This is a genomic window from Streptomyces sp. NBC_01237 (assembly GCF_035917275.1).
GTDB lineage: Bacteria > Actinomycetota > Actinomycetes > Streptomycetales > Streptomycetaceae > Streptomyces.
In genome coordinates this window covers 3,558,966-3,614,988 of sequence record NZ_CP108508.1, presented here as the reverse complement: position 1 = coordinate 3,614,988, position 56,023 = coordinate 3,558,966, and the positions used below count along the sequence as shown (strand labels likewise).

At 71.2% G+C, this 56,023-nt stretch carries 56 protein-coding genes and 1 tRNA gene (2 of these 57 only partly in view); 23 read left to right on the top strand and 34 right to left on the bottom strand.

The features are described from left to right. The 3 genes from OG251_RS15985 to OG251_RS15975 all read left to right on the top strand — a co-directional run. Window positions 1-161, top strand: the end of a protein-coding gene (locus tag OG251_RS15985; protein WP_326677813.1) for a DUF6879 family protein. It extends 355 nt beyond the left edge of the window; 161 of the gene's 516 nt are visible here — the last part of the coding sequence; the start codon falls outside the window, past its left edge; its stop codon occupies window positions 159-161. A 14-nt stretch (window positions 162-175) separates the two neighbouring features. After that, window positions 176-1,024, top strand: a complete 849-nt coding sequence (locus tag OG251_RS15980; RefSeq protein WP_326677812.1) for a helix-turn-helix domain-containing protein — start codon at window positions 176-178, stop codon at window positions 1,022-1,024. Window positions 1,025-1,114: 90 nt separating this feature from the next. Beyond that, a complete protein-coding gene (locus OG251_RS15975) occupies window positions 1,115-1,690 on the top strand; it encodes a 3'-5' exonuclease (protein WP_326677811.1) in 576 nt (191 codons plus the stop codon). Window positions 1,691-1,726: 36 nt separating this feature from the next. Here the strand turns inward: OG251_RS15975 and OG251_RS15970 are convergent, their stop codons facing one another. The 15 genes from OG251_RS15970 to OG251_RS15900 form a co-directional block, all read right to left on the bottom strand. After that, window positions 1,727-3,364: a penicillin-binding transpeptidase domain-containing protein gene (locus OG251_RS15970; protein WP_326677810.1), complete on the bottom strand. Its 1,638-nt coding sequence runs from the start codon at window positions 3,362-3,364 to the stop codon at window positions 1,727-1,729. Window positions 3,365-3,643: 279 nt separating this feature from the next. Then, window positions 3,644-4,900 carry a tyrosine-type recombinase/integrase gene (locus OG251_RS15965; RefSeq protein WP_326677809.1) on the bottom strand — a complete coding sequence of 419 codons (1,257 nt, stop codon included), beginning with the start codon at window positions 4,898-4,900 and terminating at the stop codon, window positions 3,644-3,646. Between the two features lie 82 nt (window positions 4,901-4,982). After that, the gene (locus OG251_RS15960; RefSeq protein ID WP_326677808.1) at window positions 4,983-5,204 is read right to left on the bottom strand and encodes a helix-turn-helix transcriptional regulator; all 222 of its coding nucleotides are present in this window, start codon (window positions 5,202-5,204) and stop codon (window positions 4,983-4,985) included. Between the two features lie 184 nt (window positions 5,205-5,388). Further along, window positions 5,389-6,597 (bottom strand): DUF3631 domain-containing protein, encoded by a 1,209-nt coding sequence (locus OG251_RS15955; protein ID WP_326677807.1) that lies wholly within the window; start codon window positions 6,595-6,597, stop codon window positions 5,389-5,391. Further along, window positions 6,594-6,950 (bottom strand): hypothetical protein, encoded by a 357-nt coding sequence (locus OG251_RS15950; RefSeq protein ID WP_326677806.1) that lies wholly within the window; start codon window positions 6,948-6,950, stop codon window positions 6,594-6,596. The genes OG251_RS15955 and OG251_RS15950 overlap by 4 nt, the downstream gene beginning before the upstream one ends. Beyond that, window positions 6,947-7,855, bottom strand: coding sequence for a bifunctional DNA primase/polymerase (locus tag OG251_RS15945; RefSeq protein WP_326677805.1), 909 nt, complete (start codon window positions 7,853-7,855; stop codon window positions 6,947-6,949). The genes OG251_RS15950 and OG251_RS15945 overlap by 4 nt, the downstream gene beginning before the upstream one ends. An 88-nt stretch (window positions 7,856-7,943) precedes the next feature. Next, complete coding sequence (locus OG251_RS15940; RefSeq protein ID WP_326677804.1) at window positions 7,944-8,198, bottom strand: hypothetical protein; 255 nt, start codon at window positions 8,196-8,198, stop codon at window positions 7,944-7,946. 9 nt (window positions 8,199-8,207) lie between these two features. Further along, window positions 8,208-8,474, bottom strand: coding sequence for a hypothetical protein (locus OG251_RS15935; RefSeq protein ID WP_326677803.1), 267 nt, complete (start codon window positions 8,472-8,474; stop codon window positions 8,208-8,210). A 345-nt stretch (window positions 8,475-8,819) separates the two neighbouring features. After that, entirely contained in the window at window positions 8,820-10,832 is a 2,013-nt protein-coding gene (gene traB, locus OG251_RS15930) for a plasmid transfer protein TraB (protein WP_326681281.1), read from the bottom strand. Window positions 10,833-10,897: 65 nt separating this feature from the next. After that, on the bottom strand, window positions 10,898-11,506 hold the full coding sequence (gene traA, locus OG251_RS15925; protein ID WP_326677802.1) for a plasmid transfer protein TraA: 609 nt from the start codon (window positions 11,504-11,506) through the stop codon (window positions 10,898-10,900). A gap of 90 nt (window positions 11,507-11,596) precedes the next feature. Beyond that, on the bottom strand, window positions 11,597-12,076 hold the full coding sequence (locus OG251_RS15920; RefSeq protein WP_326677801.1) for a hypothetical protein: 480 nt from the start codon (window positions 12,074-12,076) through the stop codon (window positions 11,597-11,599). A 97-nt stretch (window positions 12,077-12,173) separates the two neighbouring features. Continuing rightward, window positions 12,174-12,626 carry a hypothetical protein gene (locus tag OG251_RS15915; protein WP_326677800.1) on the bottom strand — a complete coding sequence of 151 codons (453 nt, stop codon included), beginning with the start codon at window positions 12,624-12,626 and terminating at the stop codon, window positions 12,174-12,176. Window positions 12,627-12,675: 49 nt separating this feature from the next. Next, entirely contained in the window at window positions 12,676-13,554 is an 879-nt protein-coding gene (locus tag OG251_RS15910) for a DUF2637 domain-containing protein (protein ID WP_326677799.1), read from the bottom strand. Beyond that, on the bottom strand, window positions 13,551-13,994 hold the full coding sequence (locus OG251_RS15905) for a Pycsar system effector family protein (protein WP_326677798.1): 444 nt from the start codon (window positions 13,992-13,994) through the stop codon (window positions 13,551-13,553). The genes OG251_RS15910 and OG251_RS15905 overlap by 4 nt, the downstream gene beginning before the upstream one ends. Beyond that, window positions 13,991-14,260 (bottom strand): DUF6284 family protein, encoded by a 270-nt coding sequence (locus OG251_RS15900; protein ID WP_326677797.1) that lies wholly within the window; start codon window positions 14,258-14,260, stop codon window positions 13,991-13,993. The genes OG251_RS15905 and OG251_RS15900 overlap by 4 nt, the downstream gene beginning before the upstream one ends. 548 nt (window positions 14,261-14,808) lie before the next feature. Here OG251_RS15900 and OG251_RS15895 point away from each other — a divergent pair. Both OG251_RS15895 and OG251_RS15890 read left to right on the top strand, forming a co-directional pair. Beyond that, the gene (locus tag OG251_RS15895; protein ID WP_326677796.1) at window positions 14,809-15,582 is read left to right on the top strand and encodes a GntR family transcriptional regulator; all 774 of its coding nucleotides are present in this window, start codon (window positions 14,809-14,811) and stop codon (window positions 15,580-15,582) included. Next, on the top strand, window positions 15,579-16,148 hold the full coding sequence (locus OG251_RS15890) for a GNAT family N-acetyltransferase (RefSeq protein WP_326677795.1): 570 nt from the start codon (window positions 15,579-15,581) through the stop codon (window positions 16,146-16,148). Before OG251_RS15895 ends, OG251_RS15890 begins: the two co-directional genes overlap by 4 nt. Window positions 16,149-16,264: 116 nt before the next feature. Here OG251_RS15890 and OG251_RS15885 read toward each other — a convergent pair whose 3' ends face one another. Further along, window positions 16,265-18,034, bottom strand: coding sequence for a dolichyl-phosphate-mannose--protein mannosyltransferase (locus tag OG251_RS15885; RefSeq protein WP_326677794.1), 1,770 nt, complete (start codon window positions 18,032-18,034; stop codon window positions 16,265-16,267). Window positions 18,035-18,087: 53 nt separating this feature from the next. On the opposite strand from OG251_RS15885, the gene rsmI reads away from it, so the two are divergent. Next, the gene (gene rsmI / locus OG251_RS15880) at window positions 18,088-18,966 is read left to right on the top strand and encodes a 16S rRNA (cytidine(1402)-2'-O)-methyltransferase (protein ID WP_326677793.1); all 879 of its coding nucleotides are present in this window, start codon (window positions 18,088-18,090) and stop codon (window positions 18,964-18,966) included. Between the two features lie 152 nt (window positions 18,967-19,118). Here rsmI and OG251_RS15875 read toward each other — a convergent pair whose 3' ends face one another. The 5 genes from OG251_RS15875 to OG251_RS15855 form a co-directional block, all read right to left on the bottom strand. Beyond that, window positions 19,119-20,114 (bottom strand): serine hydrolase domain-containing protein, encoded by a 996-nt coding sequence (locus OG251_RS15875; RefSeq protein ID WP_326681280.1) that lies wholly within the window; start codon window positions 20,112-20,114, stop codon window positions 19,119-19,121. Between the two features lie 68 nt (window positions 20,115-20,182). Next, window positions 20,183-21,106: a DUF6895 family protein gene (locus OG251_RS15870; RefSeq protein WP_326677792.1), complete on the bottom strand. Its 924-nt coding sequence runs from the start codon at window positions 21,104-21,106 to the stop codon at window positions 20,183-20,185. A 40-nt stretch (window positions 21,107-21,146) separates the two neighbouring features. Beyond that, entirely contained in the window at window positions 21,147-22,181 is a 1,035-nt protein-coding gene (locus OG251_RS15865) for a DUF6895 family protein (RefSeq protein WP_326677791.1), read from the bottom strand. After that, the gene (locus OG251_RS15860) at window positions 22,178-22,897 is read right to left on the bottom strand and encodes a hypothetical protein (RefSeq protein ID WP_326677790.1); all 720 of its coding nucleotides are present in this window, start codon (window positions 22,895-22,897) and stop codon (window positions 22,178-22,180) included. Before OG251_RS15860 ends, OG251_RS15865 begins: the two co-directional genes overlap by 4 nt. Before the next feature lie 10 nt (window positions 22,898-22,907). Then, entirely contained in the window at window positions 22,908-23,084 is a 177-nt protein-coding gene (locus OG251_RS15855) for a hypothetical protein (protein ID WP_198953461.1), read from the bottom strand. Between the two features lie 415 nt (window positions 23,085-23,499). On the opposite strand from OG251_RS15855, the gene OG251_RS15850 reads away from it, so the two are divergent. The 12 genes from OG251_RS15850 (at window position 23,500) to galK (ending at window position 39,196) form a co-directional block, all read left to right on the top strand. Continuing rightward, the gene (locus tag OG251_RS15850; protein ID WP_326677789.1) at window positions 23,500-23,895 is read left to right on the top strand and encodes a hypothetical protein; all 396 of its coding nucleotides are present in this window, start codon (window positions 23,500-23,502) and stop codon (window positions 23,893-23,895) included. Between the two features lie 181 nt (window positions 23,896-24,076). Then, window positions 24,077-24,943, top strand: a complete 867-nt coding sequence (locus OG251_RS15845) for a TatD family hydrolase (protein WP_073725901.1) — start codon at window positions 24,077-24,079, stop codon at window positions 24,941-24,943. Window positions 24,944-25,085: 142 nt separating this feature from the next. Next, the gene (gene rsmA, locus OG251_RS15840; RefSeq protein WP_326677788.1) at window positions 25,086-25,979 is read left to right on the top strand and encodes a 16S rRNA (adenine(1518)-N(6)/adenine(1519)-N(6))-dimethyltransferase RsmA; all 894 of its coding nucleotides are present in this window, start codon (window positions 25,086-25,088) and stop codon (window positions 25,977-25,979) included. After that, on the top strand, window positions 25,976-26,896 hold the full coding sequence (locus OG251_RS15835; protein WP_326677787.1) for a 4-(cytidine 5'-diphospho)-2-C-methyl-D-erythritol kinase: 921 nt from the start codon (window positions 25,976-25,978) through the stop codon (window positions 26,894-26,896). The genes rsmA and OG251_RS15835 overlap by 4 nt, the downstream gene beginning before the upstream one ends. 72 nt (window positions 26,897-26,968) lie before the next feature. Continuing rightward, window positions 26,969-28,291: an acyltransferase family protein gene (locus OG251_RS15830; protein ID WP_326677786.1), complete on the top strand. Its 1,323-nt coding sequence runs from the start codon at window positions 26,969-26,971 to the stop codon at window positions 28,289-28,291. A 98-nt stretch (window positions 28,292-28,389) separates the two neighbouring features. Further along, window positions 28,390-30,207, top strand: coding sequence for an ABC-F family ATP-binding cassette domain-containing protein (locus tag OG251_RS15825; RefSeq protein ID WP_326677785.1), 1,818 nt, complete (start codon window positions 28,390-28,392; stop codon window positions 30,205-30,207). A gap of 584 nt (window positions 30,208-30,791) precedes the next feature. Further along, window positions 30,792-32,705, top strand: a complete 1,914-nt coding sequence (locus OG251_RS15820) for an outer membrane protein assembly factor BamB family protein (RefSeq protein ID WP_326677784.1) — start codon at window positions 30,792-30,794, stop codon at window positions 32,703-32,705. Between the two features lie 85 nt (window positions 32,706-32,790). Beyond that, window positions 32,791-34,716, top strand: coding sequence for an outer membrane protein assembly factor BamB family protein (locus OG251_RS15815; RefSeq protein ID WP_326677783.1), 1,926 nt, complete (start codon window positions 32,791-32,793; stop codon window positions 34,714-34,716). A gap of 266 nt (window positions 34,717-34,982) precedes the next feature. Continuing rightward, a complete protein-coding gene (locus tag OG251_RS15810; protein ID WP_326677782.1) occupies window positions 34,983-35,681 on the top strand; it encodes a helix-turn-helix transcriptional regulator in 699 nt (232 codons plus the stop codon). Between the two features lie 253 nt (window positions 35,682-35,934). Then, the gene (gene galT / locus OG251_RS15805; RefSeq protein WP_326677781.1) at window positions 35,935-36,978 is read left to right on the top strand and encodes a galactose-1-phosphate uridylyltransferase; all 1,044 of its coding nucleotides are present in this window, start codon (window positions 35,935-35,937) and stop codon (window positions 36,976-36,978) included. Beyond that, complete coding sequence (gene galE, locus OG251_RS15800; RefSeq protein WP_326677780.1) at window positions 36,975-37,955, top strand: UDP-glucose 4-epimerase GalE; 981 nt, start codon at window positions 36,975-36,977, stop codon at window positions 37,953-37,955. Before galT ends, galE begins: the two co-directional genes overlap by 4 nt. Continuing rightward, window positions 37,952-39,196 (top strand): galactokinase, encoded by a 1,245-nt coding sequence (galK, locus tag OG251_RS15795; protein ID WP_326677779.1) that lies wholly within the window; start codon window positions 37,952-37,954, stop codon window positions 39,194-39,196. The genes galE and galK overlap by 4 nt, the downstream gene beginning before the upstream one ends. Here the strand turns inward: galK and OG251_RS15790 are convergent. Beyond that, window positions 39,138-39,614: a GNAT family N-acetyltransferase gene (locus tag OG251_RS15790; protein ID WP_326677778.1), complete on the bottom strand. Its 477-nt coding sequence runs from the start codon at window positions 39,612-39,614 to the stop codon at window positions 39,138-39,140. The genes galK and OG251_RS15790 overlap by 59 nt on opposite strands. A 245-nt stretch (window positions 39,615-39,859) precedes the next feature. Between OG251_RS15790 and OG251_RS15785 the strand changes: the two genes are divergently transcribed. Next, window positions 39,860-40,669, top strand: coding sequence for a response regulator transcription factor (locus OG251_RS15785; RefSeq protein WP_326677777.1), 810 nt, complete (start codon window positions 39,860-39,862; stop codon window positions 40,667-40,669). Here the strand turns inward: OG251_RS15785 and OG251_RS15780 are convergent. Beyond that, window positions 40,628-41,125: a MarR family winged helix-turn-helix transcriptional regulator gene (locus tag OG251_RS15780; RefSeq protein ID WP_073725926.1), complete on the bottom strand. Its 498-nt coding sequence runs from the start codon at window positions 41,123-41,125 to the stop codon at window positions 40,628-40,630. The two genes, OG251_RS15785 and OG251_RS15780, sit on opposite strands and share 42 nt — an antisense overlap. 88 nt (window positions 41,126-41,213) lie before the next feature. Here OG251_RS15780 and OG251_RS15775 point away from each other — a divergent pair, with 88 nt between their 5' ends. Then, complete coding sequence (locus OG251_RS15775; RefSeq protein ID WP_326677776.1) at window positions 41,214-42,056, top strand: trans-aconitate 2-methyltransferase; 843 nt, start codon at window positions 41,214-41,216, stop codon at window positions 42,054-42,056. 25 nt (window positions 42,057-42,081) lie between these two features. Here OG251_RS15775 and OG251_RS15770 read toward each other — a convergent pair whose 3' ends face one another. From OG251_RS15770 to OG251_RS15760, 3 genes are all read right to left on the bottom strand, one after another. Further along, a complete protein-coding gene (locus OG251_RS15770; RefSeq protein ID WP_442818338.1) occupies window positions 42,082-42,687 on the bottom strand; it encodes a Uma2 family endonuclease in 606 nt (201 codons plus the stop codon). Between the two features lie 78 nt (window positions 42,688-42,765). Further along, a complete protein-coding gene (locus OG251_RS15765; protein ID WP_266922897.1) occupies window positions 42,766-43,452 on the bottom strand; it encodes a TetR/AcrR family transcriptional regulator in 687 nt (228 codons plus the stop codon). Continuing rightward, window positions 43,449-44,432 carry an acyl-CoA desaturase gene (locus OG251_RS15760; RefSeq protein ID WP_326677775.1) on the bottom strand — a complete coding sequence of 328 codons (984 nt, stop codon included), beginning with the start codon at window positions 44,430-44,432 and terminating at the stop codon, window positions 43,449-43,451. Before OG251_RS15760 ends, OG251_RS15765 begins: the two co-directional genes overlap by 4 nt. A 337-nt stretch (window positions 44,433-44,769) precedes the next feature. Between OG251_RS15760 and ppc the strand changes: the two genes are divergently transcribed. Continuing rightward, window positions 44,770-47,499 (top strand): phosphoenolpyruvate carboxylase, encoded by a 2,730-nt coding sequence (ppc, locus tag OG251_RS15755; RefSeq protein WP_326677774.1) that lies wholly within the window; start codon window positions 44,770-44,772, stop codon window positions 47,497-47,499. Window positions 47,500-47,532: 33 nt separating this feature from the next. On the opposite strand, the gene OG251_RS15750 is transcribed toward ppc, so the two are convergent. From OG251_RS15750 to OG251_RS15725, 6 genes are all read right to left on the bottom strand, one after another. After that, on the bottom strand, window positions 47,533-48,003 hold the full coding sequence (locus OG251_RS15750) for a hypothetical protein (RefSeq protein WP_326677773.1): 471 nt from the start codon (window positions 48,001-48,003) through the stop codon (window positions 47,533-47,535). A 108-nt stretch (window positions 48,004-48,111) separates the two neighbouring features. Beyond that, complete coding sequence (gene pth, locus OG251_RS15745; protein WP_073725938.1) at window positions 48,112-48,705, bottom strand: aminoacyl-tRNA hydrolase; 594 nt, start codon at window positions 48,703-48,705, stop codon at window positions 48,112-48,114. 149 nt (window positions 48,706-48,854) lie between these two features. Then, the gene (locus OG251_RS15740) at window positions 48,855-49,439 is read right to left on the bottom strand and encodes a 50S ribosomal protein L25/general stress protein Ctc (RefSeq protein ID WP_326677772.1); all 585 of its coding nucleotides are present in this window, start codon (window positions 49,437-49,439) and stop codon (window positions 48,855-48,857) included. 200 nt (window positions 49,440-49,639) lie between these two features. After that, complete coding sequence (locus OG251_RS15735; RefSeq protein ID WP_266805904.1) at window positions 49,640-50,617, bottom strand: ribose-phosphate diphosphokinase; 978 nt, start codon at window positions 50,615-50,617, stop codon at window positions 49,640-49,642. A 119-nt stretch (window positions 50,618-50,736) separates the two neighbouring features. Then, a complete protein-coding gene (gene glmU / locus OG251_RS15730; RefSeq protein ID WP_326677771.1) occupies window positions 50,737-52,185 on the bottom strand; it encodes a bifunctional UDP-N-acetylglucosamine diphosphorylase/glucosamine-1-phosphate N-acetyltransferase GlmU in 1,449 nt (482 codons plus the stop codon). A gap of 109 nt (window positions 52,186-52,294) precedes the next feature. Continuing rightward, window positions 52,295-52,367 (bottom strand) — tRNA-Gln (locus tag OG251_RS15725). A gap of 228 nt (window positions 52,368-52,595) precedes the next feature. Here OG251_RS15725 and OG251_RS15720 point away from each other — a divergent pair. Continuing rightward, entirely contained in the window at window positions 52,596-53,909 is a 1,314-nt protein-coding gene (locus OG251_RS15720) for a sensor histidine kinase (RefSeq protein WP_326677770.1), read from the top strand. Window positions 53,910-54,156: 247 nt separating this feature from the next. Here OG251_RS15720 and OG251_RS15715 read toward each other — a convergent pair whose 3' ends face one another. Continuing rightward, complete coding sequence (locus OG251_RS15715) at window positions 54,157-54,654, bottom strand: SUKH-3 domain-containing protein (protein WP_326677769.1); 498 nt, start codon at window positions 54,652-54,654, stop codon at window positions 54,157-54,159. 10 nt (window positions 54,655-54,664) lie between these two features. Next, entirely contained in the window at window positions 54,665-55,186 is a 522-nt protein-coding gene (locus OG251_RS15710; RefSeq protein ID WP_326677768.1) for a YwqJ-related putative deaminase, read from the bottom strand. Between the two features lie 247 nt (window positions 55,187-55,433). Between OG251_RS15710 and OG251_RS15705 the strand changes: the two genes are divergently transcribed. Then, window positions 55,434-56,023: the 5' portion of an SMI1/KNR4 family protein gene (locus tag OG251_RS15705; RefSeq protein ID WP_326677767.1), read on the top strand. The gene runs 388 nt beyond the window's last position; the window shows 590 of its 978 coding nt (coding positions 1-590); it begins with the start codon at window positions 55,434-55,436; the stop codon falls past the right edge of the window.

Genomic DNA, 56,023 nt, shown 5'->3' with positions numbered 1-56,023 from the left:
GGCTCTTCGACGGTGAGCTCCTGCGGGTGCACCACTTCTCAGGGGACGGCGCGGTAGTCGAAGATGAGATCACCTCGGACGAGGCGACCGTGAAACTCTGCTCGTCGGCCTTCGAAGCCGTCTGGGAGAGAGCGGTTCCGCACCACCTGTACGCGATCTGACGAAAGCCAGCTCCATGCCCCCGCACCCTTCACCGAGCGTTCAGCAGGCCCGCGAAGAACTGGCGGGCCGGCTGCGCGATCTCCGTAGGGATGCCGGAATCAGCGGGCGGGAGCTGGCCGTCAGGTGCGGCTGGTCGGATGCGAAGGCATCGCGTATCGGAAACGCCAGAACACCACCGTCCGACGCGGACATCCGGGCATGGTGCCGAGCCTGTGACGCCGACAGTCAGGCGCCGGACCTGATCGCGGCGAACAGGCAATCCGCGGACTCCCACGTCCAGTGGAGACGACTCCAGCGCACCGGCCTCCGCCGTGTACAGGAGTCCACCGAGAGCCTGTACCAGCGAACCCGTCTGTTCCGGGTCTACGTCTCCGACGTGATCCCCGGATTTCTCCAGACGCCCGGATACGCCACCGCCCTTCTGTCTTCCATCGCGGAGTTCCGAGGGGCACCCGACGACGTGACCGATGCCGTCAAGGTCCGCATGAGGCGTAACGCGGTGCTGACCAATGGCGCACACCGGTTCTCGTTCGTTCTGGAGGAATCGGTCCTGCACCATCGGCTGTGCACGGTCGAGACCATGGCCGCGCAGCTGGGCCATCTCTTGGGGGTCATGGATCTTCAGAACGTAGCCGTGGGAATCCTGCCGTTCTCGGCCCGACGAGCGGTATGGCCCATGCCGACGTTCACGATGTTCGACGATGCCAGGGTGCACGCGGATAGTTTGGACGCCGCATCCACCCTCACACAGCCGAGCCAAGTGGATTTGTACGCACGGGCCTTCGGGCGCCTCTCGCAGGGTGCGGTGCGGGGGGCCGTCGCACGTGCTCGCGTGACGTCTGCCCTGGCTGCCCTTGGGTAGCCTGTGCTCGGCAGCGGGCGCGTGACGAAGCCGCCGAACCCGCCGCCCTGGAGTGGTGACAAGTGCGGGGAGTTTTCTACCCTGGCCCCCATGAGCCTTGGCCCGGGGGAGACGCTGCTGAACGTCGTCGATGTCGAAGCGACCTGCTGGGACGGGCAGCCGCCGCCCGGTCAGGTGAGCGAGATCATCGAGATCGGGCTCACCGTGGTCGATCTCCGCGCGGGTGAACGCGTCGCCAAGCACCGGCTGCTGGTCCGGCCCTCCACGTCGCGGGTCAGCCCGTTCTGTACGGAGCTGACGGGGCTGACGCAGGCCGAGGTGGACGCGGGCCTGTCCTTCGCCGAGGCATGCCGGCTGCTGGCCGCCGAGCACCGGACCGGCGGTCTCCCGTGGGCCAGTTGGGGCGACTACGACCGCAACCAGTTCACCCGCCAGTGCCGTCACACGGGCACCCGGTACCCCTTCGGCCACCGTCACACCAATGCGAAGGTCGCCTTCACCGCTTCGTACGGTCTGCCCAAACGCCCCGGCATGGCCCAGGCGCTGCGGACCGCCGGACTCCCGCTGGAGGGCCGCCACCACCGGGGCGACGACGACGCGTGGAACATCGCCGCCCTGGTGCTCGACCTCGCGGGGCGGGGCGACTGGCCGGTTCCCCAGGGGTGAGCCCGGTGGTCGCGCGGAGGTGGGCCGGGTCGGCCGTCAGCCGCCCGCGCGCAGGACGTCCGCCACCACCGGGCCCGCCGCGTCGCCGCCGTGGCCGCCGGACTGGACGACCGCCGCCGCCGCGAGGTCGTTGCTGAATCCGGTGAACCAGCTGTTGGACGTGCCCTGTCCGTCGACCTCCGCCGAGCCCGTCTTGGCGCCCTTGTCGCCGCCGACCGAGGCCATGGCGTCCCTGCCGGTGCCCCAGGCGGCCGTCGCCCGCATCATCTGGGTGACCTGCTGGGACACCTGCGCGGGCAGGGAGCGGGACGCGGTGGCGAGCTGACGGTTGTCCAGGGACTGCGGGACGATGACGGGCTGGCGGAAGGTGCCGTTGCGGGCGGTCGCCGTGATGGACGCCATGTTGAGGACGTTCATCTGGACGGTGCCCTGCCCGATGTACTGGGCCGCGGCCACGCCGCCGGTCTCCTCCGGGACGCTGCCGTCCGCGGTGACGACCCCGGTCTTCCAGTCCAGGCCGATCCCGAAGACGTCCCGGGCCTCCTTGGCGAGGGCCGCGTCGTCCTTCGTGTCGTCGATCAGCTTGATGAAGGCCGTGTTGCAGGACTTGGCGAAGCTCTGGGTGAACGTGCTGCCGTCCGGCAGGGCGAAGTGGTCCAGGTTGTGGAACGAATTCCCCTGGTACATCACGTCCTTGGGGCACTCCGTCGCGCCGTTGGCGGTGGCGAGGCCCTTCTCGATCAGCATCGCGGCCGTCATGATCTTCAGCGTCGAGCCGGGCGCCTGCTTGCCCTGGAGCGCCACGTTGAACTCGGTCACCGGGTTGTTGGCCACTGCGCGTATCGCACCCGTGGAGGGTTTGACGGCGACCACCGATGCCTGGCCGAACTTCTTGACCGCCCCTTCGGCCGCTGCCTGGGCGTCGGCGTCCAGGGTCGTCCGGAGCTTGCCGGGCTTGCCCTTGGCCAGGGTCAGCAGCGTCTTGTCCGGGGCCTTCCCGTCGGCGCTCTCGATCCAGGTCTCGATACCGGGCGTGCCGCCGACCTCGGAGCCGTACTTCGTGCGCAGGGTCTCCAGGATCGGCCCGAGCGACGGGTACTTCTCCTTGGTCAGCGTCCTGCCATTGCGGTCGACCGCCTCGATCTGCGGGGTGGAGGACTCGCCGGTCCTCAGCGTCGCGCCCTCCGTCAGCTGCGGGTGGACCACGGAGGGCGCCCAGTCGACCAGGGCCTTTCCGGTGGTCACACCGCGCACCACGGTCAGTTCCGAGGCGTACGACCAGGGCTTGGACTTCCCCTCGTACGAGACGGTCGCCTCCACCGTGAACGGCACCTTCGTGCCGACCGCCGGGCCGGGGGTGATCACGGCCTTGCTGACGTGGGCGTCCTCGGCGAATCCGGCGAGCAGCGGCGCGGCGGCCGACTCGTTGTTGGTGAGTGCGGAGGCGCTCGTCGCGTCCCCGGCCGCCCACGCGGTGAAGAAGTCCTTCGACGTCCCGGTGATCTCCGCCTCGCCGAGCGGTCCCGTCTTCACCTCCTGGGACGTGGACTTGGTGTCCGTACCGCCTCCGCCCCCGTCATCCCCCCCGACCATGCTGTACGCCCCGTAGCCGATACCGCCGGCCACCAGGACGAACACTCCGCCGACCACGGCGACCTTCGCTCCACTGCGCATCTGTGCAGTCCCCCTCCCCAGGAGTCCCCCTTGAACGTGTTCAAAGGGGAGCTGTCGAGAACCCTAAGGGGTGGTGACGGCTGGTGAAGGCGTCGTTACCGGACCGGAATGCTGATCGGTGAGCGTTACACCCAGGTGTCCAGCCACATCCGGTCGCGCCAGGAGTCCTCCGGGATCGAGGTCCCCGTGTACAGCGGCCAGAAGTAGATGAAGCTTCGCCAAACACGGAGAAGCGGGCCCCGACCAGCGGTTTCCCTGCCGGACGGGGCCGTTTACCGCCTACTGGGCCGCCTCTGGGCCGTGATCATGGTCCCGAGAGGCACTGTAGAGGGCTTCCACGGCCTTTCGGGTGCGTCCCTCGCTGCTTGGCATCAGGTGCGTGTACGTGCGCAGAGTGAACCCCGGATCGGCGTGACCGAGGTACTGACTCAGGGCCCGGATGTTCTCCCCCGCGTCCAGGAGTACGGATGCGTAGAAGTGCCTGAGCGCGTGCATCCCGTGGTCGGGGGCGGACGCGTACCGCTCACCCTCCTCTGGCTCGGGAATGATGCCCACCGCTGCGAGGGCGGGCTTCCACATGAAGTCGTTGAAGTGGCTCACCCTGACGTGACTGCCGGCCGATCCGGTGAAGAGGAGCGACTTCGTCACGAGGGGCCCATCCGGTGTCCGCCAAGGCAGCGTGACGCTGACGGGTGGATGCGTCTCCGAGTGAGCTTTAAGGGCGTCTGCCACGGTCGCGGGCAACGGGACGTCGCGGGTCTTGGCGCCCTTTGGGAGTGCGAAGACGAACTTCCCGCGGATTCGCTTGAGCTGGTGCCCGATGGCGAGCCAGCCGCCCTCGTAGTCCAACTCGTCTTCGGAAAGCCCGAATACTTCGCCCTGTCGGAGACCGCACCCACCTGCCACGTCGACGGTCGTCCGCAGATGCTGGGGCAGAGCAGCGCGCACGCCGAACACCTGGTGAGCCGTCCACGGAATGACGCGGGTGTGGCTCGGCTTGGGCACCTGGACCGACTTTGCCTTGCACGGGTTCTTGCTGATCAGTCCATCGTCCAGGGCCGCAGTGAACGCGGCGGAGACGGTGCCGAACACGATCCGGCGATGCGAGGCGGCAGGCGCCGCCGCTTCCAACTGGCCGAGCCATGTGCGAATGTGCCCAGGCTGGAACGAGGGGAGCGGCCGGGTCCCGATGTACGGGTATGCGTGCAGCCTCAGCCGCCGCTCGGCAGCCTCGCGGCTATTCACTTCCGTCGTGTGGGTAGCGACCCACTTCTCCGCGAACTGACGGAAGGTGATTCGGCCGGCGCGCGGGTCGATGTACTGACCGCGCGCCATGTCGGCCGCTGTCTCGTTCAGCCACTGCTCGGCCAGTCGCTTCTGCTTGTCAGGAAAGCTCTTGGACTTCTCGGTGCCGTCTGGGCCGATGTAGCGGGCCCGGTAGCGGAGGCCGGTTCCGTGGCGGTCGGTCTTGATGCGAGTGGTTTTGCCGTCGGTGGTCTCGCTCTTGTACCAGCGGTCTTGGATGTGGCCAGCCAAAGGATGCTCCTGTGAGGCACGCAGTAGGGGCGCGACCGGCTGGTCGCGCCCCTACTGCTGGTGGCGGATTCTTTAGGTGAGGTCAGGCCGCGTTGCGCTCTGCCAGGCTGTTGATCCACTCGCGGACGACGGTGGGGTCGTATCGGACGTGGCGACCGACACGGAAGCCGGTCGGGCCGGTGCGTCGCTTCCGCCAGTGGTAGACGGTTTCGACGGGGACCGCGAGCATCGCAGCGAGGTCTTCGGGGCTGAGGTAGCGGTCAGGGAGTCCAGCGCGGAGCGTTTGCGTGATGGCGGTCGCCATTCGGCTTCTCCTTGGTCGCAGGGCGGGGCCTCCCGGCCCCTTCCTGTCAGGTCCGCTACCTCCGCTACCTCCGCTACCGTGCAGGTCAGAGGCTTGATCGAGGTAGCGGATGGGGTAGCGGTAGCGGATGAGTCCCGCTACCGGTCCCGGCCGTTGCGGGCGTGGGACCGGTAGCGGGTAGCGCTCAGGTAGCGGACGGGAAGAGCGTTGCCGCTACCTTTTCCGGGTCGCTGACCTGCGGGGTAGCGGAGGTAGCGGAGGTAGCGGCCCCTGAGGGGGGCGGGGGGCAGTACCGCTGCCACGCGTCGTGGAGATCGGCCGCGTAGTAGCCCTTGAGGACAGCCCCCGCGGCCTTGATGTTGCGGGCCTTGACCGGGGTGTTGTCGTCGGTCATGTACTCGCCGAGCATCTTGGCCAGGCCCCTGGAGTCGAGCGGTCGGCCGCTCATGTCCGCCCACGGCGCTTCGTCCAGCGCGCACAGCCGGTCCAGGATCGCGACGGTCGGCATGCGGTCGATGCCCGCCATGACCTGGTCGCGCAGGTCGGTCAGCAGGCGAATGCCGAGCGACCCCTTGTCGTCGGCGCGTGCGGCGGTGACCAGCTCCACGCATGCGGTGCGGGCACGCTTGGGCCAGTCGCCCCCGGCCGCGTCCGCGACGGACAGCAAGGGCTCCCACACATCGGCGGGACGGTCGGTGACGCCCTCCGGCATCTCGGGCCAGCGACCGGCGATGTCCTCGCGGACCTGGTCGGCCCACTGGGCGAGCCGGTCCCGCAGCGCGTTCCCCTCGGCCTCGTGGAGCCGCGCACGGAACGGCTCGGCCCGCTCGTTCCTCGCGCGGCGCCGCATCCGGATGATGACGGACCGGGTGGTGATCGTGTCCGGCAGATAACCGAGCCCCGCGACCGCCACGGCGGTGTAGGAGGGGAACTCCACCACCGTCTGATTGCCACCGTCGCCAATGCACCGGTAGGTGACCCCGGACCGGCGATGGCCCGCGTTCAGGAAGCCGCGCAGCTCCTCGTTGTCCCCTGCCTTGGGGCCGAAGACCGTGTCGATCTCATCGAACAGGATCGTGGGCCGTCCGGCGGGGTCGGAGACCGACCGGAACAGAGCGGCGGCCCTGGCGTTCACGGCCAGCATCGGACGCGGCACCAGAGTCTCGACCACCTCCAGCGCCCGCGACTTCCCCGAACCGGGCTCCGGGGAGAGGAACGCGAGGCGCGGGGTGGAGTCGAACGCGTCCAAGAGGTGCGCGTGCGCGTCCCACAACGCGACCGCCACGTAGGCGGCCTCACGGGGCAGCACGTTGAACCTGCGGTGGAAGGCTTCCACCTCGTTCAGCAGGGCGGCACCGTCGATGGGGTCCGTGGTCTGTGCCGGGGCGGTCATGCGGCGCTCCTCCTGGACTGGGCGGGAATGGTGTGCGGGCACTGTCCAACGCGTGCGCGGGTGGCGAGGTTTGTGACGGCCTTCCGGCCGCGTGCGCGTTCGAAGCGGCCGCAGGCGCACAGCCAGTCCGCCATGGGGATCTCGTTGCGGCCGAGCCCCCGGACGCTCAGGCCGGGGCGGATGCCGGTCACGGTGACCGTGCGCGGATCAGGGAGAACAGCAACGGGGACGGCCTGACGGCCGACGACCTTCGGCGCCCTACTGCCGGATGCGGCCGGGGCCGGTCCGGCGATGCTGGGCCCGGCGGGGTGTTCCGGGAGGCTCTTCAAGGGGAAGCGGGGAGGGGTGCTCATGCCGTCCTCCGCTGCGGGTTGTGCGCGATGGACCAGTTCAGACCGCTGCGCACGGTCGAGCGGCACTGGCGTGGCGAGAGTCCGGTCCACTCCCCTGCCTCCTGAAGAGCCTCCTCGACCAAAGGCCGGGGGAGGTCGCCCCACGAGATGAACCGCCCCAGGGCTCGCGCCGCCGACAGCAACGTGCGGTCGCGCTCTCCCTCCTGAGCGGATCGCACGCTCGCGGTTTCCGCCCTGAGAGCGGCAGCGGCGTACCGGGACGCCTTCGTATCGGACGGCACAGCCGCCAGCCCGCGCCTGGCCTGACGGAGCGACAGAAGGCTGTACAGCCAGTCCGGGAGGGGCGCGGGGGGTGTGGGGTCGGTGACGGTGTAGGGGCCGGTTGCGGTGAAGCTTCCGGCGGCGACGACGTATCCGCCGTGGGCGCGGGTGTCGATGAGCTTGCCGAGCCTGCCCGCGCTGTTCGCCAGCCTCGTACCGGGCGGGGCGGTGAAGTAGAGGTGGTGACCGCCGCTCGCGGTCCGGGTCCGGTAGGTGATGGGCACCGGCTGTCCGGCGCGCTCGCAGAGCGCCTTGAAGGCCGTCGCGCCGCAAGGCGTGTCCGTGCTGCTGTTCGCCTTACGTTTGGGCACGTCCAGGTCGATGACGACAAGGCCGGAAGGCCCGGTCGCCAGCCCGATATTGAACGGGCGGTCGGCCCACGCCCGGCGGATGCGGTCCGGGTCGATGGTGGCCCGGTCCTCCCACTTGCGGTGACCACCGGAACAGTCCCCGATCAGGGGGCAGACGGATTCACCGTGAAGCGCCGGCCGCTTGTCTCCGGGCCGGAGCGGGAAGACGTACCAGCCGCGGGTGGCGGCTCGTAATGCTGCGGACAGCAGCGGGTCGGGATGGTCATGCGTCATGCTGGTTGCTCCAGTTCTGGTTGCTGGACGAGGGCGGCCCCGGTTCATTGGTGTGAGAGGGGGCCGCCCTCGGGCGTGTGGGCTGGGGCTATGCCTGGTCGGTGGTGGGCGGGGTGTCGAGGGCGCGGGTGGTGTCGCAGGGCCACGTGGCGGCCTGGCCCGTGGCGTCGGCGCAGGTCCCGCAGACGCCGTCGAAGTTCTGGTGGAGAGCGCGCACGCGGGCGATCGTGGCGGCGAGGTCGCGTTCGGCCTTGGCTCGCGCGGCGGAGACTCGGCCTGCGGCCCTTCCGCGTTCGGCGTCGGCCTGGCGGCGGGAGTAGACGGACTGTCGGCGGTTGGTCATCGGGTTCTCCTAGAAGGGGGGTTCGTCGCTGTATCCGGTGCGGGATCCCCGTCGGCGGGTGATGCGCGGGAGGGGGACCAGGGTCCAGCGGCGGTCCTCGTTCCAGCAGGTGCAGGGGTCCCAGTCGCTGCCGTCGTACTCGCCGGTCTCGGGGTGGCCGTACTCGCGCTCGATGCCGCCGTGGCCGTCGCAGGTCCGGCAGTCGGGGCGGGGGGTGTCGGTCAGGATCAGCGCGGGTCGGGGCCAGTCGATGTACTGGATACGGAGTCGGAGCACGTGTTCCTCACGAGGCTTTGGGGCCGCTGGGGCGGCGGGGGATCTTGGTTGTGGTGGTCGAGGGGCGGGCGCCGCTCTCGGGGTTCCACCGTCCGGGGCCTTGTTCGGTCGGGGTGGTCGGTCCCGGGCGTCCGGGGCCGCGGGGGCTCATCCGGACGGTGAGCGTGTACGGGTGGGATCGCATGCGGGTACCCTCCGAATCGGGACGCCCCCGCTTGCTTCGGGGGCGTCCCTTCTGGTGTCAGGCTCGGTGTCACGCGGGTGTCAGGGCGTGGTGTCAGGGCGCGTGACACCCGCTCCTGCCTAGGGGTTTGGGTGTCACGGGGGTCGTGACGGTGTCAGGTGTCACGCGGGTGTCAGGGCGGGGACGATCCGCCACCGGCCGGTCTGGGTCGTCGGCTCCAAGCGGCCTTCCATCGCAGCGTCGCGGAGCCTCGCGGACACCCACGGGCGGGAGTACCCGTTGGCGTCGCACCAGTCCATGAAGTCCTTCGGGCCGACGACCATCTGTCCGGCCGTCTCGAACTGGTCGAGCGCCCGGGCGAACAGCTCCCGCGCCTCCTCCGGGGTCGGCTTGTGCCCGGTGTCCTGACCGAACAGCGGGGTGTCGTCGCCCTGCTTGGCCGGGGGGAGGTCGCTCTCGGGGTCCATGGCCGCGTCTTCCGGGTCGAGCTGGGAGCCGGTCACGATGTCGTCGTCCTGCTCCTGCATGAGGGGCTGCTGCTCCGTCTCGGTCGTGGGGGTGCGGCCGGTGTACGCGCGGCCGACGACTGCCTTCGCCGCGCCTGCGGTGATCGGGTCGGCGGTGGCGCCGTTGCGCACAGCCCACTCGGCCAGCGTCTCCATGAGGGACACCGACTTGCCCGTGAACTGCTGGGTGCGGCCGGGGCTGGCGTAGCGCTCCGGGGCGATGCCGGAGCTGACGATGTAGCAGTAGCCGGGTCGGCGGTTGCCCCATGCCCCGGGGTGGGCGCCCTGATCGATGACCGACTCCGGAAGCGAGAAACCCTCGTCGCGGGGGTCGCAGCCGAGTGCGATCACGGACGGGAGGGAGGCCCGGGTGCTGGTCGACATCTGGTCGTAGGACGGGCGCTGGAGCGACACGATCAGCGAGACGCCGGCGGACCGGGCTTCCTGCGCGATGCCGGTGAACGCGTCGTCGCCGAGCGCCCGCAGCGTGTTCGCTGCTTCCTCCATCCACGCGACCATGTACGGCATCCCCTCGCAGCCGCACGGGGCGCGGTCGGGGCGGCAGGAGTGCGCCGGGGTGGTCTGCTTCTCCGCGGCTGCGGGGGTCCACTGCCGGTAGGAGTGCTTGCCGAGCCACCCGGTCCGGGCGGGGATGACGTGCTGAAGCGCTTCCACCATCGCTTCGGTCCCGGGCCCACCCTCGACCGCCCAGTCGTATGCGGGCAGTAGGGGCCGGAAGTCCTGGAAAGCTTTCGGGTCGGACAGCCACATCACGACGTCGCGGCGGGACAGGATCTCGGTCATCAGGTTCAAGGCGGCGTCGCCCTTGCCGGACCCGGTGCCGCCCGCGATCAGGAAGTGGCTGGCGTTGCGGTGGGCGTCCGGGTCTCCCGGCAGCCAGACCATGAGGGGCGATCCGTCGTCGTACTGGCCGATGATCAGCGGGTCCATGATGCTGCCGCCCGGTGTGGACGGCCCCTCCCACTCCTGCGCCTCGCCCAGCATGTCGCGGGGGACGATGACCAGATTGCCGCGGCGCGCGGAGTCCGGGTCGGGCTGGTACCGCACCGCCGACTGCGGGAGGTCCAAGGCGGACGCGATCCGCACCAGGGCGCGGGCCACGTCGTCGTTGGTCTGCGTCCCGCCCTCCAGAGCGAGCGACGCGGTGACCCGGTTCGGCTCCACCTCGGTCTTCCCGATCTTCGCCTTCGCCAGGCCGACCTTTTCCAGCAGGCTCTTGTCCGCGGACTCGGTGGGCGCGGGCGCGGCATCCGAGGCGCTGCGGAGCGCCATGCGGACGTTCCAGGACAGGGCGAGGACGGCGCCGCCCATGAGGTAGGTGTCGGGCAGGATGCCGGACAGCGGTCCGGCGAGCGCCGCCCCGGTCACCCATGCCGACCCTGCCGCCACGGTGATCGCGGAGTGCAGACGGCGCTGTGCGCTGGTCTCGCGACCGGCCCACCACGTGGCGCCGGTCAGGGCGACGGCGGAGAGGGTCAGGCCGACACCGGCCGCGGCCGATTCCGCCCACATCAGGTGGGCGCCGGACCCGACGATGCCGACTCCGGCGGCACCGAGCCACGGCGGCAGGTGCGGCATCGCCCGGTGCAGGAGGTACGTACCGACGCCGCTCGAACTGCGCCGGGTGGTGTGGTCCGTGGTGTTCATTGCTGCTCGCCTCTTCTCCAGATAGCGCTCGACATCCCGACCGTCCTGGTCGACCCACCGGTAGCTCACTGCTGGCCCCAGCTCATGCGCGGCTGGTAGACGCTCCGGGGCTTGGCGCGGTGGGCGTTCAGCTCACCTTCGTACTCCTGCGCGAAGGAGGAGTAGCAGGCCGCGGCGAGCTTGGCCGCGTTGCGCAATTCGTCGGCGGCCTTCTGCATCTTCCGGCTCACCTTGAAAGCCCTGATCTTCGCGCCGCCCATCCGGCCCTCCGGGTCCGGGACCGTGCCCAGCACGGCCTTGAGGATCTCGGCGCCCATGGCCACCTCGAAGGAGAGCATCACGGCGGCGGCGCGCAGCGTGTTGCAGTAGTCGCGGATCTGCGCGGGGCTGCTGAACTCCGGTGCCGGAAGCAGGCTCTGCGACTTCCCGCCGTCCCGGGGGCCGGGCACGTTCTTGGTGGTGTTGACCGTGACGTTGATCGGGGGGACGAACCCGCTGGCTACCCCGCCGACGAATCCGCCGGCCGCGGCGCCCGCGTTCGTGAACTTGTTGTCGCGGGTGCTGCTGCGAGGGCTGCTGCGGCGCCCGCCGGTACGGGGCGGGGCCGTAAACGGCTGCGACGCCTGGTGCCGGGCGAAGTTACGGGCCTGATCGGCGCTACTGGTGCCTGTCATTGCGGTCTCCTGATGTGGTGGCGGGCCGGTCTGTCCGGTCCCTCTGCCGGTCCCGGGCCCGTGGCCGGTACCGGGGGCGACAGAGAGCCGTCAGCGGACGTGCGTGGTCGACCGGCCGAACCAGCTGGCCCGGTTGGTGACGGTGGTGTGGTGGACCGTGGTGCGGCCGGGACCGAGTGCGGGGGCGATTCGGGACGCGACGACCGCGACCGCTGCCCACATCACGACCGTCCCGAGCCCGGTGGCGGCGCTGAGGAGCTGACCGGCGCCGAGCAGGAGCTGACAGGCTCCCCACCCCGCGCCACCGGCGAGCAGACCGCCCGCGGCGATGCGCTGCGCCCGCGGGTCGAGAAGGGGCTGAGGGGTGAGGTCACGGGGCTGATAGACGGCCGGGGTGGTCGGCAGGTGCTCGCGGAGCACCGCGACCATGCGGCCCTCGGGTCCGGGAACGTAGACGACCGTGCCGGACTGCTCGCCGTGCAGCTGCACGGCGCCGGTGAGGGGCGCCGCCGGGACGGTCGGCCAGCCCGGAGGGACCTGTACGGCCGGGGCGGGGAACTCCTGGTTCATGTCGGCCCTTTCATGGTCTGGAGGTGCAGGAGGGGAGTGCCCCGGGCCCGATTCGATCGGGCGCCCTCACGGCGTGGATGCCGGGGCTGTGGTGCGGTCAGGCGTCGTCAGCGCGGATCTGCTCGCAGTCCGCGCACATCGGCACCTGCCAGTCCTCGTCGTTGACTTCCCAGGCGAACGGATCGCGCCTGACGCTCACGTCCGGCTTCGCCTCATTGCAGAACTCGCACGTCATCGGGGTGGCCTTTCGGTAGGCGGTGCTGTGCTTGGCGTGGTCGGTGATGATCGAGGTGAGGCGGGCAAGGTCGCGGCTGGTCGCGCCAGCAGCGGTGATGGCAGCGCCGCATCCGTCTGCGGGGCAGGCGAGGATCACGTCCGGGGTGGGGCGGACGCCTCGGGCGAGGAAGAGCCCGTTGGCGAGGATCGACAGGGCGACCGGGGCGATGGCTTCAGCCCGGACGCCGTAGGTGGTCAGGTCATGGGTGATGAGCGCGGCGACGCCGAGCGAGGCGGTGATGGTCGCGGCGGGGAGGTAGCGGAGTGCCTTCATCGGTGGCCCTTCCGGGGCTGTGGGGTCAGGAATGGCGGAAGCGTGGCCATCACATGGCCCCGGCTCCGACGGCCCGCAGGCGCGGACGGGAGGACTCTTCGTCGTCGCGGACGGTGAGGATCTGCTTGCGTCCCCACGACTCGCTCATGCCGAATGCCTCGCCCAGCGCACGGGCACTGAGCGGGCGGTCCGCCTGTGCGGATTCGACGTACGCACGGCGTGCGTCCTGCCGCATCCGCTCCAGCTCCGCTTCCTCGAACTGCTCCCGGGCCAGCACTTCGTCGGCCGCATCGGTCTCGGGTGTGCGGAGGGTGTGCGGGGCGTGCGGATCAGGGGCCCGCACCGTGTCCGTACGGGCTGCGACCTGCGCAGACGGTTCCATGGCGGGCAACTCGGCACGAGGCTCGGCCGCTTCGGTAACCGGTGCGTGCGTGGGGTGTGCGGTGGTGTGCGGCGCGGGTGCGGATTTCTGCCCGTCCAGCCCCCGCACAGCCTCTGCCGGAGCACTGTGGTGCAGCACCTTCGCGACCAGATCCGACCCGAAGAAGATCGCGCCGACCGGCAGCGACGTCGCGACGAGCACCAGAAGGTAATGAGCGAAGTCCCAGTCCGCGAGGCGGACCATGCCAATGTCCGGGTCGTGGAGCGCGGGGACCAGGCCGTGCACGTAGTTCAGGACCAGCGACGCGGCGGTATACCCGCCCAGGACCTTGAGGGCGAACGTTCGGTCACTGTCGGTCAGGACCAGGGTGGCGATCAGCGCGAACGCCATGAGGCCGTCCACGACGAACGGGTAGAGCAGGGACCCGGTGCTGTCCGCACCGATCGCGCGGGCCACGTCCCGCAGGGCGTTCCAGGAGACGCGGAAGGCCATGCCGACCACGGCGACCAGCGCGGCAACCAGGAGGATCTTTCCGGGGTGCTTCACGCCGCCACCCCGGTGATCGCGGCGGCGACGGCCAGCAGCACTCCGGCCGTGCACGTCAGGTCGACCGCGCGGCGCAGGAGCCTGAACTTGGCGACGGCGATGCGGGAGAGGTTCGCGATGTCCTGCCCGCGCCGGTCGGTGTCCAGCGTGGTCCGGATCTCCTCGGCGGTGAGCGTCGCCCACAGCGGGAAGCCCGACACAGAGGCCCCGGACGTGTTCGGCCGGACCGCCCGCAGCAGCAGGAACGCCGCGGACACCAGCAGGACCACACCCAGCCCACCGACCACGTAAGCGGCGGCCGGCAGATCCGCGTCCTTCGCCACCGTCCACACACCGGCCAGCAGCGCGCCGATGAACGCCAGCAGCAGCCCCGTCTTGTTGTCCGTGCGGGCGATCTCCGCCTTCACCTCGGCGTGCGCCGCGTCCAGAGCGGCGCTCACGCGGCACCGTCCGTCAGCGCCACGTCGGCGGTGCGGTTCGCCAGGTTCCGGCGTTCGGCAAGGACCCGGTTCCGGGCCCGGCGGATACGCCGCTCGTCCAGCACGGAGGCCGGACGGTCCAGAGTCGTGATCTGCGCGTCCAGGAGCTCGACTTCCGCCGCGATGAGCGGGAGCTCCAGGTCGATCGCGTCCAGCTCAGCGGCCGACGGCTCGTAATCGAGCGAAGCGGCCGTAACAAGGGCTTGAAGTGCAACGATGGTCTTCATGGGTCGTTTTCTCCCTAGCAGGTGTGACGGCCCAGACAGCGGCCCCGGTGCTCGAACACCGGGGCCGCGCGCCGTCTACGGATGAAGCAGGAGGGATACTCCGGCTCCCCTCTGCCCCGCCCGTACGACCCAGAGGCCGGACGGGCGGGGGAGGCAACCGGCCGCAGCATGAACCTGCTGCGGATAGGTATGGGGTTGCGCTGTACCTCACGCGAGAGATCCCGCGTGGCCGCCTACTTGACCGAGGAGAGGCGGCGTGATCCCCATTCAGTTGTCAAAGAACAGACCCTCCCCGGCAAGCGCGGTAACCCCTGGTGAGAGGGGTTCTCGTCCTCACGAGACCCGCCGGGCGCTCTGCGGTTGTGCAAGTCGAAGCAGCCCAAAGAAGGGCCCCCAGACGCAGGCGGGCACACCTAAAGGTGTTGCACCGCTTGCTCAACTTGTTGGTACAAGTTGATGTAGTGATGCTGCACCCCGGGATGGCCTGCCGTCAAGCGCTTGGAGCCCACATGTACCAACAAGTTGCGCGAGTGCGTCATGATGAAGGCATGAACAAGCAGCCGAAGTACCGGCAGGTGGCCGACGCCCTACGTCGCGAAATTGATAGCGGGACCTATCCGCCGGGCGGTCGGCTGCCCTCCGAGAGCGAGCTTTCCGACCGATTCGATGCCTCACGGAACACTGTCCGGTCTGGGCTGAACTTGCTGGTCAGCGAGGGGCTGATCTCATCCAGCCAGGGGCTCGGGTATGAGGTCCGCAAACACGAAGTGTTCAAGTTGAACGCCAGCCGCTTCGAGAATCTGACCTTCCCGCAGAACGGTGATGCGTACAGCACCGACGTGGTGAACGCGGGGCGCAAGCCGAGTCAGACGTTCCGTGTAGAGCTGACGCCGGCATCCCCGTACATCGCGGAGCGGCTGATCGTGGACGAGGCGTCCAGGGTCGTTCTGCGCTTCTGTCATCGCTTCGTGGACGAGGTGCCATGGTCGACACAAGCGACGTACTACCCGGAATGGCTGGTCCAGGCCGGGCCCCGACTCACTGAACCTGGTGACATCGCGGAAGGGACGACGCGCTATCTCGCCGGACTTGGGGTTGAGCAAGTCGGCTACTTCGATGAGATCGCAACACGGATGCCGACCCCGGAAGAAGCGAGGCTTCTCGACGTAAGCCCCGGCGTGCCTGTCCTCTTGTGGACGCGCACGGGGTACTCGGACGAGCGGCCTATCCGGTGCACGATCACGACCTTCCGGGGCGACTTGAACCGCATGACCTATGAGATCGGTGACCTGTCCGCCCGCAGCGAGAGCGAGCCCAAGTGAGAATCACACTTGCTCAGCCCACCGACCTGCCCAAGCTGCTTGCCTTCCGAGAAGAAGCGGCGGCCTGGCTGCGCGAACTCGGCTCAGATCAGTGGAGCCGCCCATACCCGGCGGACCGGCTGCTGACCACCATTGAATCCGGGACGGTCTTCATGGTGCGCGACGGTGCGACGACTGCCGCGACCATCACCCTGACCCCTGAAGCTGAGGGCGGGCTCTGGACGGATGAAGAGCTGAGCCAGCCGTCCGTGTTTATCAACAAGCTCACTGTGGCCCGCACGCATGCCGGACAGGACATCGGCGGACGGCTACTCAACTGGGCGGGCGACCGGTCATATCGTGCCGCGGCCGTATGGCTTCGGCTTGACGCGTGGACGACGAACGCAGGGCTTCAGCGCTACTACCTGCGGCAAGGGTTCTCCCATGTGCGAACCGTCACGGAGGGCGGCGCCATCAATGGGGGGCCCCGCGTTTCGGGGTGGCTTGCTCAGCGACCGGCACAGGCGGCGACTCACGGCTTTCTGGATGAAACCCCAGCTCCTGAGCCCGTGCCACTCTCGCACTGACCAGGATGCCGGGCCGTCTGTGGGCCGTCCGAGGGGCGCCAGTGGTCACCACGGATGGCCAACAACTACCAAGTGGGCGTGACCGTCGGTCATGCCCACTTGGTGGTTCCGCCCCGCTACACCCAGGTGTCCAGCCACATCCGGTCGCGCCAGGAGTCCTCCGGGATCGAGGTCCCTGTGTACAGCGGCCAGAAGTAGATGAAGTTCCAGACGATCAGCAGGACCAGCACGCCCGCGGCGATAGCCCCCAGCGTCCGGCGTCTCTCGCCGTTCGGGTCGTCCCGCCTCAGGCCCAGTTCCGCTCCTGCCCCGGTCCCCGCCGCCGGGCCCAGGATGGCGCCGATCATCATCGACACGGCCAGACACAGGAAGGGGACGAACACGACCGCGTAGAACAGGAAGATCGTGCGCTCCTGGTAGAGGAACCAGGGCAGCCAGCCCGCCGCCACCCCGCAGGCGATCGCGCCCGCCCGCCAGTCGCGCCGGAAGAACCACCGCCACAGCACGTACAGCAGCGCGAAGCACGCCGCCCACCAGAGCAGCGGGGTGCCGATGGCAAGCACCTCGGCGGCGCACTTGCCGGTCGAGGACTCCGTGCAGCCGCTCTTCTCCTCGTAGAAGTACGAGACGGGACGGCCCAGGATGATCCAGCTCCAGGGGTTGGACTGGTACGTGTGCCCGGAGGTCAGGCCGACATGGAAGTCGTACACCTGGTTCTCGTAGTGCCACAGGCTGCGCAGCCAGTCCGGCAGCCAGGTCCAGCTGCCGCCCTTGCCCTCGGTCGCCGCCCAGTTGCGGTAGTACCCCTTGTCCGTGACGATCCAGCCGGTCCACGAGACCACGTACGTGCCGATCGCGACCGGCACCGTGGAGACGAACGCGGGCAGCAGATCCCGTCGCGCCACCGCCCGGTACGGACGCACCGCGCCCGCCGTGCGCCGTGCGGCCACGTCCCACAGCACCGCCATCACGCCGAACGCGGCCAGGATGTAGAGGCCGTTCCACTTCGTGGCGAACGCCAGGCCCAGCATCACGCCCGCGCCGATCCGCCACGGCCGCCATCCCAGCCGCAGGTCCTCGGCGATCCGGTAGTCCGGGCGCAGCAGACCCTCCTCCTCGTCTACCGGCAGCGCGGCGGCCAGTTTCCGGCGGGCCCAGTCGCGGTCGATCACCAGGCAGCCGAAGGCCGCCAGCACGAAGAACATCAGGATCAGGTCGAGGAGCGCGGCGCGGCTCATCACGAAGTGCAGGCCGTCCACCGCGAGGAGCAGGCCCGCCAGACAGCCCAGGAACGTCGAGCGGAACAGCCGCCGGCCGATCCGGCACAGCAGCAGGACGGACACCGTGCCCAGCAGCGCGACCATGAAGCGCCAGCCGAACGGTGTGAAGCCGAAGAGCTGCTCGCCGATCCCGATGATCCATTTGCCGACCGGCGGATGCACGACATAGCCGGGCTCGACGGGGATCTGCACCCCGGACGGATTCTGCAGGATCAGCTTGTCGACGTCCTTGGGCCAGGCCCCCTCGTACCCCTGGTTGATCAGCGCCCAGGCGTCCTTGGCGTAGTACGTCTCATCGAATATCACCGCGTCCGGCTTGCCCAGGTTCCAGAACCGCAGCAGCCCGGCGACCAGGGTCACCAGCAGCGGACCGCCCCAGGCTGACCAGCGCACGATCCGGTCCGCGAGCGGTGCGGGCACCCCGAGCACCGCCCACAGCCGGGGTCCCGGGCGGGTGTACGGCGGCACCAGCCGCTCGCGCAGCCCGGTCTCCGGCCGGGGCGTATGGCCGAAGCGGCGCAGCCGCCGCTGCCAGGAATGCGGCTGTTCGCCGTGCGGATCCCCGGCGTCGTGGCCCTGCTGGGCTTCGGGTGCGGTACTCGTCACCGCGCCATCGTAGGGAACGCATCTGTGCGAGGTGTGCCGCCGGGGCTGGGAGGATGACTGTTGTGACTGGAACGACTGGAACGCTGGTACTCGCAGGGACCCCCATCGGCGACGTGGCGGACGCCCCGCCACGGCTCGCCGCCGAGCTGGAGAGGGCCGATGTCGTCGCCGCCGAGGACACCCGGCGGCTGCGCCGCCTCACCCAGGCGCTCGGCATCCACACCACGGGGCGTGTCGTCTCCTACTTCGAGGGCAACGAGTCGGCGCGCACGCCCGAACTGGTCGAGGCGCTGACCGGCGGGGCGCGGGTCCTGCTGGTCACGGACGCCGGGATGCCGTCCGTCTCCGACCCCGGCTACCGGCTCGTCGCCGCCGCCGTCGAGAAGGACATCCGGGTCACCGCCGTGCCGGGCCCGTCGGCGGTGCTGACGGCTCTGGCCCTGTCCGGGCTGCCCGTGGACCGGTTCTGCTTCGAGGGTTTCCTGCCCCGCAAGGCGGGCGAACGGCTCGGCAAGCTCCGTGAGGTCGCCGACGAGCGCCGCACGATGGTCTTCTTCGAGGCCCCGCACCGGCTGGACGACACGCTGGCCGCGATGGCCGAGGTGTTCGGCGCGGACCGGCGGGCCGCCGTGTGCCGGGAGCTGACCAAGACGTACGAGGAAGTGAAGCGGGGCCCGCTGGGCGAACTCGCCGTCTGGGCGGCGGACGGGGTGCGCGGTGAGATCACCGTCGTGGTCGAGGGCGCCACGGACTCCGGCAACGAGGACCTGGACGCCGAGGAGCTCGTGCGCCGGGTGCAGGTGCGCGAGGAGGCGGGGGAGCGGCGCAAGGAGGCCATCGCGGCGGTCGCGGCGGCGGCCGGACTGCCCAAGCGGGAGGTGTTCGACGCGGTCGTCGCGGCCAAGAACGCCGCGCGGCCCCCCAAGCCCTGACGGGCCGGTCAGGCTCGGGACGTACGGGCCGGTCCGGTACGGGGAGGGTCCTGACCGGTCCGGTACGGAGAGGTCACCTGCCGGTCCGGACCCGCGAGGCCACCTGCCGGTCCGCATCCGCGAGGCCCCGGCCGGTCCGGACCGCGCACGCCTCAGAGGCGTTCCGTCAGCAGGCCGTGGATCGTCGCGATGAACGGGTCGGTCCTGTGCACCCGCCGGGTGGTCACGGCGGCCACGGCGGTGCCGGTGTCCGGGCGGAAGCCCAGGAACGCCTGCTGCCCGAGTGTGGCTCCGGCGTGGAAGTACACCGGTCCGCGCGGTGACGGATGGCGGAACCAGGTCAGCGTGTGCGTGTGGGCGTGCCGCAGACCGCGCCGCAGCAGCGGACGCCGTACCTCCGCGAAGGCGGCGGCCAGCGGACGCGTGGGCGCCACGGCACCCGGAAGGTGCGCCTCCAGGAACGTGAGCAGGTCCAGCGGGGTCGCCCGCACCGCTCCGGCGGCGGTGAACCCGCCGGTGTCCAGCGCGGGCACCGGACCGCCGTCGCGCCGGTGCCCCACCGCGTCGCTGCCCGGCGGCCCCGGGCGTGGCCGGGTGCCGTCCAGCCCGAGCGGGCCCAGCACCTCCTGCTGGAGCAGCGCCTCCCAGGGCATGCCGGTGGCGGCGGCCAGGGTGTGCCCGAGTACGGAGACCGCGAAGTTCGAGTAGTGCCAGCGGGTGCCCGGCCGGTGCCGGGGGCGGGCGCGGAGGAACGCCCGGACGACCCGGTCGGCCGGGTAGCCGCTGTACGGCGCGGTGGACCACCGGGGCAGCGCCTGCGGGTAGAAGCCGGCCGGCGCCCCGGGGAGGCCCGAGGTGTGGGTGATCAGATGGCGCAGGGTGATGGCGCGCACGGCGGGATGCACCGGGTGGCCCGGTGCCAGCAGTCCGGCCGCCGAGTCCTCGTACCGCACCCGGCCCGCCGCGACGAGTGCGGCGAGCAGCAGCCCGGTGAAGGGCTTGGACGCGGAACCGAGCTCGTAGTGGAGCCGGTCGCGCGGTACGCCGCCGGGCGGCACGGCGCCGTACTGGAGGGTGCGGTGGCCCCGGTGGCTGAGCGCGATCACGAGGCCGGGCGAGTCGATGGTCCGGGCGGCGTCGGCCAGCAGCCGGGTCCCCCCGTCGCCGTCCCGGGACGGACGCCCGGTGGGGACCCGGCGGACGTCCTGCCGCGCCGTCACGCGGGGGCCGGGGCGGCGAGGTCGGACAGGGCGCGGGACAGGGCCAGCGCCGAGGCGAACGCGGCCACCAGCGTCGGGTGGTAGACGAGGTCGAAGACCGACTCCTCGTCCCCCTCCGGCATGGCGCCGATCGCCGGCATCGCCCCGTCCGGCTGCTGTGCCCCGGCGAACGCCTGCCAGGCGGCCGGGTCCAGGGTCGGCCGCGGCAGGCAGGCGTCGACGACGAGCAGTTCGCCCAGCAGGTCCCAGCGGCCCAGGTCGAGCCAGTCGTCCAGCCACACCGGCAGCCAGAGGGCGAGGTAGTCCGCCACCTCGGCGGGCAGCCCGGCCGGGTTCGCGCCCCAGTCGGTCAGATGGAAGACCGTGTGGGTGATGTCGTAACCGATGTTGCCCTCGACGGTCCAGGGCTCGGGCCGCCGGGACAGCCAGGTGCGCCGGTACGCCTCGTCGACCGGCATGCTCGGCTCCACTCCGAAACGGCGCTCCACGGCGCTGAGTCCGAGCCGGCGCACCGGGACGACCTCCAGCGCGCCCCAGCTCGTCAGCCGGTGGTTCAACCGGACGGCGGCCTCCAGGGACGGCTCCCGGAACCCCAGCTCCCGGAACGGTACGTAGACCTCCATCGGAATGGGGCAGAGCGGTTCGCGCCGCTGGCCGTCGACCAGCCGTGCTCCCGAGCCCAGCAGTTCGTGCCAGGCGTGGTCGAGGAGTTTGCGCGCCAGGTCGGCCTGCCGGGAACCGGCGACCCCCTCCCGGAAGATGACCTTGCTGATCATGGCCAGCTCGCCGAGCGGCTTGAACCGGTCCAGGACACCCACCTCGGGTGGCGGGTCGTCGTCCAGCCGGAAGCCCGCCCGGTGGTCGTACAGCCACCCCAGGGCCCGCGCGCCCACGTCATGGATCTGCTGGATGCCGCTCATGCGGCAGCTCCCTTCGTGCGGCTGGTGCGGCTCATGCGGCTCATGCGGCGGCCCCGGTCTCCGCCGTCGCGGCGTCCGGCCGGTGCGCGGTGAGCCGCTTCAGGGACAGGGCTGCGGCGAACGCGGTCACCAGGGTGGAGTGGTAGCAGGCGAGGAAGGGGTACGGGTCCGGACCGGTGCCCGCACCACCCGGCGGGGCATCCTCCGGAGAGACCGGCGGACCCGTCTCCGGTACGGCGCCGCTCGGCGCCTGTGCGGCGGCCAGTGCGGGCCAGGCCGCGTCCAGCAGCGCCGAGGGCGGCTGGCCCGGCAGGGCGGCGGCGACCGCGAGCAGCTCGCCGGTCAGGTCCCACTGCATGCTCTCCAGGCAGCCGTCGACCCAGGGGGGCAGCCAGGCCCGCAGATAGGCGTCGATGTCGGGGGGCATCCGCTCGGGGACACAGCACCAGTCCGTGATGTGGAAGACGGTGTGGGTCAGCGCGTAGCCGGAGGGTCCCTCGAACATCCATGGCTCGGACAGCCCGCCCAGCCAGGTGCGCGCGAGGACCGGGCCCGGGTCGGTGTGCGGGGCGGCGCCGACCCGCCGCTCCGAGTTGATCAGCCCGAGCTCCCGGTTGGCGTGCTGCTCGGTGTGGGCCCAGCCCCGGGTCGAGGAGAGCGTCCCGGCCAGGCGCTCGAAACCCTCGTGGCGCAGCCCGTGTCCGGCGAAGGCGGCGTAGATCTCGTACGGGTACGCGGCGAAGGGTTCGCCGCGCAGCAGCTCCAGCAGCAGGCCGCCGTCGTGCACCTGCTCCCACGCGAAGGCGATGAGTTCCCCGGCCGTCCCGTGTTCCGGGGTGTCCGGGTCGGTGCTGCGGCGGATCGTGGTGCAGAGCTGGGCCAGCTCGCCCAGGGGTTTGAGGGTGTCGTTGACCTTGGTGTGCGGCTCCAGTACGTCCTGGGGGAGTACGAAGCCCGAGCGGTGGGCGTCGGCCCAGCCGAGCGCGCGGCGCAGTACGCCCGGCAGTACGGACAGCGCCGCGCCCGCCGTGCCGCCGGGCTGTGCGCCGAGGCCGGCGGGCGCCGATGCCGTCACCGCGCCCGCCCCTCGGCCATGAGCCGGGCCGCCCGCACATGCAGGATGACCCGGGGGTCCGGGCCGCCCATGAGCTCCACGAAGTCGAGCCCGCGCTCCAGGCCCAGGCTGTCGGGCCGGCCGTCCAGCGAGGCCAGCCAGCGGCCGGCTCCCGCCGCCTGGAGCCAGTTGCGCCGCCGCACCGCGCGCACGAACCCCCGGGACAGGTCGACGACCCGGTGGGCGGCGGCCCGGTGCACGGCCGACGAAGCGGCGGGGACGGCGAGCGGGGCCAGTACGGAGAGCTGATGGGTGAAGGCCTGCCAGGGGGCCGCTTCGAGCCAGGCCGCATCGGGTTCGCCGGTGCTGTGCCCGGCGGCCGGCGGCTGTCCGGTGGCGGTGGTGGCCGGTGCCGTCCGGTGCAGGGCGGACATCATGCCCCAGTGGCTCCAGGCCGTGGCGTCGGAGGAGTCGGGCCGGGGCGGGAATTCCCGCACGGCACGGTGGAGTACGGCAATGTCTCCGGGATGCGGATTGTGCCCGTGCAGAACACTGGGCAGCAGCAGATCGGCTCCGATGACGCGTACCGCGGCAATTCCTGTCCGGTTTCCCTCGTCGATTCCGGCGGCGCCGCAAACCATGGCGAGGTGGTCCCCGCTCCGAAGAGCGAGGACCACCTCTGTTGCCAGGTCATGCACGGCACCCGCAAGGGGGGACGAAGCATGTGACTGGTCCATGTGCTACCGACTAGCCCTTCTTCGGGCGGGGGGTCGGAGGCGCGAGCAGCAGGAGCGAGCCGCCTCCGAGGAGGGCGAGGTACGCGCACTCGCGCGAGTCCCGGTAGAAGCCTTCGGCCTCGCCCGGGTTGAGCGCCGCGTCGAGGTCGATCTCGATGTCGGTGGCAGTGGATTCGGTGGTGAACATGGGTTGTTCCCCGTCCTGTGGGAAGTGGGGTTCTGCGTACGGTCCGAGTGAAATGCACGAAATGTAAAGCCGCAAATCGGATAGGCCGACCGGGAAAATTACTCATTCAATTGAATGTGAATTCTTATCGCTCGCGTAAGTCAATGGCCTGGGGAAACGCATATTCCGCTCACTCGGCCGGGGGGTAGTGCGCGGGGCGCATTCAGCCCGGTGCGGGCGGCGCGCAAGGGCGCTCGGTGCGCGGCCGGTCACGGGCGACCCTGTCCGGCGCCATGCGGGGGCAAAGGGCGGCCCAAGGAGGCCAAGAACGCATCAATGCTGGCCCTGAGCTGGTGCGTCCGCCCATACGGAGGTGTCCACTGGAGGGTGACGGGCAATCCCCGGAGTGCTTGTCCGGCGGACAAGAGGAGCAGGTATGAGCGAGATCGCAGCAACCACCGTGCATGAGGCGTACGCCTTCGCCTGCATGCGGTGCGGATTCGGCTGGGAACAGGCCTACGAGATAGAGCACCACGTCGACGGCTCCGGCAATGCCTTCGTGGTCTACAAGGCGGACGGGGAGCGGGTGCCCTCACCGCTGTCCACTCCCACCTGCACGAACTGCGGCGGCCATGTGGTCCGGATCATGCGGTCCGGCCGGGTCTCCAGCGTGCAGCAGCTGCTCCAGCGCCAGCAGATCCCGAAGACCCCCAAGACCTCCAGGTCCGCGGCGCCCGCCGAGGGCGACGAGGTCGCCGCGGTCGCCGCGGCTCCGGCGGCGTCGCACCACTGGCATCTGTCCGACCTGCTGCATCCCTTCCACCGCCGGTAGACGTACCGGCCGGTCACCCCGCCCGCCCGCGGGCGGGCGGGGTGCGCGCAGTCGGCCCGCCGGCCACCCCGTGGCCGGCGGGCCGGTCCACGTGCTGGGCGGTCCGGCGCCGCGGCCGTCGGCGGTCCGGGCCCCATGTCGCCGGTGAGCGCGCCGCGCACGTCCTCGTACGATCGTGGGCATGAGCCGTACGGAAGCCCCGCCGCTGCCCGAACCCCTGCGGGTTCCGGTCGCCGATTCGCACACCCACCTGGACATGCAGGACGGAACCGTCGAGGAGGGCCTGGCCAGGGCCGCGGCGGTCAACGTCACCACCGTCGTCCAGGTGGGCTGCGACGTCGCGGGCTCGCGCTGGGCCGCCGAGACCGCGGCGGCCCACCCGGCCGTGCACGCCTCGGTCGCCCTGCACCCGAACGAGGCGCCGCGCATCGTGCACGGCGACCCCGACGGCGGGTCGCGGCAGGGGGTCAGGGCGCCGGGCGGGAAGGCGGCGCTCGACGAGGCACTCGCGGAGATCGACGCGCTGGCCGCACTCGACCACGTACGCGGCGTCGGCGAGACCGGCCTCGACCACTTCCGTACGGGCCCCGAGGGCATGGCCGCCCAGGAGGAGTCCTTCCGGGCCCACATCGAGATCGCCAAACGGCACGGCAAGGCCCTCGTCATCCACGACCGCGACGCGCACGCGGATGTGCTGCGCGTGCTCGCCGACGCGGGAGCACCCGAGCGGACCGTGTTCCACTGCTACTCCGGCGACGCCGACATGGCCCGGATCTGCGCGGACGCCGGGTACTTCATGTCCTTCGCGGGCAACGTCACCTTCAAGAACGCCCAGCCGCTGCGCGACGCGCTGGCCGTCGCCCCGACCGAGCTGGTCCTGGTCGAGACCGACGCCCCCTTCCTCACACCCGCCCCGTACCGGGGGCGCCCCAACGCGCCGTACCTCATCCCCGTCACCCTGCGGGCCATGGCGGCCGTGAAGGGCCTCGACGAGGACACGCTCGCCGCGGCGGTCTACGACAACACCGCGCGGGCCTTCGACTACTGAGGCCCACCGGAGCGCGCTCCTCCCCGGGGGCGCGCACCGAGGGCCGAAGGGGCCTGCCCCCGCGCCTCCCGCTCCATCAGCGGGGGGCGCGCACCGAGGGCCGAAGGGGCCTGCCCCCGCGCCGCGGCCGTAGGCTTACCGGGTGAGCAGCACAGAGCCCGACGCCCTCCTGGGCCCCGCAGACATCCGCGACCTGGCCGCCAAGCTGGGCGTACGCCCCACCAAGCAGCGCGGTCAGAACTTCGTCATCGACGCCAACACGGTCCGCAGGATCGTGCGCACCGCGGAGGTCCGCCCGGACGACGTGGTCGTCGAGGTCGGCCCGGGGCTCGGCTCGCTGACCCTGGCCCTGCTGGAGGCGGCCGACCGGGTCGTCGCCGTGGAGATCGACGACACCCTCGCCGCCGCCCTGCCGGCCACGGTCGCCGCCCGGATGCCGGAGCGTGCCGACCGGTTCGCCCTGGTCCACTCCGACGCGATGCTCGTGACCGAGCTGCCCGGCCCGCAGCCGACGGCCCTGGTGGCGAACCTGCCGTACAACGTGGCGGTACCGGTCCTGCTCACCATGCTGGAACGCTTCCCCAGCATCGAGCGGACCCTGGTCATGGTCCAGGCCGAGGTGGCCGACCGGCTGGCCGCGCGGCCCGGCAACAAGGTCTACGGCGTGCCGTCGGTGAAGGCCAACTGGTACGCGGACGTCAAGCGCGCCGGGTCCATCGGCCGGACGGTCTTCTGGCCCGCGCCGAACGTCGACTCGGGGCTCGTCTCCCTGGTCCGGCGCACCGAACCCCTCCGCACCACGGCGAGCCGGAAAGAGGTCTTCGCCGTCGTCGACGCGGCCTTCGCCCAGCGCCGCAAGACGCTGCGCGCCGCGCTGTCCGGATGGGCCGGTTCCGCGCCCGCCGCCGAGGCCGCGCTGGTCGCCGCGGGGATCTCCCCGCAGGCCCGCGGCGAGGCGCTGACGGTCGAGGAGTTCGCCGCCATCGCCGAGAACAAGCCCGCCGTGGCCGCCGACGTCCCCGGGAGCAGCGAGTGAGCGGGACGGCCCGTCCGACGGCCGGGAGCGTCACCGTCCGCGTCCCCGCCAAGGTCAACGCGCAGCTCGCCGTCGGCGCCGCGCGCCCCGACGGTTTCCACGACCTGGCCAACGTCTTCCTCGCCGTCGGTCTGTACGACGAGGTCACCGCCACCCCGGCCGACGAGCTGACGATCACCTGCTCCGGCCCGGACGCCGCCCAGGTCCCGCTGGACACCGGCAACCTCGCCGCCCGCGCCGCGCTCGCGCTGGCCGCACGCCACGGCATCGCCCCCGGTGTGCACCTCCACATCACCAAGGACATCCCGGTCGCGGGCGGCATGGCGGGGGGCAGCGCCGACGGGGCCGCCGCCCTGCTGGCCTGCGACGCCCTGTGGGGCACCGGCGCCACCCGCGAGGAACTGCTCGCCATCTGCGCCGAGCTGGGCAGCGACGTCCCCTTCAGCCTGGTCGGCGGGGCGGCGCTCGGCGTCGGACGCGGTGAACAGCTCACCCCCGTCGAGGTCGGCGGCACCTTCCACTGGGTCTTCGCGGTCGCCGACGGAGGGCTCTCCACCCCGGCGGTGTACGGCGAGTTCGACCGGCTCACCGCCGGTAGGGACATCCCCGCGCCCACCGCGTCCGAAGCGCTCCTGGACGCCCTGCGCTCCGGCGACTCCGGCGCACTCGCGGCGACCCTGAGCAACGACCTCCAGCCCGCCGCGCTCTCCCTGCGGCCCTCGCTGGCCGACACCCTCGCGGCCGGCACCGGGGCGGGCGCCCTGGCCGCGCTGGTCTCCGGCTCCGGGCCGACCACCGCGTTCCTGGTGGCGGACGAGGCATCGGCCCGCAAGGTGGCCGATGCCCTGCTCGGCTCCGGGACCTGCCGGAACGCGCGGATCGCGGTGTCGCCCGCCCCCGGTGCGACCGTCGTCTGACCCCCGGTACTCAGACGCGAATTGAGTACGGTCGCGCTCCCGCCCCCGGGCGATCGGCGCGACCGTACCCGTATGGGATCAAGTGTTCGTGCGGGATCGAGTGTTCGTGAACTGGCCGGGGCGACGCCCGCCACCCGGGACCGCTACATCGACCTGCTGCGCGTCGCCTCGCTCGGCACCGTCGTCCTCGGCCACTGGCTGATGGCCGCCGTCACGACCGACGGCGTCGGCAACCTGCTCGCGGTCGTCCCCGGCCTCCAGCTGCTGACCTGGGTGCTCCAGATCATGCCGGTGTTCTTCTTCGTCGGCGGTTTCTCGCACGCCCTGTCCTACCGCTCCCTGCTCCGCAGGCGTCCCGAGGGCTCCACGGACTCCGTCTACTCCGCCTTCCTGCGGGCCAGGCTCCAGCGGCTGCTGCGGCCCACCGTGGTCTTCATCCTGGTCTGGGGAGCGGCCGCGCTGATCGTCCAGCTGCTGGGCGGGGGCGGCGGGCTCACCGGGGTCACGCTGCGGCTGGTGACCCAGCCGCTCTGGTTCATCGGGATCTATCTCGCCATGGTGGCGTTCACCCCGCCGCTGCTGAAGCTGCACGAGCGCTACGGCTGGGGCGCCTTCGCCGCGCTCGCCGGTGCCGCGGTCGCCGTCGACATCCTGCGGTTCGCCGCCTCGGTCCCGTACGTCTCGTTCCTGAACTTCGCCTTCGTCTGGCTCGCGGTCCACCAGCTCGGGTTCCTGCGCGCCGACGGACGCATCCGCCGCCCCGCCCTGCTCGCCGGGGCCGGACTGGTCACCGCCGCCGCACTGGTGGCCCTGGGCCCGTATCCGCTGTCCATGGTCGGCATGCCCGGCGAGAAGGTCAGCAACATGGCCCCGCCGACCCTCGCCCTGCTCTGCCACGGCCTCTGGCTCGTCGGCGCGGTCGAGGTGCTGCGCGGACCGGGCGCCCGCCTCGTCGCCCGGCCCCGGGTCTGGCGCACCGTCGTCGCCGCCAACGGGATGGCGATGACCGCGTTCCTCTGGCACCTCACCGCGATGCTCGGGGTGTACGGGGCGATGCTCGCCCTCGGCGTCCCGCTGCCCGAACCGGCCACCGGCGCCTGGTGGGCCCAGGTCCCGCTCCGGCTCGCGGCGGCCGTCGTCGTCACCGCGGGACTGGTCGCCGTCTTCCGTACCTTCGAACGACCCGTCTCCGCCGTGCCGGGCAAGGGCTCCGGCCCCGTCTCGGCGCTCGGGGCGACGCTCTGCCTGCTCGGTGTGCTCGGCCTGTCCATGGTGGGCTTCGGCGGGCTCCTGGAAGGACACACCGCGCTGCTCATCGCGGTACGGGTCAGCGCCCCGGCCGCTGTCGCGATGGCGCTCGGCGGCTGGCTCCTGGTGGAACGCGCGGGGCGCTGAACGCGGTGCCGGTCCCGGACGGAGCCGGGGCCGGGGCGTCGGTGCCCCGCCGCGCCGTACCCTGGGGGAGTCGAACAGTCCCCCTGGGCAGGAGTGAAATGGCCGTCAATCTGGTCAATGTCGAGCAGGTCAGCAAGGTGTACGGCACCCGTGCCCTGCTCGACGGCGTATCCCTCGGGGTGTCCGAGGGCGACCGGATCGGTGTCGTCGGCCGCAACGGCGACGGCAAGACGACCCTCATCCGGATGCTCGCCAAGCTGGAGGAGGCGGACAGCGGCCGGGTCACGCACAACGGCGGGCTGCGCCTCGGGGTCCTCACCCAGCACGACTCCCTCGACCCGTCGGCCACCATCCGCCACGAGGTCATCGGCGATCTCGCCGACCACGAGTGGGCGGGCAGTGCCAAGATCCGTGATGTGCTCACCGGGCTGTTCGGCGGGCTCGCCCTGCCCGGCTTCGAGCACGGCCTGGACACCGTCATCGCCCCGCTCTCCGGCGGTGAGCGCCGCCGTATCGCGCTGGCCAAGCTGCTCATCGGCGAACCGGACCTGATCGTCCTGGACGAGCCCACCAACCACCTCGACGTCGAGGGCATCTCCTGGCTGGCCGGCCATCTGCGGGCCCGCCGCTCGGCACTCGTCTGCGTCACGCACGACCGGTGGTTCCTCGACCAGGTCTGCACCAGCATGTGGGACGTCCAGCGCGGCGCGGTCCACGAGTACGAGGGCGGCTACAGCGACTACGTCTTCGCCCGCGCCGAACGGGAGCGGATCGCCGCGACCGAGGAGTCCAAGCGCCAGAACCTGATGCGCAAGGAGCTGGCCTGGCTGCGCCGCGGCGCCCCCGCCCGTACGTCGAAGCCGCGCTACCGCATCGAGGCCGCCAACGAGCTGATCGCCGATGTGCCGCCGCCGCGCGACACCAGCGAGCTGATGAAGTTCGCCAACGCCCGCCTCGGCAAGACCGTCTTCGACCTGGAGGACGTGACCGTCCAGGCCGGGCCCAAGACGCTGCTCACCCACCTCACCTGGCAGCTCGGTCCGGGCGACCGGATCGGCCTGGTCGGGGTCAACGGCGCGGGCAAGACCTCGCTGCTGCGGGCGCTGGAGGAGGCATGCCGTACGCAGGGCGAGGAACAGCCGGCCGCCGGAAAGATCATCGTCGGCAAGACCGTCCGGCTGGCGTACCTCTCCCAGGAGGTCGGTGAGCTGCCCCCGAACCTGCGGGTGCTGGAAGCCGTCCAGCAGGTGCGCGACCGGGTCGACCTGGGCAAGGGCCGCGAGATGACCGCGGGCCAGCTCTGCGAGCAGTTCGGCTTCTCGAAGGAGAAGCAGTGGACCCCGGTCGGCGACCTGTCCGGCGGTGAGCGGCGCAGGCTGCAGATCCTGCGGCTGCTGATGGACGAGCCCAACGTCCTCTTCCTCGACGAGCCGACCAACGACCTGGACATCGAGACCCTGACCCAGCTGGAGGACCTCCTCGACGGCTGGCCCGGGTCGATGATCGTGATCTCCCACGACCGCTTCTTCATCGAGCGGACCACGGACCGGGTGATGGCGCTGCTCGGCGACCGCGCACTGCGGATGCTGCCGCGCGGGATCGACGAGTACCTGGAGCGCAGGCAGCGGATGGAGGAGACGGCCACGCCGTCCGCCGCCCCGGCAGCGCCCGGCCGGACCTCCGCGCCGGTCCCGGCCGTGTCGCCGCAGGAGGCACGGGCGGCGAAGAAGGAGCTCCAGAAGGTCGAGCGGCAGCTCGACAAGATGTCGACGCGGGAAACCACCCTGCACGCGCAGATCGCCGACAACGCCACCGACTTCGAGAAGGTCGCCAAGCTCGACGCCGAGCTGCGCGAGCTGGTCACCGAGCGCGATGTGCTGGAGATGCGCTGGCTGGAGCTGGCCGAGGACGCCTGACGGCCACGGTGTGACGGGGCGGTGAAGGCGGGGCTGGCGGTACGGACGGTGCGGGCGGGGCGGGTGGCGGAAAGAAGCCCCGCCCGGGGTTGACGGGCGAACTGCCCGGCAACTGCCGGCCGTTCGGCTTCGTCAGCGGCGCCCCGCCGCTCGCCGCCACCAGCTGCCGGACCGAGGACCGGTGGCCCGTCGCCGTGTTCAACGCCGATGGCACCTACCGCTCCCAACTCGTCGGCGGCAGCGACGCCTACGGGCCGAGCTGCGCCGGGGAACCGCGTACCCGGGGCAAGAACCTCGACAACCGCCCGGGCGCCGGGCCATGCCGGCCATGGTCGCCCTCGGTGACTGACGATCAGGTCCGGCCGGGGCATAACGAGGGCATCACAAGGCGGTTCTCCCTTGGGAACAGGGGATGGGCCGACCCGGTGTCCGCCGTGTTGGGGGTGGTACAAAGAAGCCCCGCTCGACTGTCGTAACACTGCGGGAGCCATGCCCGATTCGCTCCTTTCCGAGGGGATTTCAGCCCAGCGGAATCGCGGGGGAGACCGGAACGGGCACCGGACCGCACGAAGGGGGACGTGCTGATGACCCAGCCGCCCAGCCAGCAACCGCCGCAGGGAGGCTTCGGGGCTCCGCAGGGGCCGCCGCAGGGAGCTCCTCAGCCGCCGCACCAGGCCCAGCCGCCCCAGGCACCGCAGACGCCGCCGCCCGCGCAGCCCCCGGCCGGCCCCCCGCAGACGCCGCCCCCCGGACAGCCCGGCTACGGCTATCCGCAGGCTCCGGGCCAGGACCCCGGAGGCTACGGCTATCCCCAGGCGCCCGGACAGGCGCCCGCGCAGGCCCCGGGACCGTACGCCCAGCAGCCCGGACCGTACGGTCAGCAGGCCCCGGGCCCGTACGCCCAGCAGCCGGGCCCGTACGGCCAGCAGGCCGCGGGCCCGTACGCCCAGCAGCCGGGGCCGTACGGTCAGCAGACCCAGGCCGGTTACGGCTATCCGCAGCAGCAGTACCCCGGCGCTCCCGTGCCCGGCGGCCCGGCCGGATCCGGCGGTGGCGGCCTCCTCAAGGGCAAGCCCGCCGTCCTCGGGGCCGCGGCGCTCGCCGTCGTCCTGGTCGTCGGCGCCGGTGTCTGGTTCGCCGTGGGCGGGGGCGACGACGACAAGAAGCCCGTCGCCAACACCGGCTCCACGGCGCCCAGCGGTTCGCCCACGGTCGACGAGGGCAACGGCGACGGTGACGGCCGCGCGGTGGACGACGACCTCAACGCCGGGCGCAAGCCGGGCGAGGCGAAGGTGCTCTGGCTCCAGACGAACGATGTCGACCTGCCGCGCAACGGCGCGGACGTGTACGGCCCCTGGATCGTCGGGGACACCGTCGTCAAGGCCATGTACCGCGGCATCGCCGCCTACTCCGTGGCCGACGGCAAGCAGAAGTGGGCCCTCCCGCTTCCCGCCGACGTGTGCGCGACGCCCCATCAGCCGACCGCCGACGGCAAGATCGTCCTCGGCGTGAAGAACGGCACCTCGGACAGGGCCGACTGCTCCGACCTCCAGATGATCGACCTCAACACCGGCAAGGCCGGCTGGAAGAAGTCGATCACGAAGAACGGCACCTGGGACCTGATGTCCGACATCGGTCTCGCGATCAGCGGCGACACCGTCACCGTCGGGCGCACCAGCAACTCCAACGCGTTCCGCGTCAGCGACGGCAAGGAACTGTTCGGCAAGCCGTCGGGCAACTGCCAGCCCTTCGCGTTCGCGGGCGGCCCCAAGCTGATCGCCGCGACCAGCTGCCGCACCGACGACCTGGACAACCCGCAGCACCAGGTCCAGGAGCTCGACCCCACCACCGGCAAGGCCAAGTGGACGTACCAGCCGCCGCGTGGCTGGGAGGTGAAGAAGGTCTACTCGGTGAGCCCGCTGATCGTCTCGCTCACCCACAAGAAGAAGAAGCAGTGGTCCATCATCGCGCTCAAGGAGAACGGCACGCTCCGTTCCCAGCTGGTCAGCGACAAGGGTGACAAGCTCTCCACCGACTGCGGCCACGACTTCAGCATCTTCGGCGAGAAGCTCGAAGGGTGCAGCGGTGTCGCCGCCGACGCCAACACCTTCTACATCGCGACCGAGGCCGACTCCAGCGGCACCGGCCGGACCAACAAGGTCGTCGCCTTCGACCTGAACACCGGCAAGACCAAGTGGAAGGCGGACGCCCCGGCGGAGCGGGTGCTTCAGCCGCTGCGCATGGAGGGCGGCAACGTGCTGCTCTACATGGAGGCGAAGTACGACAAGGGCGGGGCGATCGCGACGCTCCCGCCGGCCGGGGGCACCCCCAGCGTCGTGCTTCAGCACCCGGACGGGACGACCCGCCTCGAAAGCAGCTTCTTCACCTCCAAGATCGCCTACGCGGGCGGCCGTTCCTTCGTCATGAGCGGGCGCATCAGCGCGAACAACGACGAGAAGGAGAAGGAGCAGAAGACGATGATGGTGTTCGGCAAGTGACGGTTCACGACGGCACCCCACGGAACACGGCCGAAAGCCACCGGCCCCGACCCCACACACCCCCTTCTCCTGAGGTACGTACGCCATGACGCAGCCGCCCCAGCCGCCGAACGAGCCGTCCTCCGGCGGATTCGGCGCCCCCCAGGACCCGCCGCCCGGTGGGTTCGGCGACCCGACCCCACCGCCGTCGGACGCCTTCGGCAAGCAGCAGCCGCCGACCGCGCCCGCCGGCGGTTACGGGAGCCCGCCGACCCCGCCCGCCGGGGGCTACGGGAGCCCGCCCACCCCGCCCGCCGACGGCTACGGCTATCCGGCCGCCCCGCCCGCCGGTGGCTACGGCTACCCCACCGCCCCGGCCGCGGGCGGCTATGTCCCCCCGCCCGCGCCGCAGCCCAACGGGTACGGCTACCCCAACGGACCGCAGGGCGGCTACGGCTATCCGCAGGGACCGTCGTCCGGGCAGCCCGGCATGCCTCCGCAGCAGGGGTACGGCTACCCGACCCAGCCGATGCAGCCGCAGTACCTGGTCCCGGAGCCGGGCGGGAACGGCGGCAAGAAGTTCACCACCCAGATGCAGATCATCGTCGCCGCGGCCGTCGCCGTGGTGCTGATCATCGGCGGCGGCATCATCTACGCCTCCGGCGGCGATGACGACAAGGACGGCGGCACCGAGGCGGCCTCCACCGGCACCACCGGCGGCGAGGACAAGGGCGCCGAGGGCGACGGGCTCGCCGGCGGCGACGAGAAGGCGCCCGCCAACACCAAGTCCAAGGTCGGATTCCAGCTTCCGCAGCCGAAGGTCACGGACGTCACCGCGGTCGCGGGCTCCTGGCTCACCGACAAGGCGTACGTGAAGACCGGCGTGAACGAGATCGTCGGCTACGACCCGGCCAAGGGCACCAAGCTCTGGTCCATCCCGCTGCCCGGTCAGCTCTGCGCCGCCTCCCGGCACATGAGCAAGGACTTCAAGACGGCGATCACGTTCGAGGCGGGCAAGCCGACCAAGGCGAAGAAGTACCAGCCGTGCAACCAGGTCGGCGCGCTCGACCTGGCCACCGGCAAGCTGCTGTGGAGCAAGTCGGTCACCGCCGCCAGCAACGGCGACGAGCCGATCAGGTTCGACGAGGTCACGCTCAGCGGCACCACGGTCGCCGCGGGCGGCACCAGCGGCGGCGCGGCCTTCAACCTCACCACGGGCGCCGAGCTGTGGAAGCCGAAGGTCAGCACCGACGGCTGCTACGACAAGGGATACGGCGGCGGCGAGGCCCTCGCCGTGGTCCGCATGTGCGGCACGTACGACCAGCCGCAGCTCACCATCCAGGCCCTGAACCCGGCCACCGGCGCGCCGATCTCCTCGTTCAAGATGCCCTCCGGCGTCGAGTACGCGAGCATCGTCTCCACCAAGCCGCTGGTCGTCGCGGCCGATGTCGGCGACACCGCCGGTGACGGCAGCAGCATCTCGGACTTCTTCTCGATCGACGCGGCCACCGGCAAGCTGATCGTGCGGATCTCGGCCGACGGGGACAAGTACGCGGCGCGCTGCGGCTCCACCGAGGTCGAGCAGTGCCAGCACCTGGCGGTCGGCAACAACCGGCTCTACCTGCCGACCGAGGAACACGAGGGCGGCGGCGACTACGGCGACACCAACGAGATCGTCGCCTTCGACCTGACCACCGGAAAGATCGTCGGCGGCAAGGCGGACGCGGGCGACCGCTACACGCTGACCCCGCTGCGGATGGACGGCACCAACGTCATCGCGTACAAGCAGCCCCCGTACGACAAGGGCGGCCAGATCGTCTCCATCAACGGCTCCACCTTCAAGCAGACGCTGCTGATGGAGAACCCGGGCGAGGAGGCGGTCCGCGACGCGGAGACCAGCTTCTCCGGGGACTACGCCGAGATCATGTACTCCCAGGGGCGGCTGTACATGTCCGAGGTGATGATCAGCGAGCCGCGCGAGAGCTCGCTGGACGACAAGCAGTACCTGGTGGTCAGTTTCTCCACCGGTTGATCACCCTCGGCTGTTCGCTCAGCAGCTGACCGCTCATCCGCCGACCCGTGCGTACGGGCGTGCGCCAAGGCCCTGCCGGCCGATCACCGACCGGCAGGGCCGATCGTTTTCCGCCTCTCAAGTGGCCCTGAACAAAGCAGAATTCGGCATTCTGGGGGGTGTGCGGCGGGTAAGGTGCGCAACCTCGAACAAGCGGGTAGCTTGCCGGGGCGGACGGGCCGGGGCGGACGGGCCGGGGCACACAGGGGGACTTGGGGGCGTGTTCGATGGGCGGCGTGCGGCTCATGGTGGTCGATGACCACCGACTGCTCGCCGAGGCACTCGCCTCGGCGCTGAAACTGCGCGGGCACCGGGTGCTCGCGGCGGCCGCGCCGACGTCCGGTGCGGCGGAACTGGTGGTCAGCAGAGTCCCGGAGGTCTGTCTCTTCGGCACGGCGTCCCCCGCCGAGCCGGGCGCCTTCGACCCGATCGCGCGGATCGGGCGGGAGCGCCCGCAGGTGGCGGTGGTGGTGCTGGGGCCGGTGCCGAGTCCACGCGGGATCGCGGCCGCCTTCGCCGCCGGGGCCGTCGGCTATGTGCGGCACGACGAGCGGATCGAGGGCGTGGAACGGGCCATGGTCAAGGCCCGTGCGGGAGAGAGCGCCATCGCGCCGCAGCTGCTCAGGTCCGCCTTCGCCGAGCTGCTCAATCCGGCGGTCCAGCCGGACGACGAGGGCCGCCGGCTGCTGCAGATGCTCACGCCGCGGGAGGCCGAGGTGCTGGTCCGGGTCGCGGAGGGCGAGGACACCCGGCTGATCGCCGTCGGGATGGGGATCGCGTCGAGCACCGCGCGTACGCATGTGCAGCGGGTGCTGATGAAGCTCGGTGTGGGCTCGCGGCTGGAGGCCGCGGCCCTCGCTGCCCGTACGGGGCTGCTGGACCGGGCGGCCGAGGGCGCGCCGCGGGGGCCGGGCACCCTCGGCTGAATCCGCCCCGGCCGGGGCGATCCTTGGGGCTCCCTGTTGGTTTGTGATCGAGTCCGGTCGCGCGCCCGGCCCACCTCCTCGCCAGGCTCTCCCGTACCCTGCCGTCCTGCCGCCACCTTGCCGCCGCCTTCTTCCTGGCTACCTCGCTCCCGACTCCTGGCCGCCCTGCTCCCGGTCGCCGTCCGGACGCCACATCATTGACGGGCATGTTTGCTTGTGATTAATTATGTGTGGTTATGTTTGGAGGAACCTGGTGAAGAAAACGGTTACGACCCTCGCCGACGGCCGTGAGCTGATCTATTACGACGCCGCGGACGACACCGTCCGCGACGCCGTCGACCGCCGCCCCCTCGACCCGGTCGCGACCTCGTCCCGTATCCGCCGCGACCCGCTCCTCGGCGACTCGGTGGCCATCGCCTCGCACCGCCAGGGGCGTACGTACCACCCGCCCGCGGACGAGTGCCCGCTGTGCCCCTCGCGGGACGGACGGCTCAGCGAGATCCCCGACGACCACTACGACGTCGCCGTCTTCGAGAACCGTTTCCCCTCCCTCGCCGGTGACTCCGGCCGCTGCGAGGTCGTCTGCTTCACCTCCGACCACCGGCTGTCCTTCGCCGACCTCACCGAGGAGCAGGCCGCCCTGGTCCTCGCGGCCTGGACCGACCGCACCGCCGCCCTCGCCGAGCTGGACCAGGTCACCCAGGTCTTCTGCTTCGAGAACCGCGGCGCCGAGATCGGGGTGACCCTCGGCCACCCGCACGGCCAGATCTACGGCTACCCCTTCGTCACCCCCCGCACCCAGCTGATGCTGAGCTCCGCGCACCGGCACCGCGAGGAGACCGGCCGCAACCTCTTCGATGACGTCGTGGCCCGTGAGGAGGCGGACGGCTCGCGCATCGTGCTCAGCGGTGAGCACTGGGTCGCCTTCGTGCCGTACGCCGCGCACTGGCCGTACGAGGTCCACCTCCACCCGCGCCGCCGTGTCCCCGACCTCCGCGAGCTGGACGCGGCAGCCCGCACAGAGTTCCCACAGATCTACCTGGAACTCTTGAGGCGATTCGACCGGATCTTCGGCCCCGGCGAACCGCCGACCCCGTACATCTCCGCCTGGCACCAGGCGCCGTTCGGGGTCGACGGCCGGGAGGACTTCGGGCTCCATCTGGAGCTTTTCACCATTCGACGTACCTCCGGCAAGCTGAAGTTCCTCGCGGGTTCCGAGTCCGGCATGAGTGTGTTCATCAACGACGTGCCGCCGGAAGCCGCGGCCCAGCGACTGCGAGAGGTAGCGAGCGAGTGAGCAACCCCCAGAAGAAGTACCTGGTGACCGGTGGCGCGGGATATGTCGGCAGCGTGGTCGCCGCGCACCTCCTGGAGGCCGGGCACGCGGTGACCGTCCTCGACGACCTGTCCACCGGGTTCCGGGAGGGGGTCCCGGACGGGGCCGAATTCATCGAGGGCCGCATCCAGGACGCGGCCAAGTGGCTGAACCCCGACTACGACGGGGTGCTGCACTTCGCCGCGTACTCCCAGGTCGGCGAGTCCGTCGTCGACCCGGAGAAGTACTGGGTCAACAACGTCGGCGGCACCCTCGCCCTGCTCGCCGCGATGCGCGACGCCGGAGTGCGGACCCTCGTCTTCTCCTCCACCGCGGCCACCTACGGCGAGCCGGTCTCCAGCCCGATCACGGAGTCCGACCCGACCGCGCCCACCAGCCCGTACGGTGCCTCCAAGCTCGCCGTCGACCACATGATCAGCGGCGAGGCGGCCGCGCACGGCCTGGCCGCCGTCTCGCTCCGCTACTTCAACGTGGCGGGCGCGTACGGCAGTTGCGGGGAACGCCACGCCCCCGAGTCGCATCTGATCCCGCTGGTGCTCCAGGTCGCCCTGGGGCAGCGCGAGTCGATCTCCGTCTACGGCGACGACTACCCGACCCCGGACGGCACCTGCGTCCGTGACTACATCCATGTCGCCGACCTCGCCGAGGCCCATCTCCTGGCGCTCGGCGCGGCCACCACCGGCGAGCACCTGATCTGCAACCTCGGCAACGGCAACGGATTCTCGGTGCGCGAGGTCATCGAGACCGTCCGGCAGGTCACCGGCCACCCCGTCCCCGAGACCGCGGCCCCGCGCCGCGCCGGTGACCCGGCCGTGCTCGTCGCCTCCGCCTCCGCCGCCAGGGAGCGCCTCGGCTGGCAGCCGTCCCGCGCCGGCCTGGCCGGAATCATCGCCGACGCCTGGGCGTTCGCCCGCCGAGAGGAGCCCACCACCCCATGACGGAAGCCACCACCGAGGCCGCCGCGCAGGCCGCCGCCGAAGCCGTGACCGCCGCCGAGGCCGACAACGCCGAGCTGATCGCCGGCTTCACCGAGCTGTACGGGACCGCGCCCGAAGGGGTCTGGGCGGCACCCGGGCGGGTGAATCTGATCGGTGAGTACACCGACTTCAACGACGGCTTCGTGATGCCGCTCGCGCTCCCGCACACCGCGCGCGCGGCCGTCGCGCGGCGGACCGACGGCGAGCTGCGGCTGCACTCCACCGACGTCCCCGGCGGCGTCGTCCAGCTCCGCGTCGACGAGCTGGCCCCGCACGCGGGCCACGGCTGGGCCGCCTACCCGGCAGGCGTGGTCTGGGCGCTGCGCGAGGCGGGCCACCGGATCACCGGCGCGGACATCCAGCTGACCTCCACCGTCCCCACCGGCGCCGGGCTCTCCTCGTCCGCCGCCCTGGAAGTGGTCACCGCGTTCGCCCTGAACGACCTGTTCGAGCTCGGCCTGACCGCCTCCGAGCTCGCGGTGCTCGGCCAGCGCGCCGAGAACGCGTTCGTCGGTGTGCCCTGCGGGGTCATGGACCAGATGGCCTCCGCCTGCTGCACCGAGGGCCACGCCCTGTATCTGGACACCCGCGACCTCGGCCGGCGTCAGGTCCCCTTCGACCTGGCAGCCCAGGGGCTGACCCTGCTGGTCGTCGACACCCGGGTCAAGCACGCGCTCGGCGACGGCGCCTACGCCGAGCGCCGCGCGGCCTGCGAGGAGGGTGCTCGGCTCCTCGGCATACGCACCCTGCGCGATCTCCCGTACGACGGTCTCGGCGCCGCGCTCGACACCCTGGCCGCGGCCGGGGCGGACGAGTCCGTCGTGCGCTGCGTACGCCATGTGGTCGGCGACAACCGGCGTGTCGAGCAGGTCATCGCCCTGCTCGACGCGGGCGACGTACCCGCCGTCGGCCCGGTCCTCGACGCGGGCCACGACTCGCTCCGGGACGACCTGCGGGTCTCCTGCCCGGAACTGGACCTGGTGGTCTCGGCGGCGAACGCGGCCGGGGCGCTCGGCGCCAGGATGACCGGCGGCGGCTTCGGCGGCTCGGCGATCGTGCTGGTGGACCGGGAGCGGGCCGACACGGTGACCAACTCCGTTCGGGAGGAGTTCGCTTCGGCCGGTTACGCCGCTCCCGGTGTCTTCACCGCGGTGCCGTCGGCGGGCGCCCGGCGGCTCGTGCGAGTCGCTTCGTCAGGATGAACTCGGTGACGCCGGGCGGGTAGTTGTCGACCCGCCCGGCCTCCTCGTACCCGTGTCTCCGGTAGAAGCCGGGGGCCTGGAAGTCCCAGGTCTCCAGCCGGGAGGCGGTGCAGGCCCGTTCCGTGCGGGCCACCCGTTCGGCCTCGGCGAGCAGCCGTGAACCGAGGCCGATGCCGCGGTGAGTGGCCTCGACCCAGAGCATCTCCACATGGAGCCAGTACGCCCAGGTCCGCCCGGTCAGACCGCCGACGATCCCGCCCCGCTCGTCCAGTACCCATACCTCCAGGGGGACTTCGTGCTCGGCGGAGGTGGAGAGCAGTGCGCGCAGTTCCGGTGAGTCGGCTCTGTTGTCGTCCCGCAGACGCCCGCTCAGCAGAATGCGACGTTCTCTGTCTACTTCTGTCTCAAGACGGAACATGCAGCACACCCTAAACACCGTAGGCAACCAGTTCCGCGAATTACCTTCCCCCGTCGGCCCCCGCCCGTACGCTGATGCTCAGCACCGGTGGGGGCCGGTGTCGATTCAGGGGGCGAGACAGTCGGGTACGACGCCCGGGTGGGGTGGCAGTCGGCACACGGCGGCGGCCGTGGGGCTGTGGACCACCACCTCGATGATCCGGGTGTCGTACCCGTACCGGCCCGTCCCGGCCGAAAGGGATGTCTGTGGCGCGAATCCGGGTTCTCGTGGTCGACGATCACCGTATCTTCGCCGAATCGCTCGCCGCCGCGCTCGCGGCCGAACCGGACGTCGATGTGGCGGCGGCCGGCAGCGGTCCGGCCGCGCTGCGCTGCCTGGACCGCGCGGCGGCCGAGGGGCACTGCTACGACGTGATGCTGATCGATGCCGAGCTGGGCATCCTGGCCACGGACGGAGCCCGTCCCGTCCCCGTACCGCAGCACGGGGAGAACGGTCCGGTCGACGGCATCTCGCTGGTCGCCGGGGTCCGTGCGGGCCGGCCGTCGGTCCGTACGGTGGTGCTCGCCGAGCGGGACGACCCCCGCCGGGCGGCGCGGGCGCTCCAGGCCGGGGCCTCGGGCTGGGTGGCCAAGGACTGCTCGTTGCAGCGGCTGCTCGCGGTGATACGGGGCGTGCTGCGCGACGAGACGCATCTGCCGCCCGCCCTGCTGACCGGTGTCCTGCGGGAGCTGACCGCGGCGCGCAAGCACCGTACCGAGAGCGAACGGCTGGTGGAGTCGCTGACCCCGCGCGAGCGGGAGGTGCTGCGCTGCATGGTGGCGGGGCTGGGCCGCAAGGCGGTCGCCGAGCGGCTGTTCCTGTCCCCGCACACGGTGCGTACCCATATGCAGAACGTGCTGGGGAAGCTGGGCGTGCACTCGACGCTGGCCGCCGTGGCGCTGGCCAGACGGGCCGGGGTGGGCCCCGCCGAGCTGTCCGGGAACGTCGCCGAACTGACCGGTGGGCCTGTCGCCCTAGCCCGGGATGTTGTCGAACGGGGCGGTCAACTGGCGTAGCAGTCCGGCCAGTTCGCCCCGCTGGTGGCGAGAGAGCTCGCCGAGGATGGCGCGTTCCTGGGCGAGCAGTCCGGCCAGCGACTGGTCGGCCTTGTCACGGCCCTCGGCGGTCAGCCGGACGAGCACGCCGCGGCGGTCGCTCGGGTCGGGCAGCCGCTCGACCAGGTTCTTCTTGGTCAGCCGGTCGATGCGGTTGGTCATCGTGCCCGAGGTGACCAGGGTCTGGGTCAGCAGCTGGCCGGGGGAGAGCTGATACGGGTCGCCCGCGCGGCGCAGCGACGTGAGGACGTCGAACTCCCACGGCTCCAGGTGGTGCTCGGAGAACGCGATCCGGCGGGCCCGGTCGAGGTGGCGGGCCAGGCGGGAGACGCGGCTGAGGACCTCGAGCGGTTCCACGTCGAGGTCGGGGCGCTCTCGGCGCCATGCAGCGACCAGCCGGTCGACCTCGTCCTCCATGTCGATCAGTGTAGAGGGTCTGTCGACATGAAGTCTCTTGAATTCAAGTGTCTTGACATCAAGATACTTGCGTGCCGATCCTGTTCCCATGACCGAACCCCTCCCGGAGCCCCTCCCCGGCCCCGCCCCCACACCTTCGCCCACCTGGGATCCGCGGCAGTACCTGCGTCACGCGGACCACCGCACCCGCCCGTTCCGCGACCTCCTGGCCCGCGTCGGCGACCTGCCCGGCCACCCCGCGCCCCGTATCGCCGACCTCGGCTGCGGCGCGGGCAACGTCACCGCGCTCCTCGCCGACCGCTGGCCGCAGGCCCGCATCACGGGCTACGACAACTCCCCGCAGATGCTGGAACGGGCCGCCGCCCACGCCGGCCCCCTGCTCGGCTTCACCCGGGCCGACGCCGCGACCTGGACCCCCACGGAGACATACGGCCTGATCGTCTCCAACGCCCTGCTCCAGTGGCTCCCCGGCCACGCCGACCGCTTCCCGGTCTGGCTGGACGCCCTCGCCCCCGGCGGCACGTTCGCCTTCCAGGTCCCCGGCAACTTCACCGCCCCCAGCCACACCCTGCTCGCCGCCCTCCGCGAATCCGACCGCTGGCGCCCCCGGCTGCACGGCGTGGGCGACCGCACGGCCGCGGTCCTCCCGCCCGCCGACTACCTCGCCCGGCTCCAGGACCTGGGCTGCGAGGCGGACGTCTGGGAGACCACCTACCTCCAGGTCCTGCCCGGCGACGACCCGGTCCTGGACTGGGTCAAGGGCACCGCCCTGCGTCCGGTCCTGACCGCCCTCGCCGACGACAGGGAAGCCCACGACGCGTTCCTCGCCGAATACCGCGACCTGCTCCGCACCGCGTACCCGCCGGGCCCGCACGGCACGGTGTTCCCGTTCCGCCGCGTCTTCGCGGTGGCACGGAAGGGAGGCCGGTGACTCGCGGAGGGCCGATGCGCGGGTGTCAGAGCCGATTCAGCGCGTCCGGCGTGATCTCGATGTCGATGGGGAACGGGACGCCGGTCTTGAGGCGGTCGTGGTGGATCCCGGTCGGCGCATACGCCTTCGTCACCGGGTCCAGCTCGTAGACCCGCACGACCGGGTGCCGGTCGGTCCCGGCCATCTCGACCAGCCAGAAATTCGGGATGCCTGCTGCGGCGTACTTCTGCGGCTTCGCCTCACGGTCGCGCGCCTCGGAGTCGGGGAAGACCACTTCGACGGCCAGGAGGACGTCGGCGGCGTTGTAGGAGGTCTGCTCCAGGCTCCCGGTTTCGGCCTCGGCGCGAATGATGGAGATGTCGGGCTCGGGGCCGTTGCGACGGTCGAGGACAACGGTCATCTCCCGGACGGCTTTCACCTCACGGGGAGCGCCGGCCCGCAGGCCGTACATCAGCAGGTCGATCATGCGGCTGTGAAAAATCCGCTGTGGACTCACAAAGGCCAGGCTCCCGTCGAGCAATTCCGTGTGCGGCGGGAGATCGGGCAGCGTGAACAGATCGTCCACGGTGTAGCCGCCCTGGGGCGGCACCGGCCGGCGGGAACTGTGCTCGGCGGTCATGATTCCTCCCATGGACGGGATTCTTGGCCCTGTTGACCACAGTAGGGGTGGGTTATCCCAGGTCGTCACCGCAACGAGTGACGCGTCGGCTCAGTTCTTCCGGTGGCCTATCAGGCGGGGTTTCGACTCCAGGTTCTCCAGGCCGTGCCAGGCCAGGTTCACCAGATGGGCGGCGACCTCCGCCTTCTTCGGCTTGCGCACGTCCAGCCACCACTGGCCGGTCAGCGCGACCATGCCCACCAGCGCCTGCGCGTACAGCGGGGCCAGCTTCGGCTCGAAGCCGCGGGCCTTGAACTCCAGGCCCAGGATGTCCTCGACCTGGGTGGCGATATCACTGATCAGGGACGCGAACGTGCCCGTCGACTGGGCGACGGGCGAATCGCGGACCAGGATGCGGAAGCCATCGGTGTACGTCTCGATGTAGTCGAGCAGCGCGAACGCGGCCTGCTCCAGCAGCTCGCGCGGGTGACCCGCCGTGAGGGCGCCCGTCACCATGTCCAGCAGCTGGCGCATCTCACGGTCGACCACGACGGCGTACAGCCCCTCCTTGCCGCCGAAGTGCTCGTAGACGACGGGCTTGGAGACCCCGGCGCGGGCCGCGATCTCCTCCACCGAGGTGCCTTCGAAACCCTTGTCGGCGAACAGGGTGCGTCCGATGTCCAGCAGCTGTTCGCGCCGCTCCTTGCCGGTCATCCGGACCCGTCGGGTCCGGCGCGTGGGGGAGGGTCTGCTCTTCTCGCCGCTGGTGCTTCCGTCGGTCGCCACGTCGTCAATCATGCCGCGTCGGCCGGAACGCGCTTGCGCCGGGAGGCGATACGGGCCGCGTCCGGCCACCGCACGTCGTACGCCCAGCCCAGCTGCTCGAACCAACGGATCAGCCGGGCACTGGAATCGACCTGGCCCCGCATCACTCCGTGCCGGGCGCTCGTCGGGTCCGCGTGGTGCAGGTTGTGCCAGGACTCGCCGCAGGACAGGACCGCCAGCCACCACACGTTCCCGGACCTGTCACGGGACTTGAAGGGGCGCTTGCCGACCGCGTGGCAGATCGAGTTGATCGACCAGGTGACGTGATGCAGCAGCGCCACCCGTACCAGAGACCCCCAGAAGAACGCGGTCGCCGCGCCCCACCAGGACATCGTCACCAGACCGCCGACCAGCGGCGGGATCGCCAGCGAGACGATGGTGAAGGTGAGGAAGTGCCGGGAGATCGCGACCAGGGCCGGGTCCCTGACCAGGTCCGGGGCGTACTTCTCCTGCGACGTCCGCTCCTCGTCGAACATCCAGCCGATGTGCGCCCACCACAGGCCCTTCATCAGGGCCGGCAGGCTCTCGCCGAAGCGCCACGGCGAGTGCGGGTCGCCCTCCGCGTCGGAGAACCGGTGATGCTTGCGGTGATCGGCCACCCAGCGCACCAGCGGACCCTCCACGGCCATCGACCCGGCGACGGCGATCGCGAGGCGCAGCGGACGCTTCGCCTTGAAGGCGCCGTGCGTGAAGTAGCGGTGGAAGCCGATCGTGATCCCGTGGCAGCCGAGGTAGTACATGGCCACCAGCAGACCCAGATCGAGCCAGCTGACACCGCGCCCCCAGGCCAGCGGCACCGCCGCGACCAGGGCCAGGAACGGCACCACGATGAACAGCAGCAGGGCGATCTGCTCGACCGACCGCTTCTTGTCGCCGCCGAGCGTGGCGGGAGGCAGTGCGCGGCCCTCCGCGGCCGGCTGGGGATCGTCGATCACATCGGGGCTGGTCGGCATGGGGAATCCTCTGTGGGGTGAGGAGATATACGACGGACGGCCCTGGCTACGCTTCCGTAACCTACGGCTTGGTAAGTATGGCAGTGACCGGGCCCACAACACGAGAGGCCGGTCCAGCCCGTCCCGTGCGGTACCCCGTACGCACACCGGGTAGGGGACCGGTGCCGACGGCATCGCCCGCACCCCTCGGGGCAGCGGAGACGCCGCCTGCGACGACACCTATCCTGGGAGGGTCGGACAGCGCGGTCCGCACCCGCTCGTCGGGGCGTGGCGACAGCACCGCTGGCGCCGAAGGGCCCCGGATCCCGTGCTCAACCACTGCAAGGAGCCGCACACTGTGAGCAGTGCCGACCAGACCCCTGCCGCCAGCCCCGAGCTGCGGGCGGACATCCGACGCCTCGGCGACCTGCTGGGCGAGACCCTCGTACGCCAGGAAGGCCAGGAGCTCCTCGACCTCGTCGAGCGGGTTCGCGCCCTGACCCGTACCGACGGCGAGGCCGCGGCCGAACTTCTCGGCGACACGGACCTGGAGACCGCCGCACAGCTCGTGCGCGCCTTCTCCACCTACTTCCACCTCGCCAATGTCACCGAGCAGGTCCACCGCGCCCACGAGATGCGCGACCGGCGCGCCGCGGAGGGCGGGCTCCTCGCCCGCACCGCCGACCGGCTGAAGGACGCGGACCCCGAGCACCTGCGCGCGACGGTCAAGAACCTCAACGTCCGTCCCGTCTTCACCGCACACCCCACCGAAGCCGCCCGGCGCTCCGTGCTCAACAAGCTCCGCCGTATCGCCGAGCTCCTCGAAACCCCCGTCATCGAGGCCGACCGGCGCCGCCACGACCTCCGGCTCGCCGAGAACATCGACCTCATCTGGCAGACCGACGAGCTGCGTGTCGTCCGGCCCGAGCCCGCCGACGAGGCCCGCAACGCCATCTACTACCTCGACGAGCTCCACGCCAACGCCGTCGGTGACGTCCTGGAGGACCTCGCCGCCGAACTGGAGCGCGTCGGCGTCGAACTGCCCGCGGGCACCCGCCCCCTCACCTTCGGCACCTGGATCGGCGGCGACCGCGACGGCAACCCCAACGTGACGCCCGCCGTCACCTGGGAAGTCCTGATCCTCCAGCACGAGCACGGCATCACCGACGCCCTGGAACTGATCGACTACCTGCGCGGACTCCTGTCGAACTCCATCCGCTACACCGGCGCCACCGACGAGCTGCTGACCTCACTCCAGAGCGACCTGGAACGCCTCCCCGAGATCAGCCCCCGCTACAAGCGGCTGAACGCCGAGGAGCCCTACCGCCTCAAGGCCACCTGCATCCGGCAGAAGCTCGTCAACACCCGTGAGCGCCTGGCCTCCGGCACGCCCCACCGCCCCGGCTGCGACTACCTCGGCACCGCCGAACTCATCGCCGACCTCGCGCTCATCCAGACCTCGCTGCGCGAGCACCGCGGCGGTCTCTTCGCCGACGGCCGGATGGACCGCACCATCCGTACGCTGTCCGCGTTCGGGCTCCAGCTGGCCACCATGGACGTACGCGAGCACGCCGACGCGCACCACCACACGCTCGGCCAGCTCTTCGACCGGCTCGGCGAGGAGTCCTGGCGCTACGCCGACATGCCGCGCGACTACCGGCAGAAGCTCCTCGCCAAGGAGCTCCGCTCCCGCCGTCCGCTCGCGCCGACCCCGGCCCCGCTGGACGCCGCCGGTGAGAAGACCCTCGGCGTCTTCCACACCATCAAGGAAGCGTTCGAGCGCTTCGGCCCCGAGGTCATCGAGTCCTACATCATCTCGATGTGCCAGGGCGCCGACGACGTGTTCGCCGCCGCCGTCCTCGCCCGCGAGGCGGGTCTCCTCGACCTGCACGGCGGCTGGGCCAAGATCGGCATCGTGCCGCTCCTGGAGACCACCGACGAGCTCCGCGCCGCCGACGTCATCCTCGACGAGATGCTCGCCGACCCGTCCTACCGCCGTCTCGTCTCCCTGCGCGGCGACGTGCAGGAGGTCATGCTCGGGTACAGCGACTCCTCCAAGTTCGGCGGCATCACCACCTCCCAGTGGGAGATCCACCGCGCCCAGCGCCGGCTGCGCGACGTCGCCCACCGCTACGGCGTACGCCTGCGTCTCTTCCACGGCCGCGGCGGCACCGTCGGCCGCGGCGGCGGCCCCTCGCACGACGCGATCCTCGCGCAGCCGTGGGGCACGCTGGAGGGCGAGATCAAGGTGACCGAGCAGGGCGAGGTCATCTCCGACAAGTACCTCATCCCCGCGCTCGCCCGGGAGAACCTGGAACTGACGGTGGCCGCCACCCTCCAGGCATCCGCGCTGCACACCGCACCGCGCCAGTCCGACGAGGCGCTCGCCCGCTGGGACGCGGCGATGGACACCGTCTCCAACGCCGCGCACGACGCGTACCGCAAGCTGGTCGAGGACCCCGACCTGCCCGCGTACTTCTTCGCGTCCACCCCCGTGGACCAGCTCGCCGAACTCCACCTCGGCTCCCGCCCCTCCCGCCGCCCCGACTCGGGCGCCGGTCTGGACGGACTCCGGGCCATCCCGTGGGTCTTCGGCTGGACCCAGTCCCGTCAGATCGTGCCCGGCTGGTACGGCGTCGGTTCGGGCCTCAAGGCGCTGCGCGAGGCCGGACTCGACACGGTCCTGGACGAAATGCACGAGCGCTGGCACTTCTTCCAGAACTTCCTGTCCAACGTCGAGATGACCCTGGCCAAGACCGACCTGCGCATCGCCCGCCACTACGTCGACACGCTCGTCCCCGACGAGCTCAAGCACGTCTTCGCGGACATCGAGGCCGAGCACGCGCTCACCGTGAGCGAGGTCCTCAAGGTCACCGGAGGCACGGAACTGCTCGGCACCAGCCCGGTGCTCCAGCAGACCTTCTCCATCCGTGACGCCTACCTGGACCCGATCTCCTACCTCCAGGTCTCGCTGCTGGCCCGCCAGCGGCAGGCCGCCGAGCGCGGCGAGGAGGCCGACCCGCTGCTCGCGAGGGCCCTGCTGCTCACCGTGAACGGTGTCGCCGCGGGTCTGCGCAACACCGGCTGATCCGGCCGGCGGACGTCGGCGGGTGCGGTCCTGTCAGAGCGCGACGAACGTCGCGACCAGCAGGGCCGTGCCCGCCAGCCCGAAACCCCACGCGGTCCGGGTCAGCCGCATCCCGCCGCCGACGATCAGGGCGGCCAGCAGCAGCGAACCGCCCAGCGGCATCCAGGCGTGCAGGAATCCCGGGGTACCGGCGCGCACGACGTCATCGGTACCGGGCTTCACGACCACGGGGAACCGGTCCCCCTTCTTCGCCGCGACGGACTTCTCCACGGTCAGCCGCGTACGGTCCGGTGACTTCGCGTCCGGTTCGTAGGGACCCGTGCACACCTCCTCACCGCACCCGGTGACCGTCATCGTGCCGTGCTCGCGGCCCTTGCTCAGGACGACGTGATGCGCGGTGTTCCAGGACGACCACGCGCCCGCGACCAGCAACAACAGGGCAACGAGACCCATGGCGGCCACCCGGCCGATGAGCAACGTGCGGTGGGAAGAGCTCCGCTTCATGGGGGCAGATCCTTGGCCAGACCCGTACCCCGGGTCAACCTGTGGCCGAAAATCGCCGTACAACCACCGGGGAATCGGTGAGGGACCGGCGGGGAAACAGCGGGAATGTCAGGAGTTGTACGCGCTCTGCGCCCGCTCCAGCCCCTCCGCCAGCAGGCACTCCACCGAGTCCGCCGCCCGGTCCACCAGGAACGCCAGCTCCTTGCGCTCCGTGGACGAGAAGTCCTTCAGCACGAAGTCCGCCACCTGCATCCGGCCCGGCGGCCGGCCGATCCCGAACCGCACCCGGTGGTAGTCCGGGCCCATCGACTTGGTCATCGACTTCAGCCCGTTGTGCCCGTTGTCGCCGCCGCCGAGCTTCAGCCGCAGCGCGCCGTAGTCGATGTCCAGCTCGTCGTGGACGGCCACGATGTGGTCCGTGGGCACCTTGTAGAAGTCGCGCAGCGCCGTCACCGGCCCACCGGACAGATTCATGTACGACATCGGCTTCGCCAGGATCACCCGGCGGTTCTCCGGTCCCGGCGGACCGATCCGGCCCTCCACGACCTGGGCCTGCGCCTTCTGGGCCCGCTTGAACTTCCCGCCGATCCGCTCCGCCAGCAGGTCGGCGACCAGGAAGCCGACGTTGTGCCGGTTCGCCGCGTACTCCGGACCGGGATTGCCCAGGCCCACGATGAGCCAGGGGTCGGTGGCGTCGGACATCGCGCGGGTTCTCCTCGGGTGCGGAAGGGCGGGTACGGAAGGGTGGGTGCGTGGGTGCGGAAGGCCGGTACAGGCGGACGGGGCGGCGGAGACCCGGAAGGGTTCCGCCGCCCCGTCAGTCAAGCAGGTGGAGCAGCACGCGGCGAGGCTCAGGCCTCGGTGGCCGCGGCCTCGGCGTCGGCGGTCGGCTCCTCGGCCTGCGCGGCGACGATCTGGAGCACGACGGCGTCCTCGTCGCCGGCCAGCACGGAGCCGGCGGGCAGCGGGATGTCCTTGGCCAGGATCGAGTCACCGGCGTCCAGACCCGCGATGGAGACCGTGACGGACTCGGGGATGTGGGTGGCCTCGGCCTCGACGAGCAGGGTGTTCTGCACGTACTCCAGCAGGTTGCCGCCCGGGGCCAGCTCGCCCTCGACGTGCACGGCGATCTCGACGTTGACCTTCTCGCCGCGCTTGACGGTCAGCAGGTCGACGTGCTCGATGTTGCCCTTGAGGGCGTTGCGCTGCACGGCCTTCGGGATGACCAGGGCGTCCTTGCCGTCGATCTCCAGACCGATCAGGACGTTGGCGGTGCGGAGCGCGAGCTGAAGCTCGTGGGCCGGCAGGTTGATGTGGACCGACTCGGCGCCGTGGCCGTAGATGACGGCGGGAACCAGGTTGGCACGACGGGTGCGGCGGGCGGCGCCCTTGCCGAACTCGGTACGGACCTGAGCGGCGAGCTTGATCTCAGCCATGGTTGCACTCCTCGTAAGTGACGAAACTCGAATGGTCACCCGGCCCACGACAGGCCTGCTACGAAGAGCGCGTCGATAACGGACCGCCGTACCGAAAGGTACGGCCTCCCTCGCCGAGCAACTCGCTGAGTCTACCCGGCGGGGAGGCCGCACCCCAAAGTGGATCTACCGCGCCCTTACGGGCACGGCCTGAGCAGGGATTACTCCTGCTCCTCGAAGAGGCTCGTCACCGAACCGTCCTCGAAGACCTCGCGCACCGCGCGCGCGATCGTCGGCGCGATCGAGAGCACCGTGATCTTGTCGAGTTCCAGCTCGCCCGGCGTCGGCAGCGTGTCCGTGAACACGAACTCGCTGACCTTGGAGTTCTTCAGGCGGTCGGCGGCCGGGCCGGACAGCACGCCGTGGGTCGCCGTCACTATGACGTCCTCGGCTCCGTGGGCGAACAGGGCGTCGGCGGCGGCGCAGATCGTGCCACCGGTGTCGATCATGTCGTCGACCAGGACACAGACCCGGCCCTCGACGTTGCCGACGACCTCGTGGACGCTGACCTGGTTGGGAACGTCCTTGTCGCGGCGCTTGTGGACGATCGCCAGCGGGGCGTCCAGGCGGTCGCACCAGCGGTCGGCGACGCGCACGCGGCCGGCGTCCGGGGAGACGATCGTCAGCTTCGAGCGGTCGACCTTCGCACCGACGTAGTCGGCCAGGATCGGCAGCGCGAACAGGTGGTCCACCGGGCCGTCGAAGAAGCCCTGGATCTGGTCGGTGTGCAGATCGACGGTGAGGATGCGGTCGGCACCCGCCGTCTTCATCAGGTCCGCGATCAGACGGGCCGAGATCGGCTCGCGGCCGCGGTGCTTCTTGTCCTGACGGGCGTAGCCGTAGAACGGCACGATCACGGTGATGGAACGGGCCGAAGCGCGCTTCAGCGCGTCCAGCATGATCAGCTGCTCCATGATCCACTTATTGATCGGAGCCGTGTGGCTCTGGATCAGGAAGCAGTCGGCGCCGCGGGCGGACTCCTGGAAACGCACGTAGATCTCACCGTTGGCGAAATCGAAGGCCTTCGTCGGCACGAGACCGACACCCAGCTGGTGTGCGACCTCCTCGGCCAGCTCGGGGTGGGCGCGGCCGGAGAAGAGCATCAGTTTCTTCTCGCCGGTCGTCTTGATCCCGGTCACAGCACAGTCTCCTCAGACGTGTATCTGGCGCTGCACGCATAGGTCCCGATGTGCAACGAGCCAGCCGAAATGGGTGAGCATCTATCACGGTACGCCGTGTCGGGCGCACCTGTTTCCGGTCAGCTTTCGCCGTCGGTCTCCCCGGACGCGGCCTGGGCCGCCTGCGCGGCGGCGCTGCCCGGACGCTTCCGGGCCACCCAACCCTCGATATTCCGCTGCTGGCCCCGCGCGACGGCCAGCGAACCGGCGGGCACGTCCTTGGTGATGACCGACCCGGCGGCGGTGTAGGCACCGTCCCCCACCGTGACAGGCGCCACAAACATATTGTCCGACCCGGTCCGGCAGTGGGAGCCGATCGTCGTGTGGTGCTTCGCCACCCCGTCGTAGTTCACGAACACGCTGGCCGCGCCGATGTTGGTGTGGTCACCGATCGTCGCGTCGCCCACGTAGCTCAGGTGCGGGACCTTCGTGCCCTCGCCGATCGTGGCGTTCTTCAGCTCCACGTACGTACCGGCCTTGGACTTCGCGCCGAGCCGTGTACCGGGCCGCAGATACGCGTACGGGCCCACCGACGCCCCGGGCCCGACCTCGGCCGAGTCCGCGACCGTGTTGTCCACGCGCGCGCCCGCGTGGACGACGGTGTCCTTCAGCCGGGTGTTCGGGCCGACTTCGGCGTCCTCGGCCAGGTGGGTCGCCCCCAGCAGCTGGGTGCCGGGGTGCACGATCGCGTCCGGCTCGAAGGTGACCGTGGCGTCGATCAGCGTCGACGCCGGATCGATGACCGTCACGCCCGCCAGCATCGCCCGCTCCAGCAGCCGCTCGTTGAGCAGGGCGCGGGCCTGGGCGAGCTGCAGCCGGTTGTTGATGCCGAGGATCTCGCGGTGGTCAGCGGTGACGCAGGCGCCGACGCGGTGCCCGGACTCGCGCAGGATGGACAGGACGTCGGTGAGGTACTCCTCGCCCTGGCTGTTGTCCGTACGGACCTTGCCGAGCGCGTCCGTGAGCAGTCGGCCGTCGAAGGCGAACACCCCGGAGTTGATCTCCGCGATCGTGCGCTGCGCCTCGGTGGCGTCCTTGTGCTCGACGATCGCGGTGACCGCGCCGTCGGCCGGGTCGCGGACGATGCGGCCGTAGCCGGTGGAGTCCGGGACCTCGGCGGTCAGCACGGTGACGGCGTTGGCGTCGGCGGCGTGGGTGGCGGCGAGCGCGGTGAGCGTCGCGCCGGTGAGCAGCGGGGTGTCGCCGCAGACGACGATCACGGTGCCCTCGACGACTCCGCCGAGCTCCTGGAGCCCCATGCGCACGGCGTGGCCGGTGCCGTTCTGCTCGGCCTGGAAGGCGGTCCGTACGGGGGTGTCACCGGCGGAGAGGTGCGCGGTGACCTGTTCACCGGCGTGGCCGACGACCACGACGAGGTGCTGGGGGTCCAGTTCGCGGGAGGCGGCGACGACATGTCCGACGAGCGAGCGCCCGGAGATCTCGTGCAGGACCTTGGGGGTCTTCGACTTCATGCGGGTGCCTTCACCCGCTGCGAGGACGACGACGGCTGCCGGGCTGTTGGCGCTCACGGATGTGCCCTTCGGCTTCGGGTGGTGGACATCCGCAGGATACCGGGGGTGTTTCCGCGGGAAACGAGCGCGGGCCCCGACCGGTGAGGTCGGGGCCCGTCAGCGTGTGCTCCCCCATCAGGATTTGAACCTGAACAGACGGTACCAAAAACCGCAGTGCTGCCTGATTACACCATGGGGGATCGATTCCGGCTAAACCGGACAATATGTCGGCCCGCCGGATCGGCACCCAACACTATGCCGTACCAAGTGCCTTCTACGCGACGACAGCTCTCGTCGCTCTTGGTCACGAAGGCGACAAGGGTGACAACCCGGCCACCGGGGCCGTCGCCGGTGTTCTTGCTCGCACTCGGCGCTGTGGTGCCCCGGTCACCCCAAAATGAGGTGCGCGCGCCCGTAGGCTGGACGGCATGACCGCAACGGGGGCAGACCGGGAAGCGGCGGGATCGACCACCCGCGGCTACTGGTGGTGGGAACGGCGACGCAGTGTCGCCCTGGACGTGGGGCTGGCGCTGGTATCGGCGCTGGAGTGTGCGCTGGAGGGGGTGGAGTTCGCCCGGGACACCGGGCTGCCGGTACCGATCGGGGTGCTGTTCGGGCTGATCGCCGGTGCGGTTCTGGTGGTCCGGCGGCGCTGGCCGATCGCCGTGGTGCTGGTGTCGATCGCGACGACACCGGCCGAGATGGGCTTCCTGATGGGCCTCGTGGGCCTCTACACGCTGGCCGCGTCCGAGGTGCCGCGCAGGATCACCGTCGTACTGACGGGCATGTCGCTGTTCGGCACGTTCATCGTCACCTATGTACGGCTGCGCCAGAGCGTCACCGAGCAGGCCGACTTCGGGCCCGGCGACTGGTACGTACCGCTGGTGTCCGGCTTCATGTCGCTGGGGCTGACGGCGCCCGCGCTGCTGTTCGGCCTCTACATAGGGGCCAGGCGCCGGCTCATGGAGAGCCTGCGCGAACGGGCGGACTCCCTGGAGCGGGAGCTGTCGCTCCTCGCCGACCGGGCCGAGGAGCGCGCCGAGTGGGCGCGGACCGAGGAGCGGACCCGGATCGCCCGGGAGATGCACGACGTGGTCGCCCACCGGGTCAGCCTGATGGTCGTCCACGCGGCGGCCCTCCAGGCGGTCGCCCCGAAGGACCCCGCGAAGGCCGTGCGCAACGCCGCGCTGGTCGGCGACATGGGGCGCCAGGCGCTGACCGAGCTCCGCGAGATGCTCGGTGTCCTGCGCAGCGGGGACGCGCTGGCCGCCCCCGCGGCGGCCGGCCGGGTACCGCTCGCCGAGGTGGGCCGGGCGGCTGCCGCCGCGGCCGCCGCCGCGAGCGAGGACGGGCCGCGCCTGCACCAGCTGGAGGTGCTCGTCGCGCAGTCCCGCGAGGCGGGGATGACCGTCGAGCTGTCGGTCGACGGCGAGCTGCGCCCGTACGCGCCCGAGGTCGAGCAGACCGCGTACCGGGTGGTGCAGGAAGCCCTGACGAACGTGCACAAGCACGCGGCGGGGGCGAAGACCTGGGTACGGCTCGCGCACCGTGGCGAGGAGGTCGCGATGCAGGTCGAGAACGGCCCCTCGGACAGCGCCGCGGCGGACGCGGGCCTGCCGAGCGGGGGCAACGGGCTGGTCGGGATGCGGGAGCGGGTGCTGGGGCTCGGGGGTGTGTTCGTCTCCGGCCCGACGGACGCGGGGGGCTTCCGGGTGTCGGCGGTACTGCCGGACCGGGGCTGAGGCACCGCGCACGGCCCGGGGCCGGGGGACACCGGCGTCGGCCCGCACGCCGGACCGGCTCACGCCGGACCGGCCGGGGAGCGATCAGCCCGGCCCGGCAGCCCGGCCCGGCAGTCGGCACGAGGCCGGTCCGGCGGTCGGTCCGAGGTCAGCCCGGTGTCAGCCGGCGGTCGGTCCGAGGCCATCCCGGTGTCCGTCGGTGGTCGGTCCGAGGTCGGCCCGGCGTCGGCCGGGGGCCGGCCCGCTGTCAGCCCGAGGTCAGGCGGGACGGTTGGGCGCCGGTCACCAGGGTGGCCAGGGCCTGGTCGATGTCCGCACCGAGGTACCAGTCGCCCGTGTGGTCGATGCTGTAGACCCGGCCCTCGCTGTCGATCGCGAGCACGGCCTGGCCCTCCCCCTCCTCGCCGAGCGGGCTCACCTCCGTCTCCAGGGCCCGCCCGAGGTCGCCCAGCGTCCGGGCCAGATGGAGCCCGCTCAGCGGGTCCATGCGCACCGAGGCCGGGGCGATCTGGCGGCCGGGCGCGGACGCGGTGATGTGCAGCCCCCCGAACTCCGCCCAGACCTCGACGGCCGCCGGGAAGACGGCGTGCTGATGTCCGGCCGGTGAGGCGTGGGAACGCAGTGCGTCCGCCCATTCCTCTGCCTGCCGGATGTCCCAGCGCCCCGGCACCCAGCCGGCGTCGCGCAGGGCGGCGTCGACGGCGACGGGGAAGCGGGTGGAGGTGTGCTGATTCTGGCCTTGCATCTGCGCGCGGTCAGCCCTTCTCGGCGGTGGTCGCCGCCCCGGCGGTGAGGTCGACGGGACGTACGCCGAAGTGGGCGAGCATCACCGTGCAGGAGCGGCAGGGCGGCGCGTAGCTGCCGTGCAGCGGATCGCCGTCCTCGCGGATGCGGCGGGCGGTGATCCGTGAGTGCTTCAGCGCGCGGCGGGCCTCGCCGTTGGTCAGCGGCTTGCGCTGGGCCCGCTTGGAGCGGCTGCCCTCGGCAGCGGTGAGCTGCCGGGACAGGAGTATGGCCTCGGGGCAGCGGCCGGTGAAGCGTTCGCGCTGGCCGCTGGTGAGGGTGTCGAGGAAGTCCTGGACAAGTGGGTGCAGCGCGGGTGGCTGGTCCCCCTTGCCCGCGGTGCAGGTGAGCGTCTCTCCGCGTACGGACAGCGCTGCGGCCACGGCGGGCAGGATGCCGTCGCGGCGGTGGTGCAGGCGGGGGGTGCGGCTGGTCTCGGTACTGCTCCAGCTGAGTCGCGGGTCCCCGGATGTGGTCGTTTGTGCCGTATGCATCGTGCTGACGTCCCTCCCTGCAATCCCCCGAGTTGCGGGGACAGCCTGCCAAATGTGCCGGGTGGTGGGGAAGCTGGGTGGGTTTAACGTGTGTGCGTGTCGCGCAAAGGGTGCGAGATCGTCGCTCTTTCCTCGCTCTTCCGTCACGCCGATGTGACGGTTCGTGACGGTGCCGGAGGGGCGGTTCCCCCTGCTGCCCCACCGCATAGGCTGTGCGGAACACCAGACGCAGCAGGGGGCAACCGCCATGACGACAGGTCGGCTCGGGCAGCAAGCCGCGCCACCGAACGCGGCCTACGCCGGGCAGGTCGTGCACTTCCCGGACCCGGTCCGGGCGTCCCGCCACCCCAGAGGTGTGCGCGTGGACGGCAACGGCCATCCGGAACTCTCGCCGTACGCGCGTGCCGCCGCCGAGATCGCCGATCCCCCGCAGGGGTTCGGCATCGACGAACTGCGGCTCACCGACTATGTGTCGGCGAACGCCGCGCTGGCGGCGAGCGGCCACGAGCTGTGGGACACGATCCCGGCGGTGGCGACGCCGCACGGCTGGACCTGGCACCACGTGGCGGGCGGCCGGCGGATGGAGCTCGTCCCGGTCGAGGTGAAGGCGCTGCTGCGCCACCACGCCGGCCTGAGCACGACTCCGGTCGACCAGAACCGGCGCGGCACCCGCCCGTTGCAGGAGACCCGGCCCGCGCACTTCCGGCTGCCGAAGGGTGCCGTCGCGGTGAGCGAGCAGCAGATCCAGGGCGTGGAGGAGGACCTCGGCTACCGGCTGCCGGGCGCGTACCGCTCCTTCCTCAAGGCGGCGGGCGGCTCGGCCCCCGTGGGCGCGGC

Coding starts and splice junctions, on each gene's coding strand:
- OG251_RS15980 (WP_326677812.1), top strand. CDS start 176: ATGCCCCCGCACCCTTCACCGAGCGTTCAGCAGGCCCGCGAAGAACTG.
- OG251_RS15975 (WP_326677811.1), top strand. CDS start 1,115: ATGAGCCTTGGCCCGGGGGAGACGCTGCTGAACGTCGTCGATGTCGAA.
- OG251_RS15970 (WP_326677810.1), bottom strand. CDS start 3,364: ATGCGCAGTGGAGCGAAGGTCGCCGTGGTCGGCGGAGTGTTCGTCCTG.
- OG251_RS15960 (WP_326677808.1), bottom strand. CDS start 5,204: ATGGCGACCGCCATCACGCAAACGCTCCGCGCTGGACTCCCTGACCGC.
- OG251_RS15955 (WP_326677807.1), bottom strand. CDS start 6,597: ATGACCGCCCCGGCACAGACCACGGACCCCATCGACGGTGCCGCCCTG.
- OG251_RS15950 (WP_326677806.1), bottom strand. CDS start 6,950: ATGAGCACCCCTCCCCGCTTCCCCTTGAAGAGCCTCCCGGAACACCCC.
- OG251_RS15945 (WP_326677805.1), bottom strand. CDS start 7,855: ATGACGCATGACCATCCCGACCCGCTGCTGTCCGCAGCATTACGAGCC.
- OG251_RS15940 (WP_326677804.1), bottom strand. CDS start 8,198: ATGACCAACCGCCGACAGTCCGTCTACTCCCGCCGCCAGGCCGACGCC.
- traB (WP_326681281.1), bottom strand. CDS start 10,832: ATGAACACCACGGACCACACCACCCGGCGCAGTTCGAGCGGCGTCGGT.
- traA (WP_326677802.1), bottom strand. CDS start 11,506: ATGACAGGCACCAGTAGCGCCGATCAGGCCCGTAACTTCGCCCGGCAC.
- OG251_RS15920 (WP_326677801.1), bottom strand. CDS start 12,076: ATGAACCAGGAGTTCCCCGCCCCGGCCGTACAGGTCCCTCCGGGCTGG.
- OG251_RS15915 (WP_326677800.1), bottom strand. CDS start 12,626: ATGAAGGCACTCCGCTACCTCCCCGCCGCGACCATCACCGCCTCGCTC.
- OG251_RS15900 (WP_326677797.1), bottom strand. CDS start 14,260: ATGAAGACCATCGTTGCACTTCAAGCCCTTGTTACGGCCGCTTCGCTC.
- OG251_RS15895 (WP_326677796.1), top strand. CDS start 14,809: ATGAACAAGCAGCCGAAGTACCGGCAGGTGGCCGACGCCCTACGTCGC.
- rsmI (WP_326677793.1), top strand. CDS start 18,088: ATGACTGTTGTGACTGGAACGACTGGAACGCTGGTACTCGCAGGGACC.
- OG251_RS15870 (WP_326677792.1), bottom strand. CDS start 21,106: ATGAGCGGCATCCAGCAGATCCATGACGTGGGCGCGCGGGCCCTGGGG.
- OG251_RS15860 (WP_326677790.1), bottom strand. CDS start 22,897: ATGGACCAGTCACATGCTTCGTCCCCCCTTGCGGGTGCCGTGCATGAC.
- OG251_RS15855 (WP_198953461.1), bottom strand. CDS start 23,084: ATGTTCACCACCGAATCCACTGCCACCGACATCGAGATCGACCTCGAC.
- OG251_RS15850 (WP_326677789.1), top strand. CDS start 23,500: ATGAGCGAGATCGCAGCAACCACCGTGCATGAGGCGTACGCCTTCGCC.
- OG251_RS15845 (WP_073725901.1), top strand. CDS start 24,077: ATGAGCCGTACGGAAGCCCCGCCGCTGCCCGAACCCCTGCGGGTTCCG.
- OG251_RS15830 (WP_326677786.1), top strand. CDS start 26,969: ATGGGATCAAGTGTTCGTGCGGGATCGAGTGTTCGTGAACTGGCCGGG.
- OG251_RS15825 (WP_326677785.1), top strand. CDS start 28,390: ATGGCCGTCAATCTGGTCAATGTCGAGCAGGTCAGCAAGGTGTACGGC.
- OG251_RS15820 (WP_326677784.1), top strand. CDS start 30,792: ATGACCCAGCCGCCCAGCCAGCAACCGCCGCAGGGAGGCTTCGGGGCT.
- OG251_RS15815 (WP_326677783.1), top strand. CDS start 32,791: ATGACGCAGCCGCCCCAGCCGCCGAACGAGCCGTCCTCCGGCGGATTC.
- OG251_RS15810 (WP_326677782.1), top strand. CDS start 34,983: ATGGGCGGCGTGCGGCTCATGGTGGTCGATGACCACCGACTGCTCGCC.
- galK (WP_326677779.1), top strand. CDS start 37,952: ATGACGGAAGCCACCACCGAGGCCGCCGCGCAGGCCGCCGCCGAAGCC.
- OG251_RS15790 (WP_326677778.1), bottom strand. CDS start 39,614: ATGTTCCGTCTTGAGACAGAAGTAGACAGAGAACGTCGCATTCTGCTG.
- OG251_RS15780 (WP_073725926.1), bottom strand. CDS start 41,125: ATGGAGGACGAGGTCGACCGGCTGGTCGCTGCATGGCGCCGAGAGCGC.
- OG251_RS15775 (WP_326677776.1), top strand. CDS start 41,214: ATGACCGAACCCCTCCCGGAGCCCCTCCCCGGCCCCGCCCCCACACCT.
- OG251_RS15770 (WP_442818338.1), bottom strand. CDS start 42,687: ATGGGAGGAATCATGACCGCCGAGCACAGTTCCCGCCGGCCGGTGCCG.
- OG251_RS15765 (WP_266922897.1), bottom strand. CDS start 43,452: ATGATTGACGACGTGGCGACCGACGGAAGCACCAGCGGCGAGAAGAGC.
- OG251_RS15760 (WP_326677775.1), bottom strand. CDS start 44,432: ATGCCGACCAGCCCCGATGTGATCGACGATCCCCAGCCGGCCGCGGAG.
- OG251_RS15750 (WP_326677773.1), bottom strand. CDS start 48,003: ATGAAGCGGAGCTCTTCCCACCGCACGTTGCTCATCGGCCGGGTGGCC.
- pth (WP_073725938.1), bottom strand. CDS start 48,705: ATGTCCGACGCCACCGACCCCTGGCTCATCGTGGGCCTGGGCAATCCC.
- OG251_RS15740 (WP_326677772.1), bottom strand. CDS start 49,439: ATGGCTGAGATCAAGCTCGCCGCTCAGGTCCGTACCGAGTTCGGCAAG.
- OG251_RS15720 (WP_326677770.1), top strand. CDS start 52,596: ATGACCGCAACGGGGGCAGACCGGGAAGCGGCGGGATCGACCACCCGC.
- OG251_RS15715 (WP_326677769.1), bottom strand. CDS start 54,654: ATGCAAGGCCAGAATCAGCACACCTCCACCCGCTTCCCCGTCGCCGTC.
- OG251_RS15710 (WP_326677768.1), bottom strand. CDS start 55,186: ATGCATACGGCACAAACGACCACATCCGGGGACCCGCGACTCAGCTGG.